Genomic DNA, 48,876 nt, shown 5'->3' with positions numbered 1-48,876 from the left:
GTTTTTAAAGGTAAATATATGGAAGCTATGTAGTTTTACTTGAAACAAAGTTAAAAAATTTGAGGACAAACGCCATTTAAAAACGGATGGTGTTTTTGGCATATTCGGCAGTTGTCCGCTCAAGAAACACAGTTGTATGCATCAGACAGTACACCTGATATAACCAGGCACTTTTCCTTGACAGTCTAAATATCGCTTTGCTAAGATGGCAATAATAAATTTTTCAGAAAACGTATTTTCGGCATAAATACTGCCTGAGATCTTCGGGTTTTGGACCGTAAAGCTGAGCAAACATAAGGAGGAACACCTGCGTGTGGGAAGATAAGTTTGGTAAGGAAGGTTTGACCTTTGATGATGTATTGCTAGTGCCACGGAAATCCGAGACACTGCCTAAAGAAGTGGATGTATCGGTTCGTTTGAGCGATAGTGTAAAACTGAATATCCCTCTGATCAGTGCTGGTATGGATACCGTTACTGAAGCGACTCTGGCCATTGCCATCGCACGTGAGGGTGGTATTGGAATTATCCACAAAAACATGTCAGTTGAACAGCAAGCGGAAGAAGTAGATCGGGTTAAACGTTCGGAGAGCGGCGTTATTACCAATCCGTTCTCACTGACAGCTGAGCACCTGGTATCGGATGCGGAAGAAGTTATGGCGAAATATCGCATCTCCGGTGTACCGATTGTCGAAGGTGATCAGAAGCTGGTTGGGATTCTGACTAACCGTGACTTGCGTTTCATCCATGACTACGGTATTAAAATCAGTGAAGTCATGACTCGTGAGAATCTGGTTACTGCTCCTGTAGGTACAACCTTGCAAGAAGCAGAAGGAATTCTCCAAAAGCACAAAATTGAGAAACTTCCTTTGGTGGATGAGTCCAATACACTGAAAGGTCTCATTACGATTAAAGATATCGAAAAAGCTATTCAGTTCCCTAATGCAGCCAAGGATGCGCAAGGTCGTCTCCTGGTTGGTGCCGCAATTGGTATCTCCAAAGATACTTTTGAACGCGCAGATGCATTGGTACAAGCTGGTGTAGACTTGATCACTGTAGACTCTGCACATGGACATCACATCAACATTATCGAAGCTGTTCGTCAATTGCGTGAGCGTTTCCCGAACTTGACTATTATTGCAGGTAATGTAGCAACTGGTGAAGCTACTCGTGATCTGATCGAGGCAGGTGCATCGGTTGTCAAAGTGGGTATTGGTCCAGGTTCCATTTGTACAACACGTGTTATTGCTGGTATTGGTGTACCTCAAGTAACTGCTGTTTACGATTGTGCAACTGTCGCACGCGAGTATGGAGTTCCAATCATCGCAGACGGCGGGATCAAATATTCAGGTGAGATTACAAAGGCACTGGCTGCAGGCGCACATGCAGTTATGTTGGGAAGCTTGTTTGCGGGAACTGCAGAGAGCCCGGGAGAAACTGAAATCTTTCAAGGACGTAGCTACAAAGTATACCGCGGTATGGGCTCAATGGCTGCAATGAAACAAGGAAGTAAAGATCGTTACTTCCAGGATGATGACAAAAAACTCGTTCCGGAAGGCATCGAGGGACGTGTAGCTTATAAAGGTCCATTGTCCGATACCATTCATCAGTTAATTGGTGGTCTGCGTTCGGGTATGGGTTATTGCGGAACAAGCAACCTTGAGCAGCTCCGCAATGATACAGGCTTTATCCGTATTACTGGCGCGGGACTTCGTGAAAGTCATCCGCATGATGTTCAAATTACAAAAGAAGCACCTAACTACTCGTTGTAATCTGAAGAGAGTTAATCATTTCCAGGACAGGCTTGGCGATTTTCGCCGGGCCTGTCTTTTTTTGCGGATACCCCTGTGATAGAATAGAAAAAGCGGTGACGATCCTTTATCGGATTAGGGCGTTGCGGCGGCTTTTTGACGTGAATCTATGAATCTTGTTTCACATGGAACAAATGCCACGAAAGGTTGCCCAGCTATATAGAAGCGCGGACGTCCTTTTACATAAGCATTGGATAATGCTAACTAAGTGACAATCGATAATGAAACTTATGGAGCAATGATATTGCTCTTTCGATACAGCGCATAAAAAGCTACTTTTCACAACATCTTCTACGATCGTTAAGGACCAAGAAAAACGCAGCTCAAGCTGCACTGAAGCATCAATTAAGCGAAGCTTCGGAACGAAGGGAGTATTATCATTGAAAGCTAAACAAATGAACAAAAAGAAGCGCCAAATGCTCAAAAAAAGCGTAGCCTCGGTTATGCTGGTCAATATGCTCTGCATGTCTGCAGTAATGCCGGTGATGGCTGCTGCGAATGATTCGGGTCAGGTATTGACTGCTGCTGCGACAACAACGAAGACCGAGAAAGCCGTGCAGGTTCCTTCCGTTGACTCACTTGGACTTGAAGTTAGATCTGCCGTACTCATGGAGGCTTCGACAGGCCAGATTCTGCTTAATGTGAATGCGGACAAAGCCATGCCGCCTGCCAGCATGACGAAGATGATGACCGAGTACATTGTGGCTGAGCAGGTCAAGCAAGGGAAGTTTGGCTGGGATGATGTAGTTCCGGTTAAAAGAAATGCAGCGGAGAGCATAGGCTCACGTATTTTCCTGGCTGAAGGCGATCAACATACGGTCAAAGAGCTGTATATTGCTATGGCCGTTGGATCTGCAAATGACGCAACAGTGGCATTGGCAGAATATGTTGCCGGTTCCGAAGAAGCTTTTGTGAAAATGATGAATGATGAAGCAAAGCGAATGGGCATGAAGGATACGTTCTTTATTAACTCCACAGGTCTTGACCGTGCGGATATGCCTAAGGACTTCCAACCAGCCGAAGACAAAGAGACAGTTATGTCTGCATTGGATGCAGCAATTCTGTGCAGATATATCATTCAGGATCACCCTGATTACACAGACTTTACAACAATTCAATCTTATAAATTCCGTCCCAATGACAAAGCTCCAATTATCAACTACAACTGGATGTTGGAAGCGAATAAAGATATAACCAATTTCAAAAGCTACGCCTATGAAGGCTTAGATGGAATGAAAACGGGCCATACCACAAATGCAGGGAATAACTTCACAGGAACGGCTGAACGTGATGGTATGCGCCTGATCAGTGTCGTTATGGGTACCGATTCCGAGCCTGCACGTTTCAGAGAGACGAAAAAAGTACTGGATTATGGTTATAACAACTTCGAAGTGAAGCAAGCTGTCGCTGGCAAAACCAAAGTAACTGGCTGGGAAGCTGTTCCGCTGAAAAAAGGTAAAGAAACGAATGTGCCCGTAGTGACCGACAATGCAGTTAGCTTTGTTGTTCCCAAAGGCACTCAAAACCTGGATGTTACCTTTAAGGCAAACGTAACGGAAGCAGACAAGCTGGTTGCTCCAATTAAAGCAGGTACGAAAGTCGGAACGGTGACCTACACCTATAAGGCTGATGGTATTGAACCACAAGAGAAAACAGTGAACCTGATCACAGCAGAAGAGGCTGAAAAAGGCGGCTGGTTCCGTTTGTTCTTCCGCGCGGTAAAGGACTTCTTCGTTGATCTGTTTGATGGTATCAAAAACCTGTTCTAATTGATGCTATAGGGCATGACTGCAGATCATAGAAGTTTCCGATCTACCTCACCTGAATAAGGACAATAAGCACCAAATTGCGACTGGATGCATTGTGTATTTACAATTTTTCCGGTAAAATATCAAGTTAGAATTCTACGTATAAATCAGTTCAAAAGTCTAAGGAGAACCTTGTTAGTTGCACATGTTATAGTGGGAGCAACAACGCATTACATGGACGGTAAATGGATTGCTGGAGTGTCCATAAACCTCGGGGCACGGATCTCCTAACTTACGGCTTTTGACGTATAACAGGATCGCGGCTGGTAGAAGAGGAGAACGCAAATGAAGATAGGTGTATTAGCACTTCAAGGTGCGGTTACAGAGCATATTCGCAGTGTTGAGCGGGCTGGTGCAGAGGGACTGGCTGTGAAACAGGTTGAGCAGTTGGATGAACTGGATGGTCTGATCCTTCCTGGCGGTGAGAGCACCACTATTGGTAAATTGATGCGCAAATATGGTTTCATGCAACCTATTCGGGACTTTGCTGCCAAGGGTAAACCGGTATTCGGCACCTGTGCAGGCCTGATTGTAATGGCTGAGCGTATTTCAGGACAGGAAGAAGCCCATTTGGAATTGATGGATATGACTGTCTCCAGAAATGCATTCGGGCGGCAGCGGGAAAGCTTTGAAACAGACCTGCCTGTCAAAGGAATCGATGAAACGGTAAGAGCAGTGTTTATTCGCGCACCTCTAATTGAGAGTGTTGGGGAACAGGTTGAGGTTCTGTCCACTTATAAGGGTGAGATTGTTACCGCGCGCCAAGGAAACTTGCTGGCCTGCTCATATCATCCTGAATTGACCGATGACTACCGTTTGCATTCTTATTTTGTAGATATGGCCCAATCCTATAAGCAGTCGTTATAGAACCAATAGTGCATATTAGACAACTTATGATACCCTGGTGGATTGGAACACTCCTTCTGCAATCTGTAAGACTGCTGGAGGAGCTGAATCTGGTCAAATGCCTGATGTTGCCCGTATCTGCTTTACACAGCGGGAATCGCAGCGTAGGGTGTCACAGGGGTTCATAGGTTGTTTTTTTATTGTTGAAAATGATTAAGATGAAGTTATACGCGACTCCACAAAGGCTATGTGATAGGCTTAGGTTTATTGATATGTTTTCTGTGAGGTCATTTAGGAGGAGTATATAATGCTTGATGTAAAGATATTGCGGAATGAATACGCCCGTGTAGAAGAAGCGTTAACGAACCGTGGCAAGTCACTCGATCTCATTGCTGGATTTTCCGAGATGGACGCAAAGCGCCGGGAACTGCTGCAAGAGAGCGAGACATTGAAGAACCGCCGGAATACAGTATCCGGTGAAGTTGCTAAGCTGAAAAAGAATCGCGAGAACGCGGATGATTTAATTGTTGAGATGCGTGAAGTGTCTGATCGTATCAAAGCGATGGATGAAGAGGTCCGGGAACTGGAAGCGAAGATCAATGATCTGACGATGGCCATCCCTAACATTCCAAATGAGAGTGTACCTGTGGGTGCCTCTGAGGATGATAATGTAGAGATTCGCCGCTGGTCTGAACCGAAGTCGTTCGGTTTTACTCCAAAAGCACATTGGGAGATTGCGCAGGATCTGGATATCCTTGATTTTGAGGCTGCTGCGAAAGTAACAGGTTCCCGTTTTACGTTCTACAAAGGACTTGGCGCACGTCTTGAGCGAGCTCTGATTAACTTCATGATGGATCTGCACAGTGATCAGCATGGATATGAGGAGATTTTGCCTCCATATATCGTCAACCGCGACAGCCTCTTCGGAACAGGCCAATTGCCGAAGTTCGAAGAAGATCTGTTCAAGCTTAAGGATACGGAGTATTATCTAATCCCTACCGCAGAAGTTCCAGTAACGAACTATCATCGCGAAGAGATTTTGAATGCAGAGGATCTGCCGAAGCATTTCGTGGCATACAGCTCATGTTTCCGATCTGAAGCCGGCTCTGCTGGACGGGATACACGTGGATTAATCCGTCAGCATCAGTTCAATAAGGTTGAGTTGTTGAAATTGTCTTCTCCTGAAACGTCTTACGAGGAATTGGAGAAAATGACGCAAAATGCAGAACGTGTGCTTCAACTGCTGGAGTTGCCATACCGTGTTTTAGCGCTGTGTACAGCGGACATGGGCTTCACTTCCGCGAAAACCTATGATCTCGAGGTATGGTTGCCAGAAAGCAATACATATCGTGAAATCTCTTCCTGCTCGAACTGTGAAGACTTCCAGGCGCGCCGTGCCAACATTCGTTTCCGTAGAGAGCCGAAGGCTAAGCCTGAGTTCGTCCACACACTGAACGGATCCGGACTGGCTGTTGGACGTACAGTGGCAGCTATTCTCGAGAACTATCAGCAAGAAGATGGGACTGTAGTTATTCCTGAAGCATTGCGTCCTTACATGGGTGGAATCAGTGTGATTGCACGTCGTTCCTAACATAGCGAATAGGGTTTTATTATGATAAAGCCAACCAAAAAAGCCCGTCAATTATTTATGACGGGTTTTTTTTATTCTAAAGCTTGCTTTTTTAATTGTATATGTGGTATGATCTATTTCGTGGCAAGTTTATAAAACTTCAAATTTTGGAGAGGTACCGAAGCGGTCATAACGGGGCGGTCTTGAAAACCGTTAGGGGGCAACTCCACGTGGGTTCGAATCCCACCCTCTCCGCCATAACAACACTTATAACAGGGACTCGAGCGATAAGCTCGGGTCCTTTTTTGCATACAACATTTTCCTCAATCGAGCTATCTGCCATGGTTCATTTATTAAAGACATCAGCAGGCTCTAATTGACTCCATATGCATGTATAAAATCATCTTGTTCGCCGCACTTTATAGGAGTGGAGGTGGTTAGATGAACCGCGAGTTAAATATAGATCAGACAGAGCTTGTAGGCGCATGGCAGGAGCGTTTGCCGGAAGTACTGAATGTCGGCGATCAGGCACAGGTAATGGCAGATGAAGCCGATCAGAAGGCTATTCGTATTCATATCGCGACTGCAGGACACCAAATGTACTCATTCGATTTCAAATGCGCGTATGTGGACTCCCGTGAGGTCAGTGTACAACTGATTGATGTAGAACGGGATGGACAAACGACAGATGAGCGCACAGAACCCATTCAGGAGCTGGCTCAGGATTATACACGGCATATTCATGAATGTGCCCAGTCGTTACAGTCCAAGACAAGAACATAGCCCCAATTGAAGGAGTGATTCGAGTGAGCAAAGCCAAGGCAGGGATCGATAAAAACTTGCAGAATGTTGTTGCTGATCTGGAGCAGCCAGCCGTGAACAGCCATCATGCACAGCAAATTCAGCAAGATACCAATGATCGTCGTCATCAGGATTCGTTGAATCATGACAAAACGGAAGATATGAACCCATCCCATTCCTAAAATCATGAAGAGGGGGTATTGGCATGAGCAAACCAAAAGCGATACCTGTACCGGAAGTTCAAGCTGCTGAGCAGCATCGCCGTCCGGAAAAGCATTCATCTGGACAGGAACCGTTGTCGGGGTCCAAAAAAGTGAAAAATCAAAATCATGTGGATCATAACAACCCACAAGGGTAAGATAATACCCATCCATTTCAGTATTGTATTATGAGATATATATTGATGCATAACGAGACCTCCTGTTACCTAACAGGGGGTTTTTGCGTATTCATACATATTAATGACCGATAAAGATAGAATTGAAAAGCTAACATAGGTCTTTGTAGCCATTTTAGTGTGGGAAGATCACAAATTTCCCAAATCGTGTTTCCGTTTCAGAATAAATGGTATATCATTGATGTTGAATTACTTTTTTGGGGTTATCACGAGAGGAGAGAAACAAATGACTAAACGTATGGGGGCGTTGCTTCTAACGTTGCTGTTGACGGTATCGTTGGCTTTGACAGCATGTAGCAGCAAACAAGAACCAAAAGAAGCACTGAAGACGGCTGCGGCCAATGCTTCTAAACTGACTTCGTATGAGATGAGTTCCAATTTCACAATTAATGAATTGAGCTATAAACCTGCAGACGAGTCACAACAAGATCCAACGATGACTCAGTTTATGAGCATGTTGAAGGATGCTCAGTTTAACGTAACTGGCGTATATCAAAGCGAGCCAATGCAAACAGAAATGACAGTTAGCCTTGAGCTCAAAGGTGATATGGGCATGACATTCACCATTCCAATGGTGATGACAGCTGAGAAGCTTTACGTTAAAGTGCCAAGCATTCCGTTCTTCCCAATTCCGGAGACGGTGGTTGGCAAGTTCCTGGAACTGGATCTGAAAGAATTGGCTGAGCAAGAGGGTACGGAATGGAACCCTGATGCTATGGACGCAGCCAAAACACAAAAACTGAGCAATGAAGTTATGGATGCTGTTCTTAGTGAATATGACCAAGACAAATTCTTCAAAAACGTAGATGTTAAGGATGCACAGCTGCCAGAAGGTGTAGATGCCAAGCAGGTAGTGCAATTCTCCGTTACTAACGACAACGTTAAAGAAGCAGTTACTGTACTGGTGACTAAAGCACTGCCTAAAGTGCTGGACATCTTGTCCAAAGAAGAATACCGCGATATGCTGCAACTGGATCAAGCTGATATTGATCAAGCCAAAGAAGATCTGAACATCACAGAAGCTGATCAGACTGAAATGTCTAAGGATCTGGATCAGTTGAAAGAGACGTTGACCATCAACAAATTCAACATCGATTTCGCACTGGATAAGCAGGATTTCCCGGTTTACCAAAAGATTGCAGCTGATCTGCTGATCAAACCAGTGGATACCAAAGATGAAGTGAAGTTGGCCTTTACTGGATCCAACACCTACACTAAAATCAATGAGAAAGCTGCCTTCAAAATCAACATCCCTACAGGTGAAAATGTAATTACGATGCAAGAGTTCGAAGAACTGATGAATTCTTCTTACGGATACTAAGCTCATTCCAAGCAATGAGTGAAAAAAGCCGCCTCGACTTTATGTCGGGCGGCTTTTTGTTGTTTTATAGGTTAAATTTGTTGTTGGGACTCCGATAAATCTTCAGCAAGAACGGCATAAATTCGGTGATCCTGATAGCTTCCGTTGATCTTCAGATATTTACGGGCAATGCCTTCTGCCTGAAAGCCGTTCTTCTCCAGTACACGCTGGGAGCCGGCATTAGTGGGTAGGATTGCGGCCTGAACACGATTCAACTTCAAGGCGCGGAAGGCATAGGCAACAGCCAGTTTAACAGCTGCTGTCATACGTCCACCACCCTGATAGTCTGGATGGATAAAGTAACCCATATCGGCATAATTGGCAACGCCATAGGAGACGTTGTTCAGGCTGATTTGTCCAATGAGCAGGTCGTCCTTGATAGTGTAGATGCCAAACTGATAACCTGTACCTTCTTCAGCGGCTTTTAGACGGTCCTGAATCCGCCTTGTTTGAGCATCCAATGTGTAAAACTCATCATCTCGAAGAGGCTCTACAGCTTGGTAGGGAACGCGAGTAACCTGGATCAGATCAAGATAGGCTTGCGTATCGTCGGTGGTGAGTAATCGGAGGCTAATTCCGTTGGGGGTATCATACAGGGTTAATGCCATAGCAGTACACTTCCTCTCAAGATCAAAAGTATAAGTATTACTTCTTGCGTAACCGACGGAAGAATTGGGTCAGCATCGTGGAGCATTCGGGTTGAAGGACATCTGGAATCACCTCAGTACGATGATTGAACCGTGGCTCCTGCAGCAAGTTCATCAAAGTTCCTGCACATCCGGCTTTGGGGTCAGCAGTACCATATATAACGCGGGGCACTCGGGACTGTACAATGGCACCTGCGCACATAGGGCAAGGTTCTAGTGTCACATACAGGCTGCAATCAAGCAGGCGCCAGGCTCCCATCGTTTCGCTTGCCTGACGAATAGCGACCATCTCCGCATGTGCAGTGGAATCAAGAGTGGTCTCACGCAAATTATATCCTCGTCCGACAATCTGATTATGCTGCACAATGACCGCTCCGATAGGGACTTCCCCAAGTGCCTCAGCTTTTAGCGCCTCAGCAATGGCTTCACGCATCCAGAATTCGTGCTGCTGTTCCTCCGTAAGATGTGAAAGATCAACCGAGATTGGGTGTTCATTCATTACAGTTAAAGCTCCTTCCAAAGCATTTATTCGGCGAACAAATATTCGTTTGTTAACATGATGTGCATAAGTCTGTGGATAACTACCGAGTTGCTCACATAGTTATGAACAGGATATCCACAAGCCTGTGGATTTGTGGATAGTTTTAGTGATTAATCTCATTGTAGGCACGAAAAAGACAAAAAACAATGAAATTCGAGCTTTTTAGCCAAGCGGTAACTTTTGGACGAGGGGCATTTATCCTTTTCAAAATCACACACAACCGTTATGATGGAGATAGGTTTTGCCATATATCGCCAAAGGGTACAAGCCGAGAGGTGAACTAAAAAAGTTGTCTATTAAAACGAAATTATCCATGATTATGTCGTGCTCGGTGCTTGTTATTTTGATTCTGAATATCGCGCTGAGTTATTATACTACCGAGGAAAATCTTAGGCAGGACAGTGAAACCAAGATGGTCCTGACGGCCAAACAGATTGCAATTTCTGTCGAACAGAATCAGAATAGTTTGGATTATGTAAAACGCCAGATTGGTAATAATCTATGGCTTGCTTCAGTCATGGCTGCAGAAGAACTCGACCCGGATATTAATAATATCACAAATGAGGAACTTGTACGTTTAAGCAAAAAAGTGGGGGTATCGCATATCTCTCTCATGGAACAAACCGAGGATGATATCGTTGTAACCCGCTCTTCCGATCCGCGCGAAGTTGGTTTATCCACAAAGAAAATGACCTATTGGTATCAAGCCTTTAAGCAATTGTTCGAAAAACATCAGGTTACCATCACTCAAGGACAGAAATTGGATCATTTTTGGTCCGATGGTTTCGAGTACTCGACGTCCAGTCCATCGGATATTGATATCTGGGGTTATTATCATGATGGCAAGAGGAACTACATAATCAATCCCTTCTATAATAATGCTGAAGTTGATGACTATGTGAAGATCTCTGGTCCAGATGAGATATTGAACAAAATTCGTGAAGTGAATCCTTCCATCTTGGAGATTACGGGTATCAATCCATTGACTTTTGGCAGTCCCAATATGAGTGACGATGGAAGGGATAGCAACTACAGCAAGTTGAATAGTAGACCGATTCGTTTTGGTACGTATCAGTATGGTACCGCAGATGAGGACCACCGGGCAGTCGTGAGGGCGATCCGAACCGGGCAAAATGTATCGTTTGTCAGTGAAACGCATGAGCAGAAGGTGTTAAAAAGCTTCATCCCAATCTTTACTCCGAATGAAGCATCATATGTCATCAGTATTGTCATGGACTATAAACAAATATCCTCCATGGTATCGGAACAATTGGTCAGTCATGCTTCCATATCGCTGGTGCTGCTGGAAATCGTGATCTTTGGCAGCTATTTGTTAGCAGGATATATTACACGTCCTATTCAATCCATCCTGGGCAAAGTGAATGATGTAGCGGATGGACATTTCGACTTCCGTCTGAAAGTAAGAAGGAAGGACGAGCTGGGTCAGCTGGCCAATCGGATTAATGCCATGATTCGCAATCTGGGTCACTATACCAACCGGTTGAAACAGATGTATGAGGAGAACAGGGCGGTTAAAGAGCATCTGGAATCCATCATTAATCAAACCGCCGATGCCATTCATATTACCGATCTAGATGGTAAGGTCTTGCGTGTAAACCGGGCATTTGAACAACTATATGGCTGGCGAAGCCGAGAGGTCGAAAACCGCAGGCTGAAGATCATCCCGCCTGAAGCGGAAGAGGAAATGAAGCAGCAGCATGCCCAGCTTATTGAAGGGCTATCCATTACCTCGAATGAAACCATATGGATGAAAAAAGATGGTACACGGGTTGAAGTTAGTGTCAGTACAGCGCCTGTGCGCGATGAATTGGGTGAAATTACAGCACTGATTAGTGTGTCGAGGGACATCACGAGCCGCAATCGAATGGAAGAGCTGCTCAGACGCTCAGAGAAGCTCACAACAGTAGGCCAACTGGCTGCGGGTGTTGCGCATGAAATCCGCAACCCGCTTACAACGCTGCGTGGCTTCCTCCAGCTGCAGCAGGAGACTAACAAACTGAATCATCGTCATCTCGACTTGATGCTGTCGGAACTTGACCGCATCAATCTGATCGTAGGCGAATTCCTGATCTTGGCCAAACCACAGGCTGTTCACTTCCAGGAGCGGGATATCCGCTTTATTCTCGGCGATGTGATCTCGCTGCTGGATAGCCAGGCACATCTGCATGGAGTTGAATTTGTATTAAATGCATCATCCGATTCAGCTATGGTACACTGTGAAGAGAATCAGTTGAAGCAAGTGTTCATCAATCTGCTTAAGAATGGTATGGAAGCCATGCCGGACGGAGGCAGCATACGGATTCGCCTTGATCATGATGAGGAATTAAACCGGGTGCGGATTGAAATTAAGGATGAGGGTATCGGGATTCCGGAAGAGATGATGCCGAAGCTTGGCGAGCCGTTCTTTACCAACAAGGAGTCTGGAACAGGACTTGGTTTAATGGTCAGTCAGCGCATCATTCAATCACATAAGGGCATGATGGATATTAAAAGCGTCATGAACAAGGGTACGACCGTTATCATTGATCTTCCCGCTACCAAACAGCTCCCGGAGAGCGTGGAAGAGGAAGATCAGGCGGAAGATGCACTTACAGACGAAGAGAACTAGATGAGGTGAGATTACCTTTTGCGTATTAATAAATTTATAAGTGAAACAGGCTATTGTTCCCGGCGTGAAGCGGACAAATTAGTGGAGAGCGGGAAAGTGACCATTAATGGCGTAACCGCCGAACTGGGAAGTCAGGCGGAAGAAGGCGACGACGTACGGATCAACGGTCAGCCTATCAAGGAAAAAAGAAAACATGTATACATTGCACTGAATAAACCTGTCGGTATTACGAGTACAACCGAGCAGCATATCAAGGGGAATATCGTTGACTTTGTAGGGCATAAGGAGCGCATTTTTCCAATTGGCCGATTGGATAAGGATTCCGAAGGGCTCATTCTGATGACCAATGATGGAGATATCGTCAACCGGATACTTAGAGCAGAGGGACGCCATGAGAAAGAGTACATCGTAACGGTTGACCGCCCTGTCACGCCAAGTTTTCTGAAGGGGATGAGCACGGGCGTCAAAATTCTCGGTGAAATGACTCTGCCCTGCACCGTCACTCGAATCTCTGAGCGAGTATTCCGGATTATACTGACCGAGGGGAAGAATCGGCAGATTCGCAGAATGTGCAGTGCCTTTGGTTACGAGGTGCGTAAATTGAAGCGTGTACGTATCATGAATATTCATCTGGGTGAACAGGCTACAGGGAAGTGGAGAGAGCTGACAGCTGCGGAGAAGTCGGAATTGGGCAGCCTGCTGAACTACTCTCTGGAATAAATAGTTCGATTCATGTAAGCTCTGCATATCTTTTCTGAAGAAAAGAAGGCAGAGCTTTTTTTAATATCACGCTGGTTAAATTATTACACATATCAAAAAGACGTTTTCCTCTACCGGAGAGAAAAACGTCCTTTTGAACTTGCGTTTGCTTCTAATTTGCTTGATTAACTGCTTTTACAGTTGGGTTATTGCTTTGATACTTCCGGATAATAGAAACCTCTACACGGCGATTCTGAGCTCGTCCAACGTTGGTCTGGTTACTGGCAACCGGGTGATACTCACCATACCCGCTAGGTGTGAACTTCGCAGGGTCCAGCGCGTCGTTCAATAAGAGGATTTTAAGGAAGTTCAGTGCGCGATCCGCACTTAGATCCCAGTTATCCTTATATTGGCTGTTCGAGATGGGAATATTATCAGTATGTCCAGATACAACCACTTCATATTGCGGGAACTCCTGAAGCATGTTGGATATGGCTTTTGCCAGTGATCGCGATTCAGGCTTCACATCTGCACGCCCTGAAGAGAACAGAGCGTTATCACTGATGGTGATCTTCAGTTCAGATTGATTCAGCTTGGTGTTGAGTTGGTCGGATAGCCCGTTTTTGCTAATATATTGGTCCAGTTGTTTCTTGAGTTTTTCCAGATCTTCCTGTTCTTTTTGTGCCATCTGTGCATCTGTAATCTGAGCAGACTTGTTCTTGGTGATCTCTTCAGGCACCTGTTTGTTTTTGCCCAGGTCGGTTGTGGCTTCCGTAGGATTCATGGATGTATGATCCAATACACCTGCGCCGCCATTCAGTGCACTGCTTAGTGCCGAGGCCATCTGTTCGAACTTGGCTGCATCGAGAGAACTCATGGAGAACAACGTAATAAACAGGGCAAGCAACAGTGTCATCAAGTCAGAATACGGGAGCAACCAGCTCTCGTCTATATGTTCTTCATGCGGCTCATGTTTTTTAGCCTTTTTCACCTGATGATCCCTCCTTCTCTTCCAGCTGTCTACGTTCGGAAGGTGTCAGGAATACAGATAATTTTTGGTTGATGGCAATGGTGGAAACACCAGATTGAATGGATAACAATCCTTCAACCATCATCAGCTTGATCTCCATCTCTTTCTTGGACATCCGCTTCAACTTGTTGGACATCGGGTGCCACAACACGTAACCACTAAAAATACCGAGGAGTGTCGCGATGAACGCAGCCGCAATCGCGTGAGATAGCTTTTCCATATCACTAAGGTCGGCCAGGGCTGCAATCAGACCTACAACGGCCCCGAGAACCCCGAGTGTTGGAGCGTACATCCCCGCTTGTGCGAAGATCAATGCGCCTCCGCGGTGACGCTCTTCGGTGGCATGGATATCTTCCATCAAAACATCACTAACAAATTCCTGGTCGTTGCCGTCAATAATCATGCGCATACCGCTGCGAAGGAATTGATCGTCAATCTCTTCGACTTTTGATTCCAGTGCCAGCAAACCTTCACGACGGGTAGTGGAAGCCCAATCCATAAATGTGCCGATCAGTGAAACACGGTCAATCAGTTGCTGCTTTTTGAAGAGTACCCCGAAAAGCTTGGGGATTTTTTTAACTTCAGACATTGGAAATGCCATGAAGATTGTTGCTGCTGTACCAACAAAGATAATAACGTAGGCTGCCGGGTTGTTAACCAGATTAATCAGGGGAGCACCCTTCAGGAACATCCCGAGAACAAGTGAAACCAGCCCTAAAACTAGTCCGATAATCGTTGAAATTTCCATCATACACCTCATCCATGAGATAAAATTGAATCCTTTCAAGCGGCTGTATTCGGGCTTCCGGGCGAATGTTTGGCCGCAATCCGTTTAACCTATGGCATTTTTTAGAAATGCTGTAACAGCTGAAACGGTCATGTATAGTATTTATCGACCAGAAGGCCTTTTTTTTTAAGGGTTATTTTCAGGTATAATAAGAACAAATCAGCTCTTTAGGGGCCAAACAGGAGTGAAAAAGCCAATGGGCGTAAAGCATGGACGGGATTATGAAGGAATATTGACAGATTTGACACAGGCGATCGGCCGCATTCCGGACCGATACGTTTTTTTTGAAATGGATGCAGAGGATTGGTCCCGTTTGGGTGAAAACGAGCAGCTCGAAGTAGACGAAGCTCTGGCAGAGGACTTGTTCTATGCGCTGGGCACAGAGTCGGTCATTCCTGTAGGGAGTGGTGTGGTTATCCATGACAAGGAGCAGCATCGCATTCATATTTTGATTGGGGAAGAAGAATTGACATTTGTACCCCTAATCTAGGGCTGAATATAAGACGAATTCTAGCGAGGAAGCCGGGAGGGTAAACGCCTGGAAGCCTTACCGCTATTGGCTCTAACGCCATTTACAGTATTGGATTTTGATTTCCGTACGTGGTAAGATGAGAGTCATGAAACGGGCGAGCCGCAGAGCGGCTAACCTATGACGGTTGGGGTTACTGTGGTAGCACCAAGGTTTCGGATGGCATGAGGGACAGGGTTAGAGACTACCCTTGTGCCGTCTTTATGGGGAGGAAGATAACGTATGGTTTTTACGCAAGAAGAAGTCGAAGCTCATCTGGGAAGGCTGGAAGGCTGGGAACTAGAAGAGGGACGGTGGATTGTCCGCAAGTTCGTATTTTCCAACTACATGAAAGGGATTGCATTCGTGGATGAGGTCGCCGCGATCTCGGAAGCATTTAATCATCACCCTTTTATTACGATTGATTATACAACGGTTACGCTGCGTCTCACGTCGTGGGATGAGGGTGGAATTACATCTGTAGATATTAAGGAAGCAGAGCAGTTTAACGAAACGTTTGAGAAAATGAGGACGACATAGCCGGAATCGGTTATCGTTGTGCTGCCAAGAAATGAGGAAGCATACATGTCAGACATGAATCAGAATAAGCCTCTGATCGCGGTTGTAGGCAGTCTCAATATGGACCTCGTGGTGAAGACCGATATCATCCCGGAAGAGGGAGAAACGGTAAGCGGTGAGAAGCTTCACTATCTGGCTGGCGGCAAAGGGGCTAACCAAGCCGTTGCTGCTGCACGTCTGGGTGGACAGACCAAGATGATTGGAGCAGTGGGTTCGGACGGTTTTGGGGAACGCTTGCTGCACAGTCTGACGGATAGTGGGGCAGATGCCTCGCAGGTTCGTGTATTGGAAGACACTGTAACAGGTACAGCATCCATCTGGCTCTCCAAGGGAGACAACCGGATTATCGTTATTCCTGGAGCGAATGGACAAGTGGTGCCGGAGATGCTGGAAGAGGCGGATACGGTAAAAAGCCTGACTGCAGCCGCAGCGGTGCTGCTGCAGCTGGAGATCCCGCTGCCAGCGGTCACCCGCGCCGCCGAACTGGCGGCAGAAGGCAGCGCACTGGTGGTGCTCAACCCGGCTCCAGCGGTGCCGGGTCTGCCCCAGGAGCTCCTGCGGTGCGTCGACGTGGTCACGCCGAACCGCAGCGAGCTTGCCGTGCTTACCGGCCGGGATGATCTCCGGCCGGAAGACGTGGATGCGGCGGTCGCAGAGCTCGCCGCATCGCTCGGGGCCGCTGTCGTCACGACGCTCGGCCCCGAGGGGGCTGTGTACGCGGCAGCGCCTGGCGGCCGCGTACAGGCTGGGCGTGCCGGCGCTTGCCGTGCGCCGGGCTACCCCGTAAGCGCCGTCGATACGACCGGCGCTGGCGATTGTTTCAACGGCGCGCTGGCGGTAGCCCTTGCGCGCGGGGAAACCCTGGACGCGGCAGTAGGCTATGCCATGGGAGCGGCCGCGTTATCCGTAACGAAGCTCGGCGCCCAGTCGGGGATGCCGTATGCACGTGAAGTGGAAGCCTTTTTGGCAGAACACTCAGCCAGAGGCTGAACGATATGACGAAGAGGCCCGTACCATTCCCGAGAGGGAAGGCAGGGGCCTCTTTGCTGCGTATCTCGTTATCCTTATTTCTTCTCGGCCAGCCACATCGCGATATTGGCAATTTCCTCGTCCTTCAGTTTGTCCTTGAAGGAAGGCATGCCTCCGCCTTTACCTTTGACAATGGTAGAGTAGATCTTCTCCACATCATCCTTGCTGCCGATGTTAGCTAGAGCAGGTCCTACGCCACCTTGAAGCTGATCCCCGTGACACGTGATACAATTGGCTTTGACCAGTGCTTCAGCCTGTCCGGCATCCATTGCGACTTCCGGCATGGTTGGTTTCGCTTCTTCAGCCACTTCCTCTTTCCCTGGAAGCGTAAACATTAATACAATAGCCAATGCGCATGCTGCAAAAAATACCCCGCTCATGATCCATTTGTGCATCCGTTATGTCCCCTCCAGAATGAAAGATCATCTAAACTGAAACTGTCCATATCATTATAACGGAACCTGTTAAGACATCATAGCATTTTGTGGTAATTTTTTGAACTAATCACATAAACGGGCATGAATTTCTTTTGGTTATGCGGTTTAAGGGTTAACGAGGTCCTTCATAGACCATGCAATAAAAAGGCATCAAACCACTTGGTGTCTGTCGTTCATACGTATCCTGGGTGACAAATCCAGCCTTGTGATAAACCCGAATAGCCCGCGTATTCCAGGTGAGCACTTCGAGATCGATCTCATGACTAGGGTTCCGCCGAATGGCTTCCTTCACGATCGCAGAGACGAAGGCAGTACCGCGACCTTGTCCACACTGTTCAGGGTGCATACCAAGTCCAATGCGCGTCACGCCTTCAAGAGGAAAGAATTGAACGAATCCGCAAAGTTGGTCCTGCTCTCCGAGTACAACAGCATATTGCTCTTTTCGAAGCTGCTCGTCCCCGAATTCAACCTCCAGCGCCTTCATCTGTTCCCAGGGCAGCCAGGTATAGATGTTATAGGGTGGTTCATATGTCCAGCTGCAGATCAATGCTGCATGTTCTTCTTGCATCGGCACAACGTGAAACGTTACAGAAGCTTCATCCACACCACTGCACGCTCCTTTCATTGTGAACAAGCTACTTCTAGTCATACGCTAATCGTTTATAACATATGTCATTTCATATTTAATCCTGATTTTACTCTACAAAAGAGGAGGGCATTTGGCAAGGTTTTGCTTCCTTGAAAAAAAGTGAAACAAAAGTTCCGGGAATTTCGTTTATATTATAGTAGGATGGGTAAAAACATCATAAGGGCATGGACGAACAAGCACAAAAAAACCGCCGGATACATTCCTGCGGAGAATGTACCGGGCGGTTGATTTATGCTTCGTTACAGTATGATGTTGCTCAGCTTGTCCCTAGTCGAGGGCCAGTGACTCATATGCGTCCGTGCTCATAATCCGTTTAGCGCCAACATAGCGGTTGGCCCAGTAGTTCTCACTCAAAGAACTAATGGTAACTCCTTTGGAAGACGAGGAGTGTGCAAACTTACCTTCACCCACGAAAATCCCTACGTGTGAAACCCCTTTACCCGTTGTATTGAAGAATACCAGATCGCCTGGTCTCATTTCCATGCGGGATACCGAGTCACCCATGTCGAATTGGGAACTGGATTGACGAGCCAAATCGATGCCCAGCTTTTCGAATACATACCGTGTGAATCCAGAGCAGTCAAAGCCGTTAAGCGTTGTTCCACCACTTTTGTATGTAGTTCCCATTGCTGAATCAATTACTTTATCCATTTTTGAATCTGCGAATGCGCTGCCTGCTCCAAGCGATAGTGCGAATGTTAAGCTAAGGACAGCTGCTGTTAATTTCTTTTTGAACAAGAGATATACCCCTTCCAACGCCTGCGAGGTTAGCTTAAGGATTCGGTTGAAGGTCCCCTATGATCCCTCTGTAGCAAGATCAATTCACCCATAACTGGTTCCCCCGCTTCCCAGGTGCCAGGAATTTGGCTATGCTAGTTGTGCACCTGCGAAATCAAGAAATGACGATTTAATTTTAAGTAGTTACAATTCATAAGGTAAAGATTACAAAGTTGTTACTAAAAACTCACTGCGATTATTGTAACAGAGGAGTAAAGCTTTGGCAACGTTTAACAAGAAAATTAGCAAAAAAAACCTCGACCTTTGACGGGGAAAGGTTGAGGTTTGCTTTTTTGAAGCGTAAACATTGACACAAGTTTACATGAAGATGGTAACAATTTTTGAGCGGTTCATTACACTTTTTAACCTTTGGAGGACTTGGACTGCCAAAGGCGGAAATGAGCACATATCTTCCATATATCCAACAAACATCTGGCGAGCGGATAGGTTTGTTGCAGGATCAGACCGATGAGACCTGTCAGGAACCACGACGCAGATGTGAAGGCACCGAAGATGAGCAGATGAATTCCTCCCAGAACCACTGCGATACCAATGAGAGAAATGATATGACGCAAGGCGAGCAATAGACCGAGAAATGTACCTTTTACCCCGCCCTGACTCTCGGGTGCTGTGACGCCAAACTGCATATATAACAAAGCATGATGTACGATCCATCCATACACGATCCATCCAGCTACATATGGAATGCCTGGCAGCAGCAGCTGCAGCGAGTGGAATCCATCCAGAAAGATACTATACAGCTTGGGGATCAGCCAGTACGCAGGCAGCAGTAATAATAGCGTTTTAATGAAATGAAGCAGCATCATCGGTTTCCACAGTGCCTTGATCCCACGTATAAAAGGAATACGTTCTTCTGTATGATTGAAGTGTTGTAATGAATAGAGTAGCCCTGCCTTAATGAGAGGGGTAATCAGCATGCGGAGCAGGAGCATGGCCCCAAGTATCCATAAATAACGATGTACCTCGGGATGGGTAGACAGACTGAGCTGGCTTTCCATTTTGAATAAAATGGTACTCAGCTCCCCAGCGTCAGGGTCCGGATAGCGCAGCAGCAAGGGAATGACTGCCGATTGCACCATTTTATAGATGAAGTAACCCCATACTAGCTGATAGAGAAACAAAAGTGCCACAATGAACATATGCTGACGGACGAGAAACCAGCCCTCACGTATTTTTGCTTTCACTGTCTCCACCTCACCATGACAGACCTCCGAATATAGCTTCAATGAGCTTGGTTACACTCATGCTCCAGCGGAACTTGGATGGTTCATCCAGACCGGCTTTCAAAAAGTTATTCATATGACGGTTCTCCAGCACAACGGTATATAACGGATCGGTCATGGCCCAGGATACAGGCGAGCTGTACGTTAACTTGTACGTAATTCGACCGTTACTGCCATCCCATTCCTTGGCGACGATGTGTCCATCTTCAAAAACGATGCGAACGGGGATTTTCTCGTAGTCGCTGCCTTTCTTTACTAATGTTACCGATGATTCGTACAACGTTTGACCGTCTTTCTCAACAGGCTTGACCTGGATATTCTCCACGGCGAAGTCGGCCATTCCGTCCCCATATACGTATTGATTAAAATAATCAGACCAGGACTTATGAGTCACTTGCTCCACGACCTTTTGGAAATCGGCCGAAGTAGGATGTTTGAACCGATATTTTTTAACATAAGTTGAAAGAATGCGTTCCATCGTTTTGGCGCCTACTTGTTGTTCGATGCCCAGCAGCACAAGCTTGCCCCTTGTGTAAACATTGGCTGCGTAATGATTCTGGGAATCAAACTTCCAGGACTCCTGCGTGAGTGAGGCAGGTGAAGTAATTAAGCCGGATTGAACGGGCAGATTCGGAATAAGTCCGTATTCCTGTTCCATCAGTTTGTCTTCTGCGTAAGAGGTGAACCCCTCATCCAGCCAAGCTTCTTCAAATTCATTGCTGGCAACCATACCATAGAAGTACTGATGGCCTATCTCGTGTACAACCGTGCGTTCCAGATCGTAGCCTGGTGTAGTATCGTCCGCACCGAAGGCTGTAACTAAGGTAGGATACTCCATGCCGCCTGCTCCATTGCCTGTCTTCGGGGGAACAACGATAGAGAGCGTGGAATACGGATACGGACCAAACCACTTGCTGTAATTCGAAAGAGCTGCTTTGGCTGCATAGAAGTAACGTTCCTTCAGATCCTGGTGGGCCGGGTCCAGATAGAGCTTGATTCGTACACCTGGCACGTTGGGAGCGGAGAAGGGTTCTTCTGCATAAACAAAGTCAGGTGAGGCTGCCCAGGCAAAGTCGTGTACATCGTCAGCATAGAATTGATAGATCTTTTCGCCATTTTTTATAACAGCCTGCTTCGTTGGAAACCCGGTCGCGGCAACCTTGTATGTTTCCGGTACCCGAATACGCACACTATAGATGCCAAAATCCGCATAAAACTCGGAATTCCCGTGGTACTGATGCAGATTCCAGCCCTCGGCCGTACGTCCTCGCGTGCCTGCAGGCTCGTATACACTGAGTTTGGGGAACCATTGGCCCGCCATAACGAAGTTTTCAGCAGTCCCCATGCGGGCAAAGATTTTGGGCAGCTTGACCTCAAACCGGGTATGCAGTGTAATGGTTTCCCCGCCCTTGACCGGCTTGGGTAATCTCACTTTTATGAGCGTTTTGTCTTTCATGTTTCCGTCATCCGGCTGTACATACTGCATCCGGTGCAGCAGAGAAAGCCCGTCCTCTGTTTTCATCTCTGTAATATTCATGGAGCCGTAACCGTCCGTTGGCATCACATCACCGCGAAGCTTTCCTCCGGATTCCTTCATAAATGTTGTGTCAGTAGAAGAGAATGCATTGGGGTATAAGTGGAAATAAAGTTCGCTGACTGTTTTTTTACCCGGATGAGTCCAGGTCAGCGTCTGCGTTCCCTCCAAAACATTGCCGTCTACCAGCTTCACATCCATGTGATATTCCACCACGCGGTTGCTGAACACCTCAGCAGTAGGTGTCTGTACACTTTCTGGAGGTGCCGGAGTTTGGACTTTTGCCGGAGGCTTGCCCAATTCCGGGGCGAGCGTTGGCAAGTCGGATGTCGTAGAACGAGTGTGATCCAGAGTGATCCATATGGCTCCGGTAAACACACACAGGGCCAGAATTGCAGTAAGCCAGCTCTTGGCGCGTAGTGGAATCATCGTTAAATACCTCCCGTTGACAAGCATCTACAGCATGTATATGTTTGCAATGGGGCGATTATTAGTTAAAATATTTGTATCAACCCTTGGAGGCTATAACTATGGATCAAAACGAGCAAAACGGCAAAAAACAGATTGCCTTGAATATCGTAAGTGCCAAGAGCAAACATAAAGGTTTCGGTGCAGGCTCCATTGATCTGAACAACCTGTCGCCGGTTATTATTGATAATGGCGAGGCGAAGATTGATATTGGTGCCATGCATGCAAAGAGCAAGGTAGAACGTGGAATCAAGTTTTCAACGAATCGGGAAGATGTACCTAACGGTCGCCAGGTATGGTTGGTTTGGGTAGCTGTGGACCGTACAGAACAGGGACAATTGTACGGTGGAGCAACAGCGTGCGAGATGTGGATCGATACCGAGGCAAAACGAGGATGGAAGCTGCTGGCTGACCATGTAAACCGGATGGATTATGCAATGAAACGCCGCTTTATGCTGGATGAGCTTGGACCAGAGGATCGTGCTGCTCTCAAGAAGCTGTTGATTACACACAATGAAGAGTGGTGGAACGCTTCTCCGGATGAACTAAAAGAAGCACTTTCCTGATAAAAGATTTCTGATAAACGCCTTATAAGCTGTTTTCTAGAAAAAGAACATGAAAAGCCCCGCAACCGAAATGATCGGTTCGGGGCTTTTGCTTCACAAGTGGGAAGAGGTATTGAAATAGTTGAACAAGACTGACCTTCAGAAAGAACCTGAAGCCGGCCAATCACAGTGACGCAAATAAGTCATTACGTAGTTGCGTCATTCTACCCACCAACGTTTAAAGTCTCTCCACCACGAATGCTTTTCTTCCTGGATTCCTTCTTGATTCTGTACCTCATGACTTCCTTCATTCTTTTTCGGATCAGTATCGTCGGTTTTTCCGCTACAGGTTTCTGTCGGTTCTGTACCGTCAATGAAGACCTCAAGCCGTTTCTCTTCACAGCCATTACCCGCCAGTTTTCCGGACTCGGGATCAATATACACACTGACCACATGATCGGGAACAGGGAAGATCTTAGGCGGCACACTCGCAAGAGCCTGTTCAGTAAATTGGGCAAACATCGGTGCTGCACGGCGTCCATCCGACGTGGAGATGGATTTTCCCTGATCATAACCTACCCATACTGCGGTGGAGAGTTCGGGGGTGAAGCCAACCATCCAGGCATCCGTATTGGTCGTACCGGTTTTGCCTGCTACGGGGCGCTTAATCGTTGTAGCAACCCTATTCCCTGTACCACCATTTTCGAACACACTTTCCATTAAACGTGTCAGTACATATGCTGCTGCGGGTTCTACCACATTCTCGGCCTTGGTTTGTGGTGCTTCATAGATGACACGTCCTGCTGCATCCGTCACCTGCAGAATGGCGACAGGAGGCATCCGTTGTCCGCCTGCAGCAATGACGGAGAAGGCAGAAGCCATTTCCAGTGGGCTCACGGGCGAGGTGCCCAAGGCGAGAGAAGGGACAGCGCTCAGATTGCTTGTAATCCCCAGACTTTTGGCCATATCTACAACCTGCTCAGGCCCGATCTGCATAATTGTATTGACTGCATAGATATTGTCCGAAGCGGCAATGGCCTGCCTTAGATCAATTTCCCCCAGATACTTGTCGCCGAAATTTCCAGGTTTATAGGTCTTGCGATCATTGTCATAGTGAAACAGGGTTGGTTCGCTATTGAAGATAGAGGCACTCGTCAGCTCTTTGGATTCCAGTGCAGCCAGATACATAATAGGCTTAAATGCAGATCCCGGCTGGCGTGTCGTCGCCAGGACATGGTTGATCTGATTGTTACGGTAGTTTTTGCCGCCTACCATAGCCTTGATATAGCCTGTACGAGGGTCTATGGACACGAGAGCTGTCTCCAGTTCACTGCTCGGATCCATGCCTTTGGCTACAGCGTCTTCAGCTGCCTTTTGCACACGCAGATCCAGAGTGGTGTATATATTTAATCCTCCATGGTCCAGCATTGCTTCACTAATGCCCAGCTCCTTGACCGCAAGGCTGCGAATGTAATCCCTGAAATAAGGCGCGCTTTCTACTGTTTTCCGTTCGCTTTCCGGTTTAAAAGACAGCATCTCTTCATAAGCCTTGTCCGCTTCTGCTTTTGTTATCTTGCCGATATCGACCATGGCGGCCAGCACGATCTTCTGCCGATCCTTCGCGTTCTTCATATGGTTATATGGAGAATAGTAGGTGGGGCCTTTTGGAATGCCTGCGAGCATGGCGCTTTCCGCCAAATCGAGCTGTTTGGCTGATTTGCCGAAATACATGCGCGAAGCTGCTTCAATTCCGTAGGCGCCATGACCATAATAGATTTCATTGAGATACATTTGTAGAATTTCATCTTTGCTGTACTTCATTTCAAGCTGTGCCGTGTACATGGCCTCTTTGGCCTTGCGAGTCCAGGTTTTCTCATGGGAAAGATATAGATTTCGCGCAAGCTGTTGTGTGAGTGTGCTGGCACCTTGGGACATTTCCATATGCTGCAGGTTAACGAGGACGGCCCGTCCCACCCCTTGAATGTCAAAACCATAATGGTCATAGAATTTGCGATCCTCTACAGCCAGAGTGGCATTGACCAGGTCTTTTGAGATGTCTTGAAGCTGCACAGGTACAGAATCCTTGCCGCCTGCAGAGAAGGTGGCAATGACTTCGCCTTGGCTATCAAGTAGCCTTGAGTTGCGATCCGAATCAGCTAAAGGTAGGCTGGTCGCATATAGATAGACCAATCCTGCAATCGTTGCAATAACGCCGAGAACAGCGAGCAGAGAGAGGCTTTTGATCCATTTCAATAAACGGAACCCGCGTTTGCGGGTTTTCTGGCGATGTTGAGTCATGGAACGGGCTCCTTTCTTCTTTTCTTCCCAGTATGGGATTTCATGGACAGGGATATTCAGTCTGCCGCTGAACAGTTTAAAATGTAGCATTTCTGCAGAAAAAACCGTTTTGCAGGATAAACATCTATCGCGTATAATGCAAAAGGGTAATGAAAAGTAGCAGTTCGGCACAACATACACAAAGGCACAGAAAGACGAACAGCACCAATTGTCATTGATTCGTTGATCGGTCAGACGCTTAGCACGCTGTGGTCAATTTAATCTATATAATGAAGTGAACGCGGACCTTTCCCGCAGCCAGCAACCCTAATGCTTTGGCGCCGAACGCTGGGCGTGCTTGTGCGAACCGGGCGGCGTGCAGCGCCATGCTTGATATGGCTGATCAATAACTTTACGGAAAGAAGGTAGAGATCATGGAATTGTGGTTCACGGAGAAGCAGACCCCGGCATTCGGGATCACCGCGAAGATTAAGCAGACATATGTAAGCGAGAAGACAGATTTTCAGGACTTGGCCATGGTAGAAACCGAGGAATTCGGTAACATGCTGCTGCTTGACGGTATGGTGATGACAACTGTGAAAGACGAATTCGTATATCACGAAATGGCTGCTCACCCTGCGCTGAACACTCACCCGAATCCAAAAAAAGTTTTGGTTGTAGGTGGTGGTGACGGCGGCGTTATTCGTGAAGTCATCAAACACGCTGCAGTAGAAAAAGCAGTTCTCGTCGAAATCGACGGTAAAGTTATTGAGTATTCCAAAAAATATTTGCCTGAAATTGCCGGTAAACTGGACGAGCCTAATGTTGAAGTGCTCGTTAATGACGGCTATATGCATATTATTGAACATAAAAATGAGTACGATGTAATCATCGTGGATTCCACGGAGCCTGTAGGTCCGGCTGCACCACTGTTTGAGCGTGGTTTTTACCAAGGGATCCATGAAGCACTGAAAGAAGATGGCATCTTTGTTGCACAAACCGACAACCCTTGGTTCAAAGCAGACCTGATTCAAAAGGTAAACAAGGATGTGAAAGAAATCTTCCCCATTGTACATGTATACGGCTGTAACATTCCAACGTATCCAAGCGGTCTGTGGACATTCACAATGGGCAGCAAGAAACATGATCCACTTCAAGTGGATGAGAATCAAATTCCAGAGATGGACACCAAATATTACTCACCACGTTTGCATAAGGCAGCCTTTGTACTTCCTAAATTCGTGGAAGACTTAACGGAATAAAGGGGAAATCATTAATGAAATTGGATCAAGCTTATTCTGGTAACGTATTTATTTGCAGTTCCGAGGATTATGAGAATTCCAAAGCGGTCATCTACGGGATGCCCATGGACTATACTGTCAGCTTCCGTCCGGGTTCCCGGTTCGGTCCTTCTCATATCCGTCAGGCTTCGGTAGGACTTGAAGAATACAGCCCGTACCTCGACAAGAGTATTGTCGATATGACCTACTTTGACGCTGGAGATCTGCTCTTGCCTTTCGGTAACGCAGGACGCAGCCTTGAAGTGATCAACGAGTATATCGGCAGCCTGCTGGCTGATGACAAATTCCCGATCGGTCTTGGCGGGGAGCATCTGGTCACTTGGCCAGTGATCCAACAAATGTACAAGAAATACCCGGATCTCATCCTGATTCATATTGATGCACATGCAGACCTTCGTGAAAGCTATGAAGGTGAGCCGTTGTCCCACTCGACGCCAGTACGCAAAGCAGCTGAGCTGATGGGCGGCAAAAATATTTATCAATTCGGAATCCGTTCCGGCTCCCGTGAAGAGTTCCAGTATGGCCGGGAGAACATTAACTTCTACCCATTTGAAGTCGCAGCTCCAATGAAGGAAGCTCTTCCGAAAATGGGCAATCGTCCAGTGTATGTGACCATTGATATCGATGTGCTTGATCCATCGGCTGCTCCAGGAACAGGTACAGCGGAAGCGGGCGGTATCACGTCCAAAGAACTGCTTGAAGCCGTCCACATGATTGCCGGATCGGATGTAAATGTAGTTGGCTGTGACCTGGTTGAGGTAGCGCCAATCTATGATCCAACACAACAGACACAGATTGTAGCGGCAAAGCTGATCCGTGAGATGCTGCTTGGCTTCGTGAAGTAATAACCCGAATACTGGTTAGAACATAACACTCTCTTTCTGCGCGGGTCCAATATTGCGTAGGGGAGGGTGTTTTCGTTATCAGGACACTTGTAAAGGATGCTCCACCATCCTGTTTTAGCGAGTGGAATATTTGATTGGGTGGGGTTCACTTCATTGAACCTCGGCTCACGACTATGTTATACTGGCTACAACGTAATAGGTAATATATCAAATTACTGATGTATTACATCAGGGAAGTATATGGTGGTCTGGTTCGGCCATACACTATAAAAAGAGCCCTTGTCGTTGGTAGCGACAAAGACTCTGAGGACCAGAAAGGCTGTGGACTGCCACGGCGTGCATTAAACTTGATAGCTTAGTTCAAGCGAAACCCACCGTCAGGCTCCAACCTATGAGGTGGGTTTTCGCTTGTTACGAAACTTTTTACGCAACCAACGGTATAGCCTTCGTACACTCAGTACCAGACTGAGAATCGCAGCAATCCACCGGATCATATCAAGCAACGCCACAAGTTTGACCATCGACGTCACCCCCTCTCGGGAAGCTGCGCCGTGGTCATGAAAACATCCACCATATTCAGAGTCCTTAATACCAATTATAGCACGTATGTTCGCATGTCTCTACCATTTACTGCATACCATGAATGAATCGTTCTATACGTTTACGAACGACCACCCTTATCTACAAGATATCAATCGTAGGTGAAGGTGGCTTTTTTATTGCAGTAATGTCATTGCTGATAGACCAATTGTTACTTTAGAACATGCAAATTCGGGTAAAACATAGAAGGAGGTGTCGCGATGACAACAAAGAGTACGATCACATGGGAACGGATTGGGACATTGGCATTATCCTTAACGCTGGCGTGGGGATTGGGGCCAGTATATGCACAGGCCGATGTAAGTGCTGTTGCAGCTTCATCCACTTGTGGAAGTGGAGATCACGGATTGTCTGCTACATTGAAGAAAGGCAGCGGTGTAGAAGATCAGCATCTGCAGTTTACAGACATTGATTTCCTGAACAACACAACGGGTCGTGCTGCTGGGGAGGGGTTCCTGATTGGCACCTCGAATGCGGGCTGTACATGGCAATCCATTTATACTGGACAATGGCAGTTCATGCAGATTGATTTTCCGAATAACGTAAATGGATTTGCCTTAGCGCAAATGAAGGATTCTGCCAAGACGTATCTTATTCGCACGACAGATGGGGGATCACACTGGAACCGACTTGATACCCCTGGTATGCAGTTCAAGCGAATTGATTTTAAAAATAAAAATGAAGGTTACGGCTACACCTATAATGGCGCGTATCGGACACAGGACGGCGGATTAAGCTGGATTAAAATCCATACCCCCGCAAATACAAGATCGGTGGCTTTCACCACAAATAAACAAGGCTATGCTGTACAAGTTGTACCTGGCTCGGGATATCAGTTGCTCCGGACTGCAGATGGGGGTAAGAACTGGACAACCTCTCTCAAAGTCGCTTCGACCACATGGAATGGGGCAGATCTATATGCAAACGGAAAGCAGGTATGGGCTGTCCTGTATGGTGATGCAGGCATGTCTCAACAATCGTATTCCCTATATGCAAGCGGGAATGAAGGCAGAAGCTGGAGGCAGGTTTTTGCTCAGTCGACAGCAGGTGGAGGCCCTGCGCCGGGTGGCAGCAATGTAGGGAAAGGAAAAGGCCCGGCAGACCCGGGGGGCCATCCTGGGAACATGTCGCTAATTGGTGATCAGACTGCTTATCTCTCAGGTGGATCTCCTGCTGCTGGTAAAGTGGGTGTTGGACGTTCGTATGATACAGGTTCCACGTGGAAAAATATCGATCTGAAAGATCCAGGTTATAGCTCGCGCATCTCTTTCCCATCAGCCCAAACAGGCTGGCTCGTTGTAACGAGTGATAACTCACCTGCCATTTACCAAACGACAGATGGCGGAACTTCTTGGGCACAAAAAATGTTGTTACCTTCAGAGCGGGATTAAATGGCCCTTTAATTTGGAATAACAACCAGCCAAATTCACTAGTAGAGACGAAAACAAACCATTTCGTAGGTCTATGTTGAATCTGCCAAATAAACAAGCCCTTTCCAAAGAAATTACGCTGGCAAAGGGCTTGTTTTTGTAAAAATAAAAACGGTTGAAACCTGTTAAAAAACAAGTTATTGTAAGCGATAACAACACATTTTGGGAGGTTGAAATCATGGTTGATGTTACTTTAAAGGCGAATTCAGATCAAGGATTAATAAATCGCAATATATACGGTCACTTTTCTGAACATTTGGGACGTTGTATTTACGAAGGGATCTGGGTAGGGGAAGATTCACCCATTCCGAATACGGAAGGGATACGCAATGACGTGCTGGCGGCACTGCAGAAGCTGAATATTCCGGTACTTCGCTGGCCGGGCGGTTGTTTTGCTGATGAATATCACTGGAAGGATGGCGTAGGTCCAAAAAGTGAACGTGCACGCATGATTAATACGAACTGGGGCGGCGTGGAAGAGAATAACCATTTTGGAACACATGAATTCCTAAGATTATGTGAGCTGTTAGGAACAGAACCATATATCAGTGGTAATGTGGGTAGCGGAACCGTCCATGAAATGCAGCAGTGGGTCGAATACATTACGTTTGACGGGGAATCTCCTATGGCCAACTGGCGCAAGGGTAACGGTAGGGATAAACCATGGAAACTGACTTACTTTGGTGTAGGTAATGAAAACTGGGGATGTGGCGGTAACATGCGTGCCGAGTATTATGCGGATGAGTATCGTCGGTATGCTACATATGTACGTAATTATTCTGATAATCAGATCTATAAGATTGCCTGCGGACCCAACGAGGACAATTACCACTGGACAGAAGTATTGATGCGTGAAGCGGGACAGCACATGAACGGCTTAAGCCTTCATTATTATACATTGCCGACGGGAGTGTGGAATGATAAGGGCGAATCTACCGGATTTGATGATCAAGCCTGGTTCCAGACCCTGAAGCGTACATTGCGCATGGAAGAATTAATTGTGAAGCATTCCGAGATTATGGATAAATATGACCCAGATTACAAGGTGGGACTTATTATTGATGAATGGGGAACCTGGTACAACGTCGAGCCAGGGACGAATCCGGGATTCCTGTATCAGCAAAACACAATGCGGGATGCGCTGGTGGCAGGCATTAACCTGAACCTGTTCAATCGCTACAATAAACGGGTGCAAATGGCCAATTTGGCACAAATCGTTAACGTACTGCAGGCTCTGGTCCTGACAGAAGGCGAGCGTATGCTGCTCACCCCAACATATCATGTGTTTGATATGTATCAGGTTCATATGGATGCACAGCGGTTAGAGATGAACTATGAGAGCCCTGGATATACGCTTGGTGAAGATACCATTCCTCAGCTTAGCTTGTCCGCTTCCCGCAGTAAGGACGGCGTGATTCATGTAACGGCATGCAATCTCAGTCACACAGATGAGCTGGAAGTGGTATGCCAGATTGAAGCGGCAGAATCTTCTTCCGTATCTGGTCGAATTCTGCATCATGCCGATTTTGGTGCATTCAATACATTTGAAGATCCGAACCGGGTTGAGCCGACGGATTGGAAGGGTGTTACCCTGGTTAATCAGGAGTTGCGTTTTGTCCTGCCGCCTGCATCTGTAGGGGTACTTGCAATCCAGGAGTAATGCGATGAGCACATCTAATTCAAGTCATTTTGGGACTAAGCAGGAGTCATGTAAGGGATGCAGTGATCAACATGCTGTCAACATCAGTGAGTCCAAAATGGCCCGATTGGTGGAGATTGCATCGCGTTCGCGCCCTGTCGTTCAGGATGAGGAATATGAGAGGCGATTATCCTCATGTGCAGACTGCCCAGGACTTCAATATGGCACTACCTGCCGCTATTGCGGCTGTCTGGTCCAGGTTCGTGCCAAGCTGGTAGAATCGATCTGCCCGTTCCCCTATGAATCCAGGTGGTCGAGCATCTAACGTTTGATCTCATTATAATGTAACAAAGCAGGGCTGCACTTTTAGGGTGCCGCTCTGCTTTTTTTGATGATATGGGACAAAAACTCTGAATTTGGATTTGAATTGAGCGGGTGAACTGGATATAGTTATACAGTAGAGTGTAGGATAGCGAGCTATCTGGTCATATTAGCGCGTATAGCGGTACTCGAATTCGGGAAGGGCTGTTCTCACCGGTCCTGCCCGATTTTGCGCCGCCTCGAATATATTGGAGGTTAACATTCATGTCGAACATGCGACCGGTTCAGATCCGGCTGCACAGCCGTTATGAAGGCGAAGATGTGCTGCAGGAAATGAAGGGTGAAGCCGTTTTGAAGGGTTCTGTGCTCTACGTTCGTTACGAAGAGCCACAGGCTGGACCTGAGGGCGGCATTACCCGAACAACATTGAAGCTTGGTGGACAATCCCTCAAGATTATACGCCATGGTGAGGTGGAATCGGAGCAAACGTTTGAAATGAATCGCAAGCTCCCAGGTTTTTACCGATCACCTTACATGTCATTTACCCTGTCCACGCATACACATAAGCTGGACCTTTCCATACAGGGATTGAGCGCACGCGCAGCGTGGAGCTATGACTTTTACCGCTTTGACGAAGAAGCCGGACATTTTGAGATCAGTTTGCACATACAGGAGGAACCAATTTCATGACACGTAATCCACTAGATACGATTAACGAACGGGTAAGTACCGCGATCGGCAATGCTGTTGTTGCTGCCGGCCTCGTTACGCAAGAGGAACTGCCAGCCATCACACTTGAAGTGCCGCGTGACAAGTCGCACGGGGATTTGGCGACCAACGCAGCCATGCAGCTGACCAAGATTGCCAAGCGCAACCCACGCCAGATTGCAGAAGAGATCATTGCGAATCTGAACCTTGTGGAAGCTGGAATCGAGAAGGCAGAGATTGCCGGACCAGGATTTATCAACTTCAAATTGGACAAGAGCTACCTTTACCCGGTGCTTGGACTTGTTCATGAACAAGGTGAGAACTACGGACGGATCAATGTCGGCGAAGGGCGCAAGGTCGAGATGGAGTTTGTCAGTGCGAACCCGACAGGCAGCTTGCATCTGGGACATGCCCGTGGAGCGGCTGTGGGTGATGCGCTCTGCAACATCCTCGATTATGCCGGATATGACGTAACACGTGAATATTACATTAATGATGCGGGTAACCAGGTGTTTAACCTGGCACGTTCCATTGAAGCACGGTATTTGCAGGAGCTGGGCCAGGATGCCGAGATGCCTGAAGATGGTTACCACGGCGAGGATATCAAAGGATTTGCCAAGGAGCTGGTAGCCGAAAAGGGAGACAGCTTGCTGTCGATGCATCCAGGTGATCGTGCTGCCTATTTCCGTGACTATGGTTTGGAGAAAGAGCTAGATAAAATCAAGCGCGACCTGAATCGCTTCCGCGTTAACTTTGACATCTGGTTCAGCGAGACTTCTTTGTACGACAATGGGGAAGTGCTTCGTGTGCTTGACGAATTGCGTGATCGCGACGAAATTTACGAAAAAGACGGAGCAACTTGGCTGAAAACCATGCAATATGGTGACGACAAAGAACGTGTATTAATCAAAAACGATGGCACGTACACGTACCTGACACCGGATATTGCATATCACCGTGACAAGTATTCCCGTGGATATGACACAATGATCAACATTTGGGGAGCCGACCACCATGGATATATTCCACGGATGAAAGCAGCAATGCAGGCACTGGGTAATGACCCATCCAAGCTGGTGGTATTGATTGCACAGATGGTGAGCTTGTTCCAGAACGGTGAAAAAGTGAAGATGTCGAAGCGTACCGGTAAAGCGGTAACGATGGAAGACCTGATGGATGAAGTGGGTATTGATGCAATCCGTTACTTCTTCACGATGCGCAGCATGGATTCCCATCTGGACTTTGATATGGATCTCGCGATTTCGACGTCCAATGAGAACCCGGTATTCTACGTGCAATATGCACATGCCCGCGTATGCAGCGTATACCGTCAGGCTGAAGAGCAGGGTATTGAGCTGCTGCCGCTGGCACAGATTGACCTGTCCAAGCTGACGACGGAACATGAATTCGATCTTCTTCGCAAAATGGGTGAGCTGCCTGAAGAGATTGCCGCAGCAGCTACCGGATATGCGCCTCATCGCATGATCCGTTATGTCTATGAGCTGGCTTCATTGTTCCACAGCTACTATCGTGCTGAACGCGTCATTACCGAAGACGCGGGTCAAACCCAAGCGCGTCTGGCGCTGATCGGTGCTGTTCGCACCGTCATCGCGACAGCGCTCCGTCTGGTAGGCGTATCCGCACCAGACAAAATGTAAACCGTGAGGGCAAGCACCGCAGCAGCGGCTTGGCCGATCGCAAAAAGTCTCCATGCATCACGCCTGCAATGCAGCGTGGACATGGAGACTTTTTGTTGTGCCCGGTGCTTCATCCCGCCAAGGCTTGGCGGACCAGCCGGGCACCGAGCCAGCCAGACTGCCATAGGCTGCTGCTGGCAAGACCCCAAGAGCAGCAGCAATACGCAGCTGCCCCATTACCCGCCGCCCTCCTGCATCAGCCGGAGTGCGTCAATCTCGCCACCGCGCACTTTGCTCTTCGCGGTGGTGGACTTGCGTGCACGCAGCGGAACGGTTGCGCGCTTGACCAGCGTCTTGATCTCGCTGGGCGAGAGACCCGGATGCTTCGCGAGCAGCAGCGCAATAGCGCCGCTCACATGGGACGTAGCCATGGATGTGCCACTCATCTCATGGTGCTTGCCCTGCACCCAGGAAGAGATGATCTTGTCGCCAGGGGCATAGACATCCACATATGCACCGCGGTTGCTGAAGGACGCAATCCGCCGATTTTTGTCGGTGGCTCCCACCGAGATGGTCTGCGGATAGCGTGCAGGATAATCGATACTGCGGCGTTTGCCGTCATTTCCTGACGAAGCCACAATGACGATGCCAGCCTGATGTGCACGGTTAACCACATCAAGGAGTGCCTTGCTGCGGGTTTTCATACCGAAACTCATATTGATAATATCGACCCGGTTACGCACACACCAGTCGATGCCCAGTACAATATCAGAGACATAGGCGGAACCGTTATGGTCAAATGCCTTGACCGGATAGATCAGGGAACGTGGAGCTACGCCAATCATGCCTTCCGTGCTATTCGCTGCGGCGATCGTTCCGGCAATATGGGTACCATGACCGTTGTCGTCATGAGGAAGCAGACTGCGGTTTAACAGGTTGATCCCGCGAGCCAGGGAGTACCTGAGGTCAGGGTGGTGATAATCGGCACCTGTATCGATCACGCCGATTTTGATCCGGTGTCCTGTGGAGACGGACCATACTTTCGGTGCGCGAATCTGCTTCACTCCCCATGGAACCCCTTGAGCTGTGGCCGGCTTGTTGTGAAGTGCTGTTGCATGAAGGGAGATTTGCATATCTTCCTCTACGGTAATCTCATCACGGTATTGATCCAGAACCTCCGGACAATGGACCGGAGCGATAATGGAGCGGGCCAGCCGTGAGGATCGTACCATGCTAAGATGAGTATGCTCATTCCGCATCCGCGAGAGCTCAAGCAGACAGGCTTCATACTGTCCAGGTTTGGCGAACCGGATCAGGTACCGCCCTGCCTGTTCCGGTTCAGGACGTTGCATTCCTTCAACTAATTGATGCAAAAAACCAGTATAGTCCATTATGGGCTGCCCCCTTCGGGATGAACATGCTGAGGTATTCTATGAATGCGTTCATCCCGCCGCATGGGGAACTTGCCCTTTTTTTACAAAAAGGCGTTCTCTTCGTGTCAAAACGGGCGCAGGGACATATGATGGATGGAGAGCTAGAGGGCTCTTGCGGGGAACCTGGTGAGGAGCAATCCTACGAGGGTATACAGTCAGAAGGCGGAGGGGACTCCGTCTTTTTCATTTTTCGCTAACTTTTACAGAATCGACATATTTGCAAACGGGAAGCACGGCACCTTGAATTTATATCAAATGCCTACATAAAAACTTGCTTTTTACCGCTAAATAGGTTTTACTTAGGTTTGTTAATGGATATGTTATACGTAACGGTCCAGCTCGTAGGGATATAAAGTGAATTATGTGTGAGAGGAAGTGTCTGTCAGTGAGTACCTCGCTCAATTTGAAAATTGATAAAGAAAAGGTAAGAGAGATTCCTTTGGTTGACCTTGCCTTTATGGTGCTGAAAGCGGCCAATACGCCGTACTACTACCGTGATTTGATGAATGAGGTAGCGAAACAGCGCGGAATGACTGATGAAGAAATCAACGAGTTTATCGCCCAGCTATATACCGAGATCAATATCGATGGCCGTTTTGCCTGTGTCGGTACAAGTCTTTGGGGATTGAAACGCTGGTATCCAGTAGGTGGAACAGAAGACTCCATGACGGGTGCGAAGCGTCCGCGCATCATTAACGATGAAGACGATGATCTGGAAGATGAGGACTTTGGCGAAGAGGAAGACAGCTACAACAGCGACGAAGACTTCGACAATGCCGATGATGATCAAGATGATGATGACGACGATGACGACGACGATGACGACATCTTTGATGAAGATGACAGCGATGAAGAAGTCCTTGTTGAAGATGATGATTTGGAAGACGAAGACCTCGATGAAGACGATGAAGATGAGTCCGAAGACGAGGATGATTTTGACGACGATTCCGATAAGTAACCGTCATTTTTGACGTCGATAATTTACCCGTTTTCCCCAGATAGTCAGCCTTGACAGCGAACGGGGTAACGGGTAAACTATTGCATGGGCTTATGAATGAGCGAGAATATATTTATGTTTTTTATAAAAAGTGCCCCGTCCTGCGGGAGTACTTTTTTTTGTATTTTTAGAGGCTGAATATTGCAAAATGATTGATTTCCGCACGCTCCCGGCCAAACATCCGTGGCCCGTTTTTTGTATATAAAAAAAACGTCGATAAGAGATGGATTGATGCCAATTTGGGGACAGGCATGGATGTTTGGCTTTCGGAAAATTTGCACCATTCTTAGCTGTAGAGCAAGGTTTACACATGGTCTTCGCACAAAAGAGCAGTACGCAGATGCAGGGAATTTCTGCCATTGCTCTTTTTAACGATGATTACCTGGGAAACGGGTTACGATAACACCATATATCGCCTGAATTTCTGCATTTATATTAGGAGGGTAATAACAGTGACAAAGTATATTTTCGTGACGGGCGGAGTTGTGTCCTCCCTGGGTAAAGGGATCACGGCTGCCTCGTTGGGCAGACTGCTGAAAAACAGAGGTCTCAAGGTAACCATTCAAAAATTTGATCCATACATCAACATCGACCCGGGAACAATGAGTCCTTATCAGCACGGTGAGGTTTTTGTAACGGATGATGGCGCGGAAACGGATTTGGACCTTGGTCACTATGAACGTTTTATCGATATCAACCTCTCCAAAAACAGCAACGTCACGACGGGTAAAGTGTATTCCTCCGTTATTAGCAAAGAGCGCCGCGGAGAGTACCTCGGCGGCACGGTACAAGTTATTCCGCACATTACGAACGAGATCAAGGAGCGTGTATTCCGCGCTGGACGTGAAGCAGGTTCGGATGTTGTTATTACAGAGATCGGCGGAACTGTAGGCGACATCGAGAGCTTGCCTTTCCTGGAAGCTATTCGTCAGATCAAGAGTGATGTTGGCCGTGACAATGTAATGTATATCCATGTAACGCTGATTCCTTACATCAAGGCAGCTGGTGAAGTGAAAACCAAACCAACCCAGCACAGCGTAAAAGAATTGCGCAGTATCGGTATTCAGCCAAACGTGATTGTATGCCGTACAGAATATGAACTTTCCAAAGACATGAAAGCCAAAATCGCTCTCTTCTGCGACATTGATGAGAATGCCGTAGTTGAATGTCGCGATGCAAGCACGTTGTATGAAGTGCCTTTGAACCTGCGTGAAGAAGGTTTGGATGAAATCGTGGTAAATCACCTGAAGCTGACCACTCCTGCACCGGATATGAGCGAGTGGGAAGGGCTGGTTGACCGCATCAGCAAATTGCAGCGTACAGTTGAAATTGCCATTGTTGGTAAATATGTAGCACTGCACGATGCTTATTTGAGTGTTGTTGAATCCCTGTCTCATGCAGGATTTGCATCCAATGCAGATGTGAAGATTCGCTGGATCCATTCCGAAGATATCACAGACGAGAACGTTGGCGACCTGCTGCATGGTGTTGGCGGTATCCTTGTTCCTGGTGGTTTCGGAGATCGTGGTATCGAAGGTAAAGTGTCGGCAATCCGTTATGCCCGTGAGAAAAACATTCCATTCTTCGGTATTTGCCTGGGTATGCAGGTATCCGTAATCGAATATGCACGTTCCATTGTAGGTCTGAATGGTGCGAACAGCTCCGAGATTAACCCGGCTACCGAATTCCCGGTAATCGACCTGCTGCCAGAACAAAAAGATATCGAAAATCTGGGCGGTACAATGCGTCTGGGTCTATATCCTTGTAAGCTGCAAGAAGGTTCTTTGGCTATGGCATGTTATGATGATGAGTTGGTATATGAGAGACACCGTCACCGGTATGAGTTCAACAATGAGTACCGTGAAGCGATTGAAAAAGCAGGTCTGGTCATCTCCGGTACATCTCCGGATGGCCGTCTGGTTGAGATCGTGGAACTTCCGGGACACCCGTGGTTCCTGGCTGTACAATTCCATCCGGAATTTACATCCCGTCCGAACCGTCCACAGCCATTGTTCCGTGAATTCGTAAAAGCTTCATTGGAAAATGCAGAAAGATAATATTGAGTTTACCCTATAATGTAGAGGGGTGTTTGCCGAGTGGCCTGTGTTTGCAGGCTGGTGCGGTGAGCACCTCTTTTTTTGTTTCGGCAATAGCTTCCGTTCAAGTGTGACACGGATAAAATGTTTGCTGTAATTTGTGCGTGGGGCAGGATTTTAATGGGGAGGGTAGAATACTTATCATGACGACTATGGGATAGTTATCCAGATTCGGAGAAATACATGCTTTCCTAAAATCCAGGAGGTTACAGAGTGGAAAATAAAAAAGTGTTAATCGTTGATGACCAGAACGGGATTCGAATCCTCTTAATGGAAGTATTCAGCAGTGAAGGATATAACACATTCCAGGCTCCAAATGGCAAGATCGCTCTGGAAATTGTGAATACAGATAAACCTGATCTAGTGTTGCTCGATATGAAGATTCCGGGGATGGATGGCCTTGAAATTCTGAAGCATATTAAGGAGATTGACCCGGATATCAAAGTCATCATGATGACAGCTTATGGCGAACTGGACATGATTAAGGAAGCTACTGATCTCGGTGCTCTTATGCATTTCACGAAGCCGTTCGATATTGATGAAATGCGCGTGGCAGTCAACATGCAGCTTCGCAATGATACGGCGAATAGGTGCAGCTGAATCCTGTGAATGCAGGATTTTTTAGTCTGTGCTCTAGAGGTCATGTACTTCTTGGGGGTAAAGGGTATTTCGTCCAATTAACGAGGGAATATTGAAAATGGGAGCGGCTTCATGCGGTGTCTATGAAAACTGTGCTGCAAAGCACAGCATTTTTGCAAATGCTTGTTTAGTATTTGACATGGGATGTGGTATAATAAGCCCGTATGTGATTTCGGCTAAAAACCATAGACACAACCCAAACCCTAGGAGGATTGAAACCATGCCATTAGTTTCTATGACAAACATGTTGAACAAAGCACTTGAAGGAAAATATGCAGTTGGTCAATACAACATCAATAACCTTGAGTGGACTCAAGCGATTCTTGCAGCTGCAGAAGAAGAGAAATCTCCTGTAATCCTTGGTGTATCCGAAGGTGCAGCACGTCACATGGGTGGCTTCTACACAGTAGTTAAAATGGTAGAAGGACTTATTCATGACATGAAAATCACCGTTGAAGTTGCGATTCACCTGGACCACGGTTCCAGCTTTGATAAATGTAAAGAAGCAATCGATGCCGGATTCACTTCCGTTATGATCGACGGTTCCCACCACTCCATCGACGAGAACATTGAAATGACGAAAAAAGTCGTTGAATATGCACACGCTAAAGGCGTTTCCGTTGAAGCTGAAGTAGGTACTGTTGGCGGCCAGGAAGATGACGTTATCGGCGGCATCCAATACGCTGACCTGAACGAGTGTATCCGTATCGTCAAAGAAACAGGTATCGACACATTGGCACCAGCTCTGGGTTCCGTACACGGTCCTTACCAAGGCGAGCCAAACCTGGGCTTCAAAGAAATGGAAGAAGTTCGTGATGCGGTACAAGTTCCACTCGTATTGCACGGTGGTACAGGTATTCCTAAACATGATATCGATAAAGCCATTTCCCTGGGTACTTCCAAAATCAACGTAAACACTGAGAACCAAATTTCATTCACAAAAGCGGTTCGTGAAGTGCTTGCAGCTAAACCAAATGCTTACGATCCACGTACGTTCATCGTACCAGGCCGTGAAGCAATCAAAGAAACCGTTAAAGGTAAAATCCGCGAGTTTGGTTCCAACAACAAAGCGTAATTTATCTTTACCAGTTCCATACTGTGAAATGGAAAGAACACCGCCTAGCCGGTGTCTTTCCATTTTCACACCTTATTTCACGTAGGGAGCCATGAGCACGTTATGCCGTTCGTCGGCTGCAAAACACGTAGGGGGACATTAAGCTTTATGGAAAAATTGATGATTAGTGGCGGACGTCCGTTACAGGGGACTGTAACCATAAGCGGCGCCAAGAACAGCGCCATTGCGCTTATTCCTGCAGCATTGCTTGCCGAATCAGAGGTCGTGCTGGATAACCTGCCACTTTTGAGTGATGTGGCGGTTTATGCGGAAATTTTGGAGGAACTCGGAGCTCGTGTATTCTGGGAAGGCAGTCAGATGAAGATCGATCCTTCCGATATCAAATCTATACCTATGCCGAATGGTCCCGTGAAGAAGCTGCGTGCTTCGTATTATATGATGGGGGCATTGCTTGGCAGATTCAAAGAAGCAACAATTGGTTTGCCTGGAGGCTGTAACTTTGAGCCTCGTCCGATTGACCAACACATCAAAGGTTTTGAAGCGCTTGGCGCAACAGTAACGAACGAACATGGATCCATCCATCTGCATGCCAAAGAGCTGCGTGGAGCTAAGATTTATCTGGATGTAAGCAGTGTAGGTGCAACCATTAACATTATGCTGGCGGCCACACGTGCCAAAGGCTCTACAATTATCGAAAACGCGGCTAAAGAGCCTGAGATTATAGATGTAGCAACACTTTTGAATTCAATGGGTGCCAGCATCAAGGGTGCGGGTACTGAAACTATTCGTATTGAAGGCGTGTCGGAGCTCAAAGGCTGCCGTCATTCCATTATCCCGGACCGCATACAGGCGGGTACGTATATGATCGCCGCAGCGGCAACGCGCGGTAATGTTTTGATCGACAATGTCATTCCCAAACATCTGGAGGCGTTAACTGCCAAATTGCTGGAGATGGGTGTGGGCATTGAAGAGATGGATGAGAGTATTCGTGTCATTGGACAACCTTCCTATAGTCATGTGGATGTTAAGGCACTGGTGTACCCGGGGTTCCCAACCGATTTGCAGTCACCGATGACAAGTGTATTAACTCAAGCGACAGGCGTAAGTGTCCTGAGTGATTTTGTATACAGCAATCGATTTAAGCATGTGCCAGAGCTGGTGCGTATGGGCGCCAAAATTCGAGTGGAAGGTCGTTCAGCCATCATTGAAGGCGGTGCACTGAATGCGGCCAAAGTAAAAGCATCAGATCTTCGTGCCGGAGCAGCGCTGGTCATTGCCGGTCTGACGGTTAAAGAAGGTGTGACTGAAGTGACAGGTGTCGAGTTTATTGATCGTGGCTACGACCATCTCGTCACCAACCTGCGTCTTCTTGGTGCAGATGTGTGGCGTGAAACGGAATAGCGTAAGTTACCATATTGCAAGATTGGTGACTTGACGTTATTATTTTGACAGAACTGCATAACCTTACAACAATTGGGTAAACCTATTCTAATAGAGTTCTCAGCCTCTCCGGGATAAGACGAAATGGTTTTTATTTCCTTAACCGGAGGGTCTTTTTTTGGATCAAATATCATATGGCTGTATGAACTGACATCATTCCTTTTCCCCAAACCCCGATTTGTCTGTGCTCCATGACTGGGTACCCGGATCGAAAGCCTCGTGAATTATATGTTCACTTACAAGTGTGTAACACTGTATCATGGTCATCCCACCCGGAAACTTACACTCAACGACAAGTATTTGCATTATAACGGTTACATTCCGTACAATGGACAGAAGAGAACGCAGCTGATTTGTGTTGTTCTCCTATAGCCGATCATCAAGCGAAACTATCCATTTCACGGACTTATTAATTGAATAGGTGGTTATTATATGGATCTACAAATTTCCGATTTGGAAGAAATGAAACTAACGGACCTCTACAAACTGGCCAAAAAATATCAGATTCCCTACTATGGCACACTGAAGAAGAAAGAATTGATCTTTGCCATACTACGAGCTCAAGCTGAACAGAGTGGTTTGATGTTCATGCAAGGTGTGCTTGAGATCCTTCCGGAAGGTTACGGTTTTCTCCGCCCGATTAACTACCTGCCTAGCACCGAAGACATTTATATATCTGCCTCGCAGATTCGCAAGTTCGATCTTAGAACGGGTGACCTCGTATCTGGTAAATGTAGAACGCCGAAGGAAAACGAGAGATATTTCGGTTTGCTGCAAGTCAATGCGGTAAACGGTGAGAATCCTTCAGCTGCTGCGGAAAGACTTCACTTCCCGGCATTAACCCCACTGTATCCGCAGAAAAAGCTGGTTCTCGAAACATCCCCCAACCATTTGTCTACACGCATTATGGATGTGCTGGCTCCTGTAGGTTTGGGACAGCGCGGATTGATCGTAGCACCTCCCAAAGCAGGTAAGACGCTTCTCCTCAAAGAAATTGCCAACAGCATTTCAACCAACAATCCAGAAATTGAACTGTTTGTCCTGTTGATTGATGAACGTCCGGAGGAAGTAACGGATATGTCTCGTTCGGTAAAAGGGGAAGTTGTGGCTTCTACGTTCGATGAGCTGCCTGAGAATCATATCAAGGTTGCGGAACTGGTGCTGGAACGTGCTCTGCGTCTGGTTGAGGCGAAAAAAGATGTAGTTATTTTGCTGGACAGCATTACGCGTCTTGCTCGTGCATATAACCTGGTTATCCCACCATCCGGACGGACACTTAGTGGGGGTATTGACCCTGCAGCATTCCATCGCCCAAAACGTTTCTTCGGATCTGCGCGGAATGTGGAAGAGGGCGGCAGCCTGACTATTCTGGCAACAGCGTTAATCGATACGGGATCTCGTATGGATGATATTATCTATGAAGAGTTTAAAGGTACGGGCAATATGGAGCTTCATCTGGACCGCAAACTGGCAGAACGCCGTATCTTCCCGGCCATCGATATTCGCCGTTCGGGTACACGCCGAGAAGAAGTGTTGCTAAGCAAGGAAGAGCTGGATACCATCTGGACCATTCGTAAAAATATGAATGACTCCCATGATTTTGTGGAAAGCTTCCTGAAAAAACTGCGCAACAGCAAAACGAATGCTGAATTTTTGGCTGCGTTCGATGCAGCGGGCAACAATACAAGCAATTCGGGGACCACAACGACTCGGCGTTCGCCGAGACAGACGGCTACCTCAGCAACAACAACTTAAAAAGTAATACTTTTACGCATTCGAATTTGGCAGTTCTGCTGCTGGATTTACCATAAACTCGTCGTTCGGTTTAACCCATTAGATGTGAGGAGAACATCATGTATTTAGTATACGCAGATGAAAAAGGAAATGTATTTGATCACCCATCCCTGTATGGGCTTGCCCGTAGTGGAGATATGATCGTTGAAATTATGGAGGATGAACTCATTCCTCTACCAGAGGGAGCAACTCTGGTTGGATTACCAAGCACTCGTCCCATTGGGATGGATCCAGACACCGGCGAGATGATGCCTCTTCCGAGTGATACACAGGCGGTCGGAGCTTTGCTCCCGCAAGGGTTTACTCGGCTGTGTTTGCCGGGTTATGTGAAAACAGATAAAGAGTATAAGCTTCCTTTGTTCGGGTACTCCGCAGTGGTATGGAAAGATGACGCATTCTACGTTACAGCCCGGATGTCCGATCATCCGGATCAGTGGAATCCGCTGAACTGTGACCGTGATGACGTACGTGCTGGAGTTACGCGCATGACCGAAAAGTATCCTGAGAATCGTCTGTATACCCATTTGTCCAACTGTGCACTTGGATATGAATGTCTGACATCGTCAAATACGTTCCTGAATCGTTGGGAAGGTGGAGTTCCGGTATCGTATTCCTGTAACGCAGGCTGCTTCGGATGTATTTCGGAACAACCAGATGACAGTGGCTTTGTTTCCCCGCAGACCCGAATGAATTTCCGGCCTCGTGTGGACGAAATTGTTGAGGTTATGCTGGAACACCTGAAAACACCAGAGTCCATTATCAGCTTTGGGCAGGGATGTGAAGGTGAGCCGTCAACTCAGGCTAAGTTGATTATTGAGGCCATTCGTGAGGTGCGTTCCATTACGGATATGGGATATATCAATATTAACACCAATGCTGGTTTGAATGACCATATTCGGGGCATCGTGGATGCGGGGCTTGATTTGATGCGTGTGAGTACGATTAGTGCACTGGATGACCACTATAATGCGTACTACAAACCACGGGGTTATACACTTGCAAACGTTGAGAAGTCAATGAAGTATGCGGCTCAACAAGGTGTGTACACATCGATTAACTATTTGATCTTCCCAGGTGTCACGGATCGTGAAGAGGAGATTGAAGCAATGATTGAGTTTGCCCGGAGAACAGACCTGCGCTTAATTCAAATGCGGAATCTGAACATCGACCCGGAGAGTTATCTGGAACTTATCCCTCCAGCTCAAGGTGATATTCTCGGAATGAAGCAAATGATTGAGATCTTCGAAGAAGAGCTGCCTGATGTTGTTATTGGCTCGTATACACACGTTCCTCCAGCCGGGATGGCGCGTCCGAAACGACTCATCACCTCTTGATAATATTCGATTGCAACACGCATGAGGCCGTGTTATAATCTCTGAAGTTGTGCCATTTACTCTGGGTCCGCTTGAGGCTCAGGGCGGAAAGAGGTGAAAGGTAATGAAAGAAGCAATTCATCCTAAATACACGATCGGTCAAGTAACCTGCGCTTGCGGTAACACTTTTGAGACTGGTTCAGTTAAAGAAGGACTTCGTGTAGAGATTTGCTCCGCTTGCCACCCGTTCTTCACCGGTAAACAGAAGTTTATCGATGCTGGCGGCCGTGTCGATCGTTTCAAGAAAAAATACGGAATCTAATTCAGCAATTCCCTGGGGATTGTCTGCTAATTGCATCCAACCCACCCCTGCCTATTGGCAGGGGTTTTTATATAGGGATAAAGGTTCCAGTTCACACCTGGTTGCAATTTGGATAAGCTTACGTTATACTATTTCTTACCGTGCTAGATGGGGAGGTAGCGGTGCCCTGTAACTCGCAATCCGCTATAGCGAGGTTGAATTCCTGCTAGAGGTTTTGTCGATGTGAGGTTTGGTCCCTGAACGTGGTGTTGACGGTTGGGTCCTCCGCAATGAGTACTCATGAACCTGGTCAGGTCCGGAAGGAAGCAGCCATAAGTGAGATCACTCTTGTGCCGGAGGGTTGCCTAGCCTGAGCTGTTGTTCAGGGGTGCCACTTGGATCGCAATTATCGATAGCAGGTGCACGGCTTACCATTTGAAATGTAGAGACCTTTGCAGTTGTATGTATGCAGAGGTCTTTTTGATATGTACAAAAAAACTACGCATCATGGGTCAGATAAAGTTTGGAATCACCCCGGAATATAGTATAATGGGGGAACGACAAAGGACTCGAATGCGAAGTGGAAGGAAGGTAACGCATCATGGAGCATATCGCGTTATACCGGGCTTGGCGTCCCCAGTCGTTTCAAGATATGGTGGGACAACAGCATATTATTCAGACCTTGCAGAACGCGATTCGTGAACAGCGGACTTCCCATGCCTACTTGTTTAACGGGCCCAGAGGAACGGGGAAGACCAGTGCCGCCAAGATTTTGGCCAAAGCTGTAAACTGCGAGCGCGGACCTGCGCCTGAGCCTTGTAACGAATGTGAAACTTGCCGCAGGATCACGGCCGGTTCGGTAATGGATGTGCAGGAGATTGATGCTGCATCCAACCGGGGTGTTGAAGAGATCCGCGATCTTCGTGAAAAGGTTAAATATGCCCCGACGGAAGTCCGGCAGAAAGTCTATATTATTGATGAAGTGCACATGTTAACGACAGAGGCGTTTAACGCTTTGCTCAAAACATTGGAGGAACCTCCTCCACATGTAATGTTTATTTTGGCAACAACCGAACCACACCGCCTTCCGGCCACGATTATCTCCAGGTGTCAGCGATTCGATTTCCGCCGGGTTTCCCTAGAGGAGCAGACGGCCAGACTTACGTTGATCTGCGAACAGGAGGGTATGGAGGCTGATCAGGATGCGCTCCAATACATCGCTCGTCTGTCGGACGGGGGAATGCGAGATGCGCTCAGTGTTCTGGATCAGATCTCTTCTTTCACAGATGGAAGAGTAACATATCAGCAGGTTATGGATATGACCGGAGGAATTCCTTCAGAGCAATTTGCCAAGCTTGCCGCTTCACTGCTTAAAGGTGATGTCGGACATATTTTGCAGATGATCGAAGGGTTTATGCATGAAGGCAAGAGTGCAGATAAATGTATGGAAAACTTGCTGTATTACTTCCGTGATTTACTTATGATCAAGATGGTACCGGATGCTGATAAACTGACAGACCGGGTGCTTAACCCCGAGTCTTTCCGTGATATGGCAGAATCCTTCACGAAGGAACAGCTGTTCCAGATGATTGATACACTTAACCGATACCAGAGTGAGATGAAATATGCAGTACAGCCACAAACGTTATTTGAAGTGGCTCTGCTCAAGCTGTGCAGTATACCTGCGCAGGGAGGGGTACCGAATCAAGCCGCTGTGTCAGCAGGAGCGACGGCGTCCTCGCAAGCTGACAGCGGCGAAATTAACCGCTTAAAACAACAGCTTGCTGAGCTGGAGAAGAAGCTGGATCGTGCACTGAAAAGTGGTCTCTCTGGTGGAGAGGCTGCACCAAGCAGTCCTTCACGATCGGCAACTCGTGCTCCCGTATCCAGGGGGAATGCTCCGGCGAAGCTGCCTGCACAGCTGGATCAATACGTGGCGCGCAAGGGATCTCCAGAATTCGTGGAGATCAGCAGAAAGTGGAGTCAAATCTTGCAGCGTGTTAAAGAAGAGAAGGTTACGGTCCATGCCTGGTTTATGGATGGTGAGCCTGTATCCATGCTGGAAGACAATGTATTGGTTGCTTTCAAAAACAACATTCACCGTGAAACGACAGAGAAGCAGGCTAATCGTGAAGTGATCGAGCGTGTGCTGTCTGAACAGCTTGGGCGTTCAGCACGTCTGGTGACGATGATGCTTAAGGACTGGACGGGAGCTATGGAAGGAGCTGCTGAAGCGCCAAAGGAGGACTTTAAGCTTGAACCTGAGCATGAAGACGGCGGGTCAGGCAGCAAGCAACCTTGGATTGATGAAGCCATCCAGCTCTTCGGTGAGGATCTTGTAGTGATTAAGGAATAGATAGATGTATCTAGCGCTAGCGCGCATCATTAACTATAACAAAGGAGATGAACAATCATGAACAACATGAACCAAATGATGAAGCAAGTGAAGAAAATGCAGGAGCAAATGCTGAAGGCACAAGAGGAACTGGCTGACAAAACGGTTCAAGGTACTTCGGGTGGCGGTGTAGTTACAGCTGAGGTTAACGGACACAAGAAATTGCTGTCCATTACCATTAAACCTGAAGCGGTGGATCCGGAAGATGTAGAAATGCTGCAGGATCTCGTTATGACTGCTGTAAATGATGCGATGACCAAAGCTGATGAAATTGCTAACCAGGATATGGGCAAATTCACAGGCGGTATGAAAATTCCGGGATTGTTTTAATTAAAATTGATCCTGTCAAAGGAGACACAATCGATTGTATTATCCCGAACCGATAGCGAAACTTATTGATGCTTTTACCCGTTTGCCGGGTATTGGCCCCAAGACAGCTGCGCGACTAGCTTTTCATGTGCTCAACATGAAGGAAGATGACGTTATTGATTTTGCCAAGGCGCTTGTTAGTGTGAAGCGTAACCTTCATTATTGCTCGATATGCTGTAATATCACAGATACCGATCCATGCCGCATTTGTCAGGATAAATCCCGGGATGGTTCTGTCATTTGTGTGGTTCAAGATTCCAAGGACCTTGTTGCGATGGAGCGTACCAAAGAATTTGATGGGTACTATCATGTGCTGCAGGGTGCGATCTCTCCAATGGAGGGAATCGGCCCTGATGATATTCGGTTGAAGGAGCTGTTGACCCGGCTGAGTGATGAACGGGTGCAAGAATTAATTCTGGCAACGAATCCGAATATTGAGGGTGAGGCGACGGCGATGTATATTTCCCGTCTGGTTCGTCCGTTCGAGATTACAGTTACCCGGATAGCCCATGGACTGCCTGTGGGTGGAGACTTGGAGTATGCAGATGAAGTGACGCTATCCAAAGCGCTGGAAGGTCGCAGAGAGATCCGATGAGGTGTATGTGCGATTAAGAGGCAAATGGCTTTGCATAGAGTGAAATAGTTGAAGATTTGAATGAATTCATCCAGAGAGCCGAGAGGCTCTCTTTTTTTTGTTGGCGAGAACGAAGTATCACGGAGAAATTTGTGGCTCATAGTTCTAAGTTTGTCCTTCCCTTGATAAGTATGAGAATATGCTGTGCTGAATCAAAGGGGGGGAGCTTATGTTTTTCTGGAAAAATGCAGGACGGGCAGTGGAGAAACGCACCCAAATGCAGAAGGAGCTTGAAGAAGAACAGATCTACTTGGAGATTGAAAAGGCAAAAGCGGAGTGGGAGCGTGCTGTAAGGCAGTTTGAAGAAGCGCAGGGGGAAGATGAAATTGATTATGCTATATATGTTCTGGAAGCAGCAGAGCGTAAGTACCAGATTCATCTGAAGCGGGCGAAAAGGGCAGGAATGAAGAAGTCAGCTGTAATGGATCGGGGTATGAGTGTGTGACGAAAGAATAAGACAGGGAGGTGCTTATTATGAAAAGTGTGATTCTAGGAAGTGTGCTTGTGGTTTCATTACTGGCGCTAGTGATCATATTGTTCAGAAAGCGAATCGGATTGTCGTGGGTAACATCATTTGGGATACATCTGGCTTTGGCTGCGATAGGGATCTATGTTGTCAATTATTCCGGTTGGATTACGGGGGCCTACATACCGCTGAATCCTGCTACAATCGGTACAGTAAGTATTTTGGGCCTGCCAGGAGTAGGGCTTTTGCTGGGGTTGAAAATTTCTTTGTTTGGGTAGTTGACTCTGTGCAGAGATCTATGATACATTATATCTCGTTGCTTTGCTTGCTTGGTCGAGAAAATTTGGAGAATAAACAAAGATCACTAAGAGCTTTGAAAATAAACTTCAAAAAAGTGCTTGACGAAAACAAACAAAGTATGATATATTATAAAAGTCGCCGCTGAGAGAAAATAGTGACGACAACGAATGAAT

47 protein-coding genes, 1 tRNA gene, 1 other RNA gene and 1 riboswitch are annotated in these 48,876 nt (G+C 47.1%); of the genes, 36 read left to right on the top strand and 13 right to left on the bottom strand.

What is annotated here, in order from left to right; genetic code table 11:
• Nucleotides 1-311: 311 nt before the first annotated feature.
• From guaB to CHH60_RS29165, 9 genes are all read left to right on the top strand, one after another.
• On the top strand, nucleotides 312-1,769 hold the full coding sequence (gene guaB / locus CHH60_RS29200; protein ID WP_095293447.1) for an IMP dehydrogenase: 1,458 nt from the start codon (nucleotides 312-314) through the stop codon (nucleotides 1,767-1,769).
• A gap of 419 nt (nucleotides 1,770-2,188) precedes the next feature.
• Nucleotides 2,189-3,577, top strand: a complete 1,389-nt coding sequence (locus tag CHH60_RS29195) for a D-alanyl-D-alanine carboxypeptidase family protein (RefSeq protein WP_095362322.1) — start codon at nucleotides 2,189-2,191, stop codon at nucleotides 3,575-3,577.
• Nucleotides 3,578-3,901: 324 nt separating this feature from the next.
• Nucleotides 3,902-4,483 (top strand): pyridoxal 5'-phosphate synthase glutaminase subunit PdxT, encoded by a 582-nt coding sequence (gene pdxT, locus CHH60_RS29190; RefSeq protein WP_095362321.1) that lies wholly within the window; start codon nucleotides 3,902-3,904, stop codon nucleotides 4,481-4,483.
• Between the two features lie 286 nt (nucleotides 4,484-4,769).
• Complete coding sequence (serS, locus tag CHH60_RS29185) at nucleotides 4,770-6,053, top strand: serine--tRNA ligase (protein ID WP_095293450.1); 1,284 nt, start codon at nucleotides 4,770-4,772, stop codon at nucleotides 6,051-6,053.
• A gap of 148 nt (nucleotides 6,054-6,201) precedes the next feature.
• Nucleotides 6,202-6,290, top strand: a tRNA-Ser gene (locus tag CHH60_RS29180).
• Between the two features lie 183 nt (nucleotides 6,291-6,473).
• Entirely contained in the window at nucleotides 6,474-6,815 is a 342-nt protein-coding gene (locus CHH60_RS29175; RefSeq protein WP_095293451.1) for a hypothetical protein, read from the top strand.
• A gap of 23 nt (nucleotides 6,816-6,838) precedes the next feature.
• Nucleotides 6,839-7,015, top strand: a complete 177-nt coding sequence (locus CHH60_RS30030; RefSeq protein ID WP_167301673.1) for a hypothetical protein — start codon at nucleotides 6,839-6,841, stop codon at nucleotides 7,013-7,015.
• A 23-nt stretch (nucleotides 7,016-7,038) separates the two neighbouring features.
• A complete protein-coding gene (locus CHH60_RS29170) occupies nucleotides 7,039-7,191 on the top strand; it encodes a small acid-soluble spore protein P (RefSeq protein ID WP_095293452.1) in 153 nt (50 codons plus the stop codon).
• Nucleotides 7,192-7,456: 265 nt separating this feature from the next.
• Nucleotides 7,457-8,551 carry a hypothetical protein gene (locus CHH60_RS29165; RefSeq protein ID WP_095293453.1) on the top strand — a complete coding sequence of 365 codons (1,095 nt, stop codon included), beginning with the start codon at nucleotides 7,457-7,459 and terminating at the stop codon, nucleotides 8,549-8,551.
• 71 nt (nucleotides 8,552-8,622) lie between these two features.
• Here the strand turns inward: CHH60_RS29165 and CHH60_RS29160 are convergent, their stop codons facing one another.
• Complete coding sequence (locus CHH60_RS29160; RefSeq protein ID WP_095362320.1) at nucleotides 8,623-9,198, bottom strand: GNAT family N-acetyltransferase; 576 nt, start codon at nucleotides 9,196-9,198, stop codon at nucleotides 8,623-8,625.
• 37 nt (nucleotides 9,199-9,235) lie between these two features.
• Nucleotides 9,236-9,736, bottom strand: a complete 501-nt coding sequence (gene tadA / locus CHH60_RS29155) for a tRNA adenosine(34) deaminase TadA (protein WP_095362319.1) — start codon at nucleotides 9,734-9,736, stop codon at nucleotides 9,236-9,238.
• A gap of 331 nt (nucleotides 9,737-10,067) precedes the next feature.
• On the opposite strand from tadA, the gene CHH60_RS29150 reads away from it, so the two are divergent.
• Together CHH60_RS29150 and rluF are read left to right on the top strand one after the other, a co-directional pair.
• A complete protein-coding gene (locus CHH60_RS29150; protein ID WP_095362324.1) occupies nucleotides 10,068-12,407 on the top strand; it encodes an ATP-binding protein in 2,340 nt (779 codons plus the stop codon).
• 18 nt (nucleotides 12,408-12,425) lie between these two features.
• Nucleotides 12,426-13,127 carry a 23S rRNA pseudouridine(2604) synthase RluF gene (rluF, locus tag CHH60_RS29145; protein WP_095293456.1) on the top strand — a complete coding sequence of 234 codons (702 nt, stop codon included), beginning with the start codon at nucleotides 12,426-12,428 and terminating at the stop codon, nucleotides 13,125-13,127.
• A gap of 151 nt (nucleotides 13,128-13,278) precedes the next feature.
• On the opposite strand, the gene motB is transcribed toward rluF, so the two are convergent.
• Together motB and motA are read right to left on the bottom strand one after the other, a co-directional pair.
• The gene (gene motB, locus CHH60_RS29140; protein ID WP_095362318.1) at nucleotides 13,279-14,097 is read right to left on the bottom strand and encodes a flagellar motor protein MotB; all 819 of its coding nucleotides are present in this window, start codon (nucleotides 14,095-14,097) and stop codon (nucleotides 13,279-13,281) included.
• Entirely contained in the window at nucleotides 14,084-14,884 is an 801-nt protein-coding gene (gene motA / locus CHH60_RS29135) for a flagellar motor stator protein MotA (protein WP_095362317.1), read from the bottom strand. Before motA ends, motB begins: the two co-directional genes overlap by 14 nt.
• Nucleotides 14,885-15,119: 235 nt before the next feature.
• Between motA and CHH60_RS29130 the strand changes: the two genes are divergently transcribed.
• The 3 genes from CHH60_RS29130 to rbsK all read left to right on the top strand — a co-directional run bounded on the left by CHH60_RS29130 (nucleotide 15,120) and on the right by rbsK (nucleotide 17,000).
• Nucleotides 15,120-15,413, top strand: coding sequence for a hypothetical protein (locus tag CHH60_RS29130; protein WP_095293459.1), 294 nt, complete (start codon nucleotides 15,120-15,122; stop codon nucleotides 15,411-15,413).
• A gap of 261 nt (nucleotides 15,414-15,674) precedes the next feature.
• Complete coding sequence (locus CHH60_RS29125) at nucleotides 15,675-15,971, top strand: 4a-hydroxytetrahydrobiopterin dehydratase (RefSeq protein WP_095293460.1); 297 nt, start codon at nucleotides 15,675-15,677, stop codon at nucleotides 15,969-15,971.
• Nucleotides 15,972-15,989: 18 nt separating this feature from the next.
• A complete protein-coding gene (gene rbsK / locus CHH60_RS29120) occupies nucleotides 15,990-17,000 on the top strand; it encodes a ribokinase (RefSeq protein WP_441339421.1) in 1,011 nt (336 codons plus the stop codon).
• Nucleotides 17,001-17,074: 74 nt separating this feature from the next.
• Here rbsK and CHH60_RS29115 read toward each other — a convergent pair whose 3' ends face one another.
• The 5 genes from CHH60_RS29115 to CHH60_RS29095 form a co-directional block, all read right to left on the bottom strand.
• A complete protein-coding gene (locus tag CHH60_RS29115; protein ID WP_095362315.1) occupies nucleotides 17,075-17,434 on the bottom strand; it encodes a c-type cytochrome in 360 nt (119 codons plus the stop codon).
• A gap of 154 nt (nucleotides 17,435-17,588) precedes the next feature.
• On the bottom strand, nucleotides 17,589-18,101 hold the full coding sequence (locus CHH60_RS29110; RefSeq protein WP_095362314.1) for a GNAT family N-acetyltransferase: 513 nt from the start codon (nucleotides 18,099-18,101) through the stop codon (nucleotides 17,589-17,591).
• A gap of 291 nt (nucleotides 18,102-18,392) precedes the next feature.
• Nucleotides 18,393-18,863 carry a C40 family peptidase gene (locus tag CHH60_RS29105; RefSeq protein ID WP_095293464.1) on the bottom strand — a complete coding sequence of 157 codons (471 nt, stop codon included), beginning with the start codon at nucleotides 18,861-18,863 and terminating at the stop codon, nucleotides 18,393-18,395.
• A 3-nt stretch (nucleotides 18,864-18,866) separates the two neighbouring features.
• A riboswitch (cyclic di-AMP (ydaO/yuaA leader) is annotated at nucleotides 18,867-19,004 on the bottom strand.
• 260 nt (nucleotides 19,005-19,264) lie between these two features.
• A complete protein-coding gene (locus tag CHH60_RS29100) occupies nucleotides 19,265-20,107 on the bottom strand; it encodes a hypothetical protein (RefSeq protein ID WP_141237000.1) in 843 nt (280 codons plus the stop codon).
• A 10-nt stretch (nucleotides 20,108-20,117) separates the two neighbouring features.
• Nucleotides 20,118-22,109 (bottom strand): M1 family metallopeptidase, encoded by a 1,992-nt coding sequence (locus CHH60_RS29095; protein WP_095362312.1) that lies wholly within the window; start codon nucleotides 22,107-22,109, stop codon nucleotides 20,118-20,120.
• 101 nt (nucleotides 22,110-22,210) lie between these two features.
• On the opposite strand from CHH60_RS29095, the gene CHH60_RS29090 reads away from it, so the two are divergent.
• Nucleotides 22,211-22,714, top strand: coding sequence for a YwhD family protein (locus tag CHH60_RS29090; RefSeq protein WP_095293467.1), 504 nt, complete (start codon nucleotides 22,211-22,213; stop codon nucleotides 22,712-22,714).
• Nucleotides 22,715-22,912: 198 nt separating this feature from the next.
• On the opposite strand, the gene CHH60_RS29085 is transcribed toward CHH60_RS29090, so the two are convergent.
• On the bottom strand, nucleotides 22,913-24,991 hold the full coding sequence (locus tag CHH60_RS29085; RefSeq protein WP_095362311.1) for a transglycosylase domain-containing protein: 2,079 nt from the start codon (nucleotides 24,989-24,991) through the stop codon (nucleotides 22,913-22,915).
• A 413-nt stretch (nucleotides 24,992-25,404) separates the two neighbouring features.
• Here CHH60_RS29085 and speE point away from each other — a divergent pair, with 413 nt between their 5' ends.
• Both speE and speB read left to right on the top strand, forming a co-directional pair.
• Entirely contained in the window at nucleotides 25,405-26,232 is an 828-nt protein-coding gene (speE, locus tag CHH60_RS29080; RefSeq protein WP_095362310.1) for a polyamine aminopropyltransferase, read from the top strand.
• 14 nt (nucleotides 26,233-26,246) lie between these two features.
• On the top strand, nucleotides 26,247-27,116 hold the full coding sequence (gene speB, locus CHH60_RS29075; protein WP_095293470.1) for an agmatinase: 870 nt from the start codon (nucleotides 26,247-26,249) through the stop codon (nucleotides 27,114-27,116).
• A gap of 389 nt (nucleotides 27,117-27,505) precedes the next feature.
• On the opposite strand, the gene CHH60_RS30460 is transcribed toward speB, so the two are convergent.
• Nucleotides 27,506-27,637, bottom strand: coding sequence for a hypothetical protein (locus tag CHH60_RS30460; RefSeq protein ID WP_255248120.1), 132 nt, complete (start codon nucleotides 27,635-27,637; stop codon nucleotides 27,506-27,508).
• Between the two features lie 279 nt (nucleotides 27,638-27,916).
• On the opposite strand from CHH60_RS30460, the gene CHH60_RS29070 reads away from it, so the two are divergent.
• The 5 genes from CHH60_RS29070 (at nucleotide 27,917) to argS (ending at nucleotide 33,472) form a co-directional block, all read left to right on the top strand.
• Nucleotides 27,917-29,107: a WD40/YVTN/BNR-like repeat-containing protein gene (locus CHH60_RS29070; RefSeq protein ID WP_095362309.1), complete on the top strand. Its 1,191-nt coding sequence runs from the start codon at nucleotides 27,917-27,919 to the stop codon at nucleotides 29,105-29,107.
• Between the two features lie 217 nt (nucleotides 29,108-29,324).
• Nucleotides 29,325-30,806: an alpha-N-arabinofuranosidase gene (locus CHH60_RS29065; RefSeq protein WP_176476243.1), complete on the top strand. Its 1,482-nt coding sequence runs from the start codon at nucleotides 29,325-29,327 to the stop codon at nucleotides 30,804-30,806.
• Between the two features lie 4 nt (nucleotides 30,807-30,810).
• On the top strand, nucleotides 30,811-31,110 hold the full coding sequence (locus CHH60_RS29060) for a DUF6171 family protein (RefSeq protein WP_095362308.1): 300 nt from the start codon (nucleotides 30,811-30,813) through the stop codon (nucleotides 31,108-31,110).
• A 260-nt stretch (nucleotides 31,111-31,370) separates the two neighbouring features.
• Nucleotides 31,371-31,796 carry a DUF1934 domain-containing protein gene (locus CHH60_RS29055; RefSeq protein ID WP_095293474.1) on the top strand — a complete coding sequence of 142 codons (426 nt, stop codon included), beginning with the start codon at nucleotides 31,371-31,373 and terminating at the stop codon, nucleotides 31,794-31,796.
• The gene (gene argS / locus CHH60_RS29050; RefSeq protein WP_095293475.1) at nucleotides 31,793-33,472 is read left to right on the top strand and encodes an arginine--tRNA ligase; all 1,680 of its coding nucleotides are present in this window, start codon (nucleotides 31,793-31,795) and stop codon (nucleotides 33,470-33,472) included. The genes CHH60_RS29055 and argS overlap by 4 nt, the downstream gene beginning before the upstream one ends.
• A gap of 57 nt (nucleotides 33,473-33,529) precedes the next feature.
• Here the strand turns inward: argS and CHH60_RS30025 are convergent, their stop codons facing one another.
• Both CHH60_RS30025 and CHH60_RS29045 read right to left on the bottom strand, forming a co-directional pair.
• Complete coding sequence (locus CHH60_RS30025) at nucleotides 33,530-33,688, bottom strand: hypothetical protein (protein ID WP_176476242.1); 159 nt, start codon at nucleotides 33,686-33,688, stop codon at nucleotides 33,530-33,532.
• A complete protein-coding gene (locus CHH60_RS29045) occupies nucleotides 33,688-34,842 on the bottom strand; it encodes a S8 family peptidase (protein WP_095362307.1) in 1,155 nt (384 codons plus the stop codon). Before CHH60_RS29045 ends, CHH60_RS30025 begins: the two co-directional genes overlap by 1 nt.
• A 427-nt stretch (nucleotides 34,843-35,269) precedes the next feature.
• On the opposite strand from CHH60_RS29045, the gene rpoE reads away from it, so the two are divergent.
• The 14 genes from rpoE to CHH60_RS28970 all read left to right on the top strand — a co-directional run bounded on the left by rpoE (nucleotide 35,270) and on the right by CHH60_RS28970 (nucleotide 48,681).
• On the top strand, nucleotides 35,270-35,842 hold the full coding sequence (gene rpoE / locus CHH60_RS29035) for a DNA-directed RNA polymerase subunit delta (protein ID WP_095362305.1): 573 nt from the start codon (nucleotides 35,270-35,272) through the stop codon (nucleotides 35,840-35,842).
• 491 nt (nucleotides 35,843-36,333) lie between these two features.
• A complete protein-coding gene (locus tag CHH60_RS29030; protein WP_095362304.1) occupies nucleotides 36,334-37,938 on the top strand; it encodes a CTP synthase in 1,605 nt (534 codons plus the stop codon).
• Nucleotides 37,939-38,190: 252 nt separating this feature from the next.
• Nucleotides 38,191-38,577 carry a response regulator gene (locus CHH60_RS29025; protein WP_095293480.1) on the top strand — a complete coding sequence of 129 codons (387 nt, stop codon included), beginning with the start codon at nucleotides 38,191-38,193 and terminating at the stop codon, nucleotides 38,575-38,577.
• A 259-nt stretch (nucleotides 38,578-38,836) separates the two neighbouring features.
• Nucleotides 38,837-39,691 carry a class II fructose-1,6-bisphosphate aldolase gene (gene fba / locus CHH60_RS29020; protein WP_095362303.1) on the top strand — a complete coding sequence of 285 codons (855 nt, stop codon included), beginning with the start codon at nucleotides 38,837-38,839 and terminating at the stop codon, nucleotides 39,689-39,691.
• Between the two features lie 147 nt (nucleotides 39,692-39,838).
• On the top strand, nucleotides 39,839-41,092 hold the full coding sequence (locus CHH60_RS29015) for a UDP-N-acetylglucosamine 1-carboxyvinyltransferase (RefSeq protein ID WP_095362302.1): 1,254 nt from the start codon (nucleotides 39,839-39,841) through the stop codon (nucleotides 41,090-41,092).
• A 471-nt stretch (nucleotides 41,093-41,563) separates the two neighbouring features.
• Nucleotides 41,564-42,886 carry a transcription termination factor Rho gene (gene rho, locus CHH60_RS29010; RefSeq protein WP_095293483.1) on the top strand — a complete coding sequence of 441 codons (1,323 nt, stop codon included), beginning with the start codon at nucleotides 41,564-41,566 and terminating at the stop codon, nucleotides 42,884-42,886.
• Between the two features lie 98 nt (nucleotides 42,887-42,984).
• The gene (locus tag CHH60_RS29005; RefSeq protein ID WP_095293484.1) at nucleotides 42,985-44,259 is read left to right on the top strand and encodes a radical SAM protein; all 1,275 of its coding nucleotides are present in this window, start codon (nucleotides 42,985-42,987) and stop codon (nucleotides 44,257-44,259) included.
• A 103-nt stretch (nucleotides 44,260-44,362) separates the two neighbouring features.
• On the top strand, nucleotides 44,363-44,560 hold the full coding sequence (gene rpmE, locus CHH60_RS29000; RefSeq protein WP_095293485.1) for a 50S ribosomal protein L31: 198 nt from the start codon (nucleotides 44,363-44,365) through the stop codon (nucleotides 44,558-44,560).
• A 138-nt stretch (nucleotides 44,561-44,698) separates the two neighbouring features.
• An RNA gene (ffs, locus tag CHH60_RS28995) (signal recognition particle sRNA large type) lies at nucleotides 44,699-44,966 on the top strand.
• A gap of 174 nt (nucleotides 44,967-45,140) precedes the next feature.
• Nucleotides 45,141-46,895, top strand: a complete 1,755-nt coding sequence (dnaX, locus tag CHH60_RS28990; RefSeq protein ID WP_095362301.1) for a DNA polymerase III subunit gamma/tau — start codon at nucleotides 45,141-45,143, stop codon at nucleotides 46,893-46,895.
• A gap of 57 nt (nucleotides 46,896-46,952) precedes the next feature.
• Complete coding sequence (locus CHH60_RS28985) at nucleotides 46,953-47,264, top strand: YbaB/EbfC family nucleoid-associated protein (protein WP_095362300.1); 312 nt, start codon at nucleotides 46,953-46,955, stop codon at nucleotides 47,262-47,264.
• Between the two features lie 34 nt (nucleotides 47,265-47,298).
• On the top strand, nucleotides 47,299-47,898 hold the full coding sequence (gene recR, locus CHH60_RS28980; RefSeq protein ID WP_095362299.1) for a recombination mediator RecR: 600 nt from the start codon (nucleotides 47,299-47,301) through the stop codon (nucleotides 47,896-47,898).
• A 256-nt stretch (nucleotides 47,899-48,154) separates the two neighbouring features.
• Complete coding sequence (locus tag CHH60_RS28975) at nucleotides 48,155-48,382, top strand: DUF2508 family protein (protein ID WP_095293491.1); 228 nt, start codon at nucleotides 48,155-48,157, stop codon at nucleotides 48,380-48,382.
• 29 nt (nucleotides 48,383-48,411) lie between these two features.
• A complete protein-coding gene (locus tag CHH60_RS28970; RefSeq protein WP_095293489.1) occupies nucleotides 48,412-48,681 on the top strand; it encodes a pro-sigmaK processing inhibitor BofA family protein in 270 nt (89 codons plus the stop codon).
• The last annotated feature ends 195 nt before the right edge of the window (nucleotides 48,682-48,876 follow it).

This window comes from Paenibacillus sp. 7523-1 (assembly GCF_002276415.1).
GTDB classification, from domain to species: Bacteria; Bacillota; Bacilli; order Paenibacillales; family Paenibacillaceae; genus Paenibacillus; species Paenibacillus illinoisensis_A.
Note: the sequence above shows the minus strand (reverse complement) of the source record. Positions and strands in the feature narration are given on the sequence as shown.

Coding starts and splice junctions, on each gene's coding strand:
- CHH60_RS29170 (WP_095293452.1), top strand. CDS start 7,039: ATGAGCAAACCAAAAGCGATACCTGTACCGGAAGTTCAAGCTGCTGAG.
- serS (WP_095293450.1), top strand. CDS start 4,770: ATGCTTGATGTAAAGATATTGCGGAATGAATACGCCCGTGTAGAAGAA.
- CHH60_RS29130 (WP_095293459.1), top strand. CDS start 15,120: ATGGGCGTAAAGCATGGACGGGATTATGAAGGAATATTGACAGATTTG.
- CHH60_RS29125 (WP_095293460.1), top strand. CDS start 15,675: ATGGTTTTTACGCAAGAAGAAGTCGAAGCTCATCTGGGAAGGCTGGAA.
- fba (WP_095362303.1), top strand. CDS start 38,837: ATGCCATTAGTTTCTATGACAAACATGTTGAACAAAGCACTTGAAGGA.
- CHH60_RS30460 (WP_255248120.1), bottom strand. CDS start 27,637: ATGGTCAAACTTGTGGCGTTGCTTGATATGATCCGGTGGATTGCTGCG.
- CHH60_RS29005 (WP_095293484.1), top strand. CDS start 42,985: ATGTATTTAGTATACGCAGATGAAAAAGGAAATGTATTTGATCACCCA.
- CHH60_RS29160 (WP_095362320.1), bottom strand. CDS start 9,198: ATGGCATTAACCCTGTATGATACCCCCAACGGAATTAGCCTCCGATTA.
- CHH60_RS29115 (WP_095362315.1), bottom strand. CDS start 17,434: ATGCACAAATGGATCATGAGCGGGGTATTTTTTGCAGCATGCGCATTG.
- pdxT (WP_095362321.1), top strand. CDS start 3,902: ATGAAGATAGGTGTATTAGCACTTCAAGGTGCGGTTACAGAGCATATT.
- motA (WP_095362317.1), bottom strand. CDS start 14,884: ATGGAAATTTCAACGATTATCGGACTAGTTTTAGGGCTGGTTTCACTT.
- CHH60_RS29045 (WP_095362307.1), bottom strand. CDS start 34,842: ATGGACTATACTGGTTTTTTGCATCAATTAGTTGAAGGAATGCAACGT.
- rpmE (WP_095293485.1), top strand. CDS start 44,363: ATGAAAGAAGCAATTCATCCTAAATACACGATCGGTCAAGTAACCTGC.
- CHH60_RS29055 (WP_095293474.1), top strand. CDS start 31,371: ATGTCGAACATGCGACCGGTTCAGATCCGGCTGCACAGCCGTTATGAA.
- argS (WP_095293475.1), top strand. CDS start 31,793: ATGACACGTAATCCACTAGATACGATTAACGAACGGGTAAGTACCGCG.
- CHH60_RS28985 (WP_095362300.1), top strand. CDS start 46,953: ATGAACAACATGAACCAAATGATGAAGCAAGTGAAGAAAATGCAGGAG.
- CHH60_RS29070 (WP_095362309.1), top strand. CDS start 27,917: ATGACAACAAAGAGTACGATCACATGGGAACGGATTGGGACATTGGCA.
- speE (WP_095362310.1), top strand. CDS start 25,405: ATGGAATTGTGGTTCACGGAGAAGCAGACCCCGGCATTCGGGATCACC.
- CHH60_RS30025 (WP_176476242.1), bottom strand. CDS start 33,688: ATGGGGCAGCTGCGTATTGCTGCTGCTCTTGGGGTCTTGCCAGCAGCA.
- rho (WP_095293483.1), top strand. CDS start 41,564: ATGGATCTACAAATTTCCGATTTGGAAGAAATGAAACTAACGGACCTC.
- CHH60_RS29065 (WP_176476243.1), top strand. CDS start 29,325: ATGGTTGATGTTACTTTAAAGGCGAATTCAGATCAAGGATTAATAAAT.
- dnaX (WP_095362301.1), top strand. CDS start 45,141: ATGGAGCATATCGCGTTATACCGGGCTTGGCGTCCCCAGTCGTTTCAA.
- CHH60_RS29175 (WP_095293451.1), top strand. CDS start 6,474: ATGAACCGCGAGTTAAATATAGATCAGACAGAGCTTGTAGGCGCATGG.
- CHH60_RS29090 (WP_095293467.1), top strand. CDS start 22,211: ATGGATCAAAACGAGCAAAACGGCAAAAAACAGATTGCCTTGAATATC.
- CHH60_RS29095 (WP_095362312.1), bottom strand. CDS start 22,109: ATGATTCCACTACGCGCCAAGAGCTGGCTTACTGCAATTCTGGCCCTG.
- CHH60_RS28975 (WP_095293491.1), top strand. CDS start 48,155: ATGCAGAAGGAGCTTGAAGAAGAACAGATCTACTTGGAGATTGAAAAG.
- tadA (WP_095362319.1), bottom strand. CDS start 9,736: ATGAATGAACACCCAATCTCGGTTGATCTTTCACATCTTACGGAGGAA.
- CHH60_RS29060 (WP_095362308.1), top strand. CDS start 30,811: ATGAGCACATCTAATTCAAGTCATTTTGGGACTAAGCAGGAGTCATGT.
- CHH60_RS29110 (WP_095362314.1), bottom strand. CDS start 18,101: ATGAAAGGAGCGTGCAGTGGTGTGGATGAAGCTTCTGTAACGTTTCAC.
- CHH60_RS29015 (WP_095362302.1), top strand. CDS start 39,839: ATGGAAAAATTGATGATTAGTGGCGGACGTCCGTTACAGGGGACTGTA.
- CHH60_RS29165 (WP_095293453.1), top strand. CDS start 7,457: ATGACTAAACGTATGGGGGCGTTGCTTCTAACGTTGCTGTTGACGGTA.
- CHH60_RS28970 (WP_095293489.1), top strand. CDS start 48,412: ATGAAAAGTGTGATTCTAGGAAGTGTGCTTGTGGTTTCATTACTGGCG.
- CHH60_RS29085 (WP_095362311.1), bottom strand. CDS start 24,991: ATGACTCAACATCGCCAGAAAACCCGCAAACGCGGGTTCCGTTTATTG.
- speB (WP_095293470.1), top strand. CDS start 26,247: ATGAAATTGGATCAAGCTTATTCTGGTAACGTATTTATTTGCAGTTCC.